Source organism: Williamsia phyllosphaerae, assembly GCF_014635305.1.
Lineage (GTDB): Bacteria > Actinomycetota > Actinomycetes > Mycobacteriales > Mycobacteriaceae > Williamsia_A > Williamsia_A phyllosphaerae.
In genome coordinates this window covers 2,276,281-2,333,617 of the sequence record NZ_BMCS01000001.1, presented here as the reverse complement: position 1 = coordinate 2,333,617, position 57,337 = coordinate 2,276,281, and the positions used below count along the sequence as shown (strand labels likewise).

Sequence of the window (57,337 nt, the reverse complement as noted above, 5' to 3'; positions counted from 1 at the left end):
TGTTCGCAGATCACCGACCAGATGAGGTTGCGCTTGGCGATCTTGTCGTTTCCGTTGTCCCAGGCCTCACGGTCCTCGGGATCCCAGTCGGTGATGTAGTGCTTGCGGGTGCTGGCTGGTGTGGTCACGCCGTGGCCTTTCGTCCGAGCTGCTGCGTGACGCGGTGGAGCACCGCGCCGGACCGACGTGGCGTCGGTTGATGGCGCAACCGTAGGAAGCCGGTGTTGCGTCGACTTGTCAGCGCGTGTCCGCGTGGTCACGAGTTGCTCACCCCGGTGCACCGACCCGCGTGAGCCGTCCGACCTCGAGCGCGCTCGCGTCGCGCGTAGCGCGTTTCGGCGAGTGACCTGCGGACCGGAATCACCGATCCGTTATCGTTCCTTGACGTACGGTGAGCTAGCTCACCACCGAAACACACCAGGGTTGGGGTTCATGATCAGAAATCGTGTCGTCGCTGTCGCAGGTGCCGGCGTCATCGCCCTCGCCGGAACGATCCTCGGGGTCGGCCCCGCGGCCGCCGCGCTGCCCGCAGGGTGCACGCAGGCGCCGTTCCAGGCCACCATCCGGTGCACCTTCACCTACACCGGTACCTCGCAGACCTTCGTGGTCCCGCGCGGCCTGAACCGGGTACTGGTCACCGCGACCGGCGCCCGTGGCGGCGGCGCGATCCAGGGCCGCCCCACGGTCGCGTCGAAGATCACCACCTACATCCCCGCTCGCGGCGGCCAGCGTCTGTTCGTCTACGTCGGCGGCGGTGGCCAGACGGCCAAGCAGTTCGGTCAGCTGGCCCTCGGTGGCTACAACGGCGGCGGCGCGGGTCGTCCCGCCGGTGGCGGTGGCGCGAGCGACGTCCGCACGGTCGGCGGCCCGGCGTCGTCGTTCGCGTCCCTCAAGTCGCGGCTGATCGTGGCCGGTGGTGCCGGCGGTACGACCGCTGCGAGCCGCGGCGGCGACGGCGGACGCCCGGGTGAGAGCAACAGCAACAACGGCGCGGCCGGCGGTGGCCCCGGCGGGCTGTCCAATCCCGCGACCCCCGCGGGCCGGTCCGGTGTGGGTGGGTTCGGCTTCGGCGGCAAGGCTGTCGGCGCGGGTGGCGGCGGAGGCGGCGGATTCTTCGGCGGTTCCGCAGGATTCGGCAACGGTGGTGGCGGCGGTGGATCGAGCTTCCCCGGCGTCCCGTCACCGGTGTTCACGCCGTCGGGCTCCCAGGTCACCATCAGCTACCCCGGACCGTGCTTCCCGTTCTGCTTCGGTAGCTGACGCGAGCCGTCAGACGACGACGCCGGCGCGGAACGCCTCGATCGCGATCTGCACCCGGTTGCGTGTGCCGAGCTTCGTGGAGATGGACGAGACGTGTGACTTGACGGTTGTCTGGCCGAGGTAGAGCCGCCCGGCGATCTCCCCGTTGGTGGCACCCGAGGCCAACTCGACCAGCACCTCGCGCTCCCGCGCGGTGAGTGATCGCAGCGCCGGCGCGGGTACGGTTCGACGCTCGCGCCCCACGATCTCCCGGAGCGACTCCAGGCTGAACAGGGTGTTGCCCGCCGCCACGACCCGGACCGCCTGGTGGAACGTCTCCGGCGCCTCGTCCTTGCGCAGGAAGCTGTGGGCGCCCGCCGCGATCGACGCGGTGACCACGTCGTCGAGGTCCATCGACGTCATGGCGATCACCTTGGGTGGCTGCGGAAGCGCCATCAACGCCTCGGTGGCCTCGAGACCGCCGAGCCGCTTCATCTTCAGGTCCATCAGGACGACATCGGGTCGGTACGTGGCCACCGCGTCGAGGACCTGGTCGCCGTCGTCGACCCCGGCGACGACACGGATGTCGGCGGTGGCCCCGAAGATGTCGGTGACACCGCGACGGACCATGGGGTCGTCGTCGACGACGAGGACGGCGATCTCCGCTGCAAAGGTCATGGTGTGCGAATGGTAAACGCCCTGTCCGACATCGGCGGTCAGCTGTGCCAGGGCAACCAGCCGGTCACCACGAACTCCCCCGCCCATTCGCGGGCGTCGAACGTCCCACCGATCTGGCGGATCTCCTCGGCGACACCTCGCAGTCCGGTTCCGGTGCCACCGACGCGCACCATGGTGGGCACCATCGGGTTGCGCACCTCCACCCGGACCCCGGTCGCCGGGTCCCCGCGGACCACCACCGACACCGGCGCGCCGTGGGCGTGGCGCTGGGCGTTGGTCAACGACTCCCGCACGACGCGGTAGGTGACGTGGCTGCACAGGTGGCCCACCTGGCCAGGCGCCACGTCGACGACCAGGGCGGCGCGCACGCCCGCGTTCCGCGCCGATCCGACGAGATCGGCCACCCCGTCGAGGTTCTGGCTGCCGGTGGGACGGCCGGGATCACCCTCGCCCCGCAGGACTCCGATGATCCGTTTGAGCTCGTCGAGCCCGTCGTGGGCCGTCCTCTGGATCAGTGACGCCGTGTTGGCCACCCGCTCCGGCCCGTCGGCGCTGCTCACCTGTAAACCGCCTGCGATCAACGAGATACGGCTGAGCGTCGCGGCAAGGGTGTCATGCATGTCCCGGGCGATCCGCGCACGTTCGGCGGCGAGGATCATCTCCTCGCGGATGACGACGGACTCCTTCGTGGTGCGGTCGAGTGTCGACGACACCGATTCGAGGTCCGACCGCGCCCGACGCAGCAGTGCCAGCGCGAGGACCGCCCCCACCAACACGGCGGCGACCACGAACGGAACCCAGACCGGGACATTCCATTCCGGGACGGACTCTCCGTCGGAGATCTGCACACCCATCGTGAGGACCGAGTAATCGCGGCGCCGGAACGAGTCGTAGACGAGGGACACCGCGCACGCGGCGTACACCGCCACGGATGCGGCGACGAGTCTGCGGTCTCGAACGTGGGACGCGACCGCGAACAACGCGATCAATGCCGCAGTCGCGTCGGTGGCGAAGAACAGCGGACCGGCGAGGGCCATCGCCAGCACAACCCACGGCGCGCGGTGGCGCCAGACGAGTCCGACGCCGGCCACGAGATTCAGCACGCAACCGAATGCGACATTCCAGACCGGGGTGTGCGCGGTGCCCGCAAGAGTCGCCGCCATCATCGTGCAGAACAGGCTCAGCGCCACCACGCCGGTGGTCGCGGCGCGGCGGCGCAGGGTCGCGTGGGGGCCGGTGACCGGCCTCGCACCCATTGCATTCACCGCCGTCATGGTGGGGACAGTACGGGCACCGACGGACATCGCGGGATCGGTCGATCGGGCGCTGTGTCCCGACCGAAAGGAGGAGACACCACGACCTCTCGGCCGAGGCGCGCGTCGTGGTCGGCGGGGTCTGCTGGTCGGGTCGTTCACGCACCGCGAGAGGAATCCGATGAACCAGAACCCCCAGCCCCCGAATCCTTACGGCCAGAGCCCCTACGGTGCACCGCCGCCGCCCGCCCCGAAGAAGAGCTGGTTCTCCCGGCACAAGTTCCTGACCGGTCTCGGCGGTCTCGTCGCCGTCATCGTGGTGATCTCGGTCGCCACCAGTGGCGGGAACTCCGGCGCCGGCGACCCCGCCCCCGATGCCGCCGGCGCCTCGGCGGCGGCCGGGAACGGTTCGGCCGCGGACCCGTCGGCGAAGGCACCGGCCAGTGCGCTCCCGGGCATCGGCCGGCCGGTGCGTGACGGCAAGTTCGAGTTCACCGTCCGCGCGGTGCGTGACGGCGGCACCACCGTCGGACCGGAGTTTCTGCAGGAGCGCGCCCAGGGCACCTACACACTCGTGGACCTGACCGTCCGGAACACCGGCGACGAGGCGCAGAGCCTCGATGTCTCTGCGCAGAAGTTGGTGACGCCGTCGGGCTCACAGCTCTCCGCCGACACCGGGGCGACCATCTCGTTCAACGACGGCGCCATCTTCTACGAGCAGATCAACCCGGGCAACAGCCTCGACGTGACGATCGTCTACGACGTCCCCGCGGGCACCACGCCGGCGTCGATCGACCTGCACGACTCGGTGTTCTCCGGCGGGACGACGGTGTCGCTGCGATGAGACAGCGTCGCACCCACCCCGTGCTGGGTCGACTTTCCTCCGTGTTGGGCCGACGTTCCCACGCGTTGGGCCGACGTTCCTCAGCGTTGGGCCGACGTGCACATCTGATGGGCTGCAACGGTTCTCACGATCGCGCTGCGGCCCACAGGGGCGCAACAATGGCCCAACACGGGGAAACGAGGGCCCAACGCGGGAGTTCGGGTGCGGGGTGAGGCGGCGAGCAGGAACGGGCGTACGAGGGGTCGTGCGCTAGAGCATCAGCCGGACGACGTCGACCACGTGGGACAGACCGGTCAGCGCACCGGAGGACGACCGCGGGTGCAGCGCGTGCACGGCGAGCCGGAACATGACCGCGCGCAACATCATCTGCGGCCACTCGGGCTGATCGGCCCACCGCTCCACGAGTTCTTCGTCGGCCCCGCCCCACGCCAACGCGTCGACGACGACGACCGCCGCGGCCCACGACGCGGGCCGCCAGTACGGCACCAGGTCGGTGATGCCGGGTGCGGCCGCACCGGCGAACAGCACCGTGCCGAAGAGGTCGCCGTGCACGAGCTGCGACGGCGAGGACACCGGCTTGCGCAGGGTGGCAAGGGTTTTGAGCATCTCGATGCTCTTGACCCCGTCCGGGGAGGTCGGATCACCGAAGCCGGCGGCTCGGGCCGACCGCATCGGGGTGTCCTCCCAGGCCGCACGGTCGGCGGCGTTGAACACGTCGACGTCGGTGTACGGCGGCGCCGGGGGTTGCAGGAGGAACCGGGGACGTTCGAGGTCGGCGGTGACCTGGTGCAGCCGGTTGGCCAGGGAGACGACCTCGTCGTGGCGCGGCTCGGGCGAACCGGCGACGTAGGTGTCGGCACGCCATCCCGACACGACGTAGCGTCCGTCGGTCCCGCGTAGCGGCCGGGCCACCCGGACACCGTCGACGTAGAGGTCTTCGCGGATCTTGGCCGACCAGGCCGCACGTGCGTGATCGGGGACGAGGGACAGCACCACCTCGCCGATGCGCCATCCGCCTTCCCACTCGCGGGTCAACGCGATCGGCGTCGACCCGGTGAGACCGAACGTCGCGATGACGTGGTCGGGCGGATCCGGGGCATTCACGTTCCTGAGATTACCGACCCGACACCCTCGGGGCGGGGAGGGTGGGCGGTGCGGTCGTGTTCATTTCGATGGAGACGGGTGTTCCGGTCGATGAATTCGTGCCCGGCGCGGCGGAGTCGGCCGCAGACCCACCCACGACAGGGCGGCGGCGGCGATCAGCAGCGCCGCGAAGACGGGGATCGCCCGGGTGAAGGTGTCGTCGAACGCCGCACCGAGGCCGGCGTTCGCCGACGTGCCCGTGATCAGCGGGATGGCCGCGACCGAGAGCAGGCCCGCAGCTCTCGCCACCGCGTTGTTGACGCCGCTGGCCACCCCGGAGTGCTCGTCGCTGGCGGCGGCGAGCACGGTCGCGGTCAACGGCGCCACCAGCAGCACCATGCCGGTACCGAGCACCAGTGCGCCCGGCAGCACGTCGGTCGGGTAGTACGCGTGCGGGCCGATCCGCAGCATGAGCAGCAGACCGGCTGCGCAGAACAGGGCGCCGACGGTCAGCGGGGCACGGGGCCCGATCCGGGCGGCGAACGCGCCCGACCGCGCGGAGAACAACAGCATCAGGATCGTCGCCGGGGTGAGGGCCGCACCGGCCCAGAACGCCGAGTACCCCGACACCACCTGCAGCTGTAGGGCCGCGATGAAGAAGTACCCACCGAACGCGGCGTACACCGCGAACGTCATCACGTTGATGACGGTGAACGGACGCGAGGCGAAGATGTCGGTGGGGATCATCGGGTTGTCGATGCGCCGCTCGACGGTCACGAACGCCACCCCGAACACCACCGCCGCCAGTGCCACCACACCGATCTCGAGCGCAGAACCTCCGGCCGCGGCCCGGATGAGCGCGAACGTGGCGCACGCCAGCGCGATCGCTCCGACGGCCGAGCCCCCGAAGTCGAAGGGTCCGTGCGCGTCCGGATCGCGGGTCTCGGGCACGTGGCGGATCGCGACGAACACGCAGACCACCGCGACGGGGACGTTGACGAGAAAGGCCCAGCGCCACCCGGGGCCGTCGGCGAGCCAGCCACCGAGGAACGGACCGACCGCGGCCGCGACACCGCCGAGTCCCGACCACACGCCGATGGCGCGGGCACGATCGGAATGGCGCAGCGACGACTGGATCATCGACAGCGACCCGGGAGTCAGCAGCGCTCCACCGATCCCCTGCAACGCACGAGCACCCACCAGGACAACGACATTCGGAGCCAACCCGCACAGCAGCGACGCTGCGGCGAACCACACCACCCCGATCACGAACACGCGACGTCGGCCGAGTCGGTCGCCCAGCGATCCACCGAGCAGGATCAGCGCGGACAGCGTCAGCATGTACGAGGTGACCGTCCACTGCAGCGGCGCGAGACCGACGTCGAACTCCTCCCCGATCTTCGGCAACGCGACGTTGACGACGGTTCCGTCGAGCATCACCATGCCCGAACCGAGTACCGCGCAGGCGACCACCCAGCGACCGCGCGCCGACGCCAGCACGACCGCGTCGGTGACGGGCGGTGTCTCGGATCCGGGCGTGCTCACGTGGTCACCGTAGTGCCCGGGTGCGCACGAGCGGGGTCAGTAGACCGGGAGCGACGGGTCGATCTGCGCGGCCCACGCCAGGACGCCGCCCTGCAGGTGCTGCGCGTCGGCGAATCCGGCCCGTCGCACCACGGCGAGCGCCTCGGCCGAGCGGATACCGGTCTTGCAGTAGAGGACGACCGGACGGTCCTGGGGAAGCTCGGACAGCGCGGCGCCGGACTCGAACTCCCCCTTGGGGATCAGCGTCGCGCCGTCTATGTGGACGATGTCCCACTCCACCGGTTCGCGGACGTCGATGAGCGCGATGCTCTCCCCCGCGTCGATCCTCGCCTTGAGCTCGGCGGCGGTGACCGTGGAGCTCGACGCGGCGTCGGACCCCTCCGCCGAGACCACGCCGCAGAACGCCTCGTAATCGATGAGCCCGGTGATCGGTGCGGCCTCGGGGTCCTTCCGGACGCGGATGGTCCGGTACTCCATCTCGAGGGCGTCGTAGATCATCAACCGACCGAGCAGGGTCTCGCCGATCCCGGTGATGAGCTTGATCGCCTCGGTGCCCATGATCGACCCGATCGAGGCGCACAGGATGCCGAGCACACCCCCCTCGGCGCACGACGGCACCATCCCCGGCGGCGGCGCCTGCGGGTACAGGTCGCGGTAGTTCAGCCCACGCCCGTCCGGCGCGTCCTCCCAGAACACCGACGCCTGTCCTTCGAAGCGGTAGATCGAGCCCCACACGTAGGGCTTGTGGGCCAGCACCGCGGCGTCGTTGACGAGGTAGCGGGTGGCGAAGTTGTCGGTGCCGTCGAGGATGAGGTCGTAGCGGCCGAACAACTCGATCGCGTTGTCGGGTTCGAGACGGAACTCGTGCAGCTCGACGTCGACGAACGGGTTGATCCCGCGGATCGAGTCGCGGGCGCTCGCCGCCTTCGACCGGCCGATGTCGGACTGCCCGTGGATGACCTGGCGTTGCAGGTTCGACTCCTCGACCTCGTCGAACTCGACGATGCCGATCGTCCCGACGCCCGCGGCGGCCAGGTAGAGCAGGGTCGGCGATCCCAGTCCCCCCGCACCGATGACCAGCACGCGGGCGTTCTTCAACCGCTTCTGACCGTCCATGCCGACGTCCGGGATGATCAGGTGCCTGCTGTAGCGGGCGACCTCCTCGCGGCTGAGGTCAGCGGCGGGCTCGACCAGCGGTGGAAGTGTCGACATCGGGTCAGCGGGTGGGGAACGGCCAGGGGTTGGCGCGGCAGACGAGGTCGCGGTTGGCGCGCATGTCCGGGTCCAACGCCATGATCTCGCTGTTGGCGACGCCGAAGCTCTGCTGCATCATCACCGGCGCCAGCCCGCCGTCGGACTCACAGGGCTCGTGCTGCTCGTAACCGATGGCGTGTCCGACCTCGTGGTTGATCTGATACTGCCGATAGAGCAGGTCGTCACCCTGGTAGGCGACCGCGCCGCGCACCCAGCGGGCCTCGTTCAACGTCACGCGGGCCTCGGGCGGGTAGTAGCAGGACGACTCGAGCTTGATCTGGTAACCGCACAGTTCGCGCGTGGTGCCGGTCGAGGTCAGCGAGACCCGGAAGTCGGGGTTGCCGCCGGCGATCCGACGGAACGCGACCTTGCCGCCGCCGATCCAGCTCTTCGGGTTCGCGAGGGTGGCGTCGACGAGTTTGGCGAAGATGGTGTCGCTGCCGTAATCCTGTGGCACCAGACCGTTCTCGGCCTCGACGGTGTAGGTGTACACCCGCGACGCGTTGCCGACGACACCGGTGGTGCCCGGGATGACCCGCCACGACTTGCGGCCCACCTCGGTGAACGAACCGCCGGCGGGCAGCTGACCGGCGGGCAGGACCGTCGCCGACGCACCACCTGTGGGCGCGCCGATCGCGGTGGTCGCCGCGTTGACGTTGGTGTTACGGACCCCCGTGCCCGGCGCCGTCTGCGCGGTGCTCGAGGCGCCCGAGTCGCGCACGGTCGCGACGATCAGCAGGACGGTCAGCACGACCAGGACCGGGATCGCGTAGGCACGCCACCCGTAGGTGTGCAGGAAACGGCCGAGCGCCGACTGCGTCCTGCGTTCCGGTCGGGGCATGGGCGCGCGGCCGACGTCCGCGGCGGTCGGGTCCCAGTGCGCGCGCAGCGGTTGATCGTCGCCGGGTCGTGATCGTGGTGCGGCGCCCGGGGACGCGTCCCGATCGGTCGCACGGATCGGGCCCGACTGTGAGGCGCGGGGGGTGCGCGCGGCCTGCCCGGGGGCGCGACGCGACGAGGACCGGGCCGACCGCGTGCCCTCGCGGATCCGCTCACGTGCCGGGGGCACGGCGGCGCCCCGGTCCGTGGACCGTTCTCCGGCCGGGCCGGGAACGCGGGGTCCGCCGCCTGCGGTACTCACCGAACAACCCTCTCACAGGGCAACGGCGTTCCGAGGGAACCGAACCGCCTCGAGGCCGCAGTGGTGTCGCGGGGCACCGGCTCAGTCGGCGGGAGCCGCCGCGGGGCGGTGCACCTCGAGGTGTCTGGCGATCTCGCGGGCGGTCTCCACCGGGATCTCCATCTGGCAGACGTGGCCGACCGCGCCGAACATGACCAGCCGCGATCCGGCGATCGTCCGGATCAACCGCGGTGCGATGGCCGAGCTCACCAGCTTGTCCCGGCCGCCCCAGATGACCAGGGTCGGCGCGGTGATCTGCCGCGCCCGACGCCAGTGGTCGCGTCCGGACATCCACACCCAGCTCGTCACGAGCGCGTTGAGGCTGCGCGACAACGCCTCCGGCGCCCAACGCAGTTCGGCGCGTGCGACGGCGTGCTCGACGGCCTGGGCGGTCCGGGTGGTGCCCAACACCTCGGGGCGGACCATGATCTCGCGCAGCGTCTGCGCCACCTGCCGTTCGGGGTGGGCGCGTCCGAGGTATCCGAACACCGCAGGCCCCACCCGCGGCACGGTGGCCAGCGTCAACGGGATGAACGACAGCCTGCGGACACGCGGACGCAGGTCGGGGAACGCCGGCGAGATGAGCGTCAGGGTGTGCACCAGGTCGGGACGGGCGGCGGCCACCCGCGCGACGACGGCGCCGCCGAGGGAGTTGCCGACCACGTGCGCGCCACCGAGGTGCTCGAGGACCGCGATCACCGAGTCGGTCATCATCGTCAACGAATAACCACCGTCGGCGGGCGGATCGGAGAACCCGAAGCCGGGCAGGTCCATGGCGTACCCGTCGAGCACCGGGGCCAGCACCTCGCCGAGGTCGGTCCAGTTCAGCGACGACCCACCGAGACCGTGGACGTAGAGCACCCGGCCGGCGACCGCCTCGGCGGTGTCGGGGACGCGCGCCACCCGACGCAGGTATATCCGGAAGGGAGCGAGGTCGACGTGGCGGCCCGGCCACGGGTCGGTGTCGCGGTCGAGGGGGGCGAGCAGGTCGCGAAGCGGCGACGGTCTCGCGGGATCGGAGGGATCGGACATCGGCTGGTGGCTGCCCGGCTGCGTCACAGCGGGGTCGGTGCTCGACACCTCTCCAGCATGCCTCACCGCCCGGTGACGTCGATCCCCACCGAGTACTGTCGACGCATGCCTGGCTCCCCTGACCGTGTCGCAACCGATTCGGCGAGCCGACGCAACACCCGTATGCCACGCAGCGCCCGTCGTATCCAACTGCTCGACGCCGCCAGTGAGATCTTCGTCGAACGCGGCTACCACTCCGCGGGCATGGACGAGATCGCGGTGCACGCCGGCGTCAGCAAACCTGTTCTCTACCAGCATTTCCCGGGAAAACTGGACCTCTATCTCGCGGTCCTGGAAGCACATGCGGACTCATTGGTCGTCGAGGTGCGCAAGGCGCTGGAGATGACCACCAACAACAAGATGAGGGTGTGGGCCGCGGTCAACGCGTTCTTCGACTTCATCGATCAGGACCATCAGGGTTACCGGTTGATCTTCGAGTCCGACGCCCTCGACCCCGCGGCGATCCGACGGGTCGAGGGAGCGACCGAGGCCTGCGTCGACGCCGTCTACGGACTCGTCATGCACGACTCCGGCCTCGACCCCTACCGGTCGCGGATGCTGGCCGCCGGACTCGTCGGCGCGAGTCAGGTCAACGCCCGCTACTGGCTCGACGCAAAGCGCCCCATCAGCAAGCGCGAGGCCGTGGACACGACCGTCGAACTGCTGTGGGGCGGCTTGTCACACGTTCCGCTCATGAAGGACTCCGGGGAGTCCTGACCTTCTCAGGACGCGCCGAAACCGACCTTCGGCCGTTCGGAGGAGCCGACCTCGACGTAGGCGATCTTGGTGACCGGCACGAGGTACCGGGCGCCCTTGTCATCGGTGAGACGCAGGAGCTGTTCCTTGCCCGACAGCGCGGACTCCACGGCGGCGTGTACCTCGTCGCTCGTCTGGTCGGACTGCACCACCAGTTCGCGAGAGCTGTCGGTGATACCGATCTTCACGTCAACCGTCACGGTTCGTTCTCCTCAACATCGTGTGCATGGTGCTCGCGATCCGAGTTCGGACCGCATGGTTTCCAGGCTAGTTCAGCTGTCGCCGGGCCCAGCACCCGATCCGCTGCTGGCGAACACCGGGCGCTCGGTGCGAGCGGTCAGTCCAGACCCAGACGGGCCATGCGCGCGGCGTGGCGGTCCTGGATGGAATCGAAGAAGGTGGAGATGCGGGTGAAGTCGGCGACCTCGCTGAACAGCAGACCGGTCAACTCCTCCTCGGAGGCCAGCACGTGCTGCGCCTGTGTGATGGCCTCGCCGAGCAGGCGCCTGCCCCACAGCCGCAGCGGCGACGCCAGCGACGGATCGGCGGCGATCGCCGCGCGCACCTCGTCACACGCGAAATCGGAGTGGCTGGTCTCGGCCATCACCCGCTGCACGATCTCCTCGGCGTCGGCGGGCAGGGTGTGCGCGACCTCGAGGTAGAAGTCGGCCGCGAGACCGTCACCGATGTAGGCCTTGACCATCGCCTCCAGCCACGTGTTCGGGGTGGTGGAGCCGTGGTACTGGTCCAGGACCGGCCGGTAGTGCGTGACGGTGTCGACCACGTCCTGCCCGCGCCGGGTCAGCTCGTCGGCGAGGACCTCGAAGTGCGCCATCTCCTCGCCGGCCATCTGCGCCATCGCCACGCGACCACGGATGTGCGGCGCCATCCGCGCCTCCTCGGTCAGTCGATAGAAGGCCGCGAGCTCGCCGGCCAACAGCACACCGAACAACGACGTGATGCCCGGATGGTCCCGGGGGATCTGGGGCGCGTCGGGCTGGGGCGAGGTCGAGGACATGGCCCGATCGTAGGAGATGATCGTGATCAGCGGGGGCGGCACAGGCTCCCCGACGAGCGTGCGATGCGGGGCACGGGTCCCTCACCACGTACAATCGCTTCCAGACGCGCTGGCGCGGGGGCATCGACTGCCCTCCGGAGCCCGCCGTCACACACAATGTGCGCGCACTTCTCGACCGATCTCGAGCCGTGAAACTTCGGCTCCCGCCCACGGACCCCGGTTCGCCCGGCGGTGTGAAGCCTTTTTCGTGCGTGCTCCGATACATCGGAAGGCACCGAAATCACTACCGACAACTCCGCCGCCACCGGCGTGACCACCGACCAGCCCATCGACGACGACACCGTGGTCGTCGTCGCCGAGACACCGGACAGCGACTCCCCGCAGACCACCGTCGTCGACACCGAGACCCACGTCGCCCCGACGTTCGCCGAGCTCGGCGTCCGCCAGGAGATCGTCGACGCGCTCGCCGACGACGGCAAGACCAACACCTTCGCCATCCAGGAGCTCACCCTCCCGCTGGCCATGGCCGGTGACGACCTCATCGGTCAGGCCCGCACCGGTATGGGCAAGACCCTGGGCTTCGGAGTGCCGCTGCTGCACCGCATCTCGATGGTGGCCCCCGGCAGCGAGGGCAAGCTCCGCCCGCTCGACGGGACCCCCCGTGCGCTGGTCATCGTCCCCACCCGCGAGCTGTGCATCCAGGTCACCGGCGACCTGCAGGTCGCCGCGGCCAAGCTCGACGTCGACCCGCAGCCCAAGCCGAAGCGCAAGCTGTCGATCACCTCGATCTACGGCGGCCGCCCCTACGAGTCGCAGATCGCCGAACTGCAGTCCGGTGTCGACGTCGTCGTGGGTACGCCCGGACGACTGATGGACCTCGCGCAGCAGGGCCACCTGATCCTCGGCAAGGTGCAGATCCTCGTCCTCGACGAGGCCGACGAGATGCTCGACCTCGGCTTCCTGCCCGACATCGAGCGCATCATGCGGTCGCTGCCCGACCAGCGTCAGACGATGCTGTTCTCGGCGACCATGCCCGGCCCGATCGTCACGCTGGCCCGCACGTTCCTCAACCGGCCGACGCACATCCGCGCCGAGCACGCCGGCGACTCCGCCGTGCACGACCGGACGAAGCAGTACGCCTACCGCGCCCACGCGCTGGACAAGGCCGAGCTGGTGGCCCGTGTCCTGCAGGCCGAGGGTCGCGGCGCGACCATGATCTTCACCCGCACGAAGCGGACCGCGCAGAAGGTCGCCGACGACCTCACCGAGCGCGGCTTCAAGGTCGGTGCCGTCCACGGCGACCTCGGTCAGGTCGCCCGTGAGAAGGCCCTCGGACGCTTCCGGGACGGCAGCATCGACGTCATCGTCGCCACCGACGTCGCCGCCCGCGGCATCGACATCGACGACGTCACCCACGTCATCAACTACCAGTGCCCCGAGGACGACAAGGCCTACGTGCACCGCATCGGTCGTACCGGCCGCGCGGGTCGTACCGGCATCGCGGTCACGCTCGTGGACTGGGATGAGCTGCACAAGTGGAAGCTCATCAACGATGCGCTGAACCTGGGCATCCCGGAGCCGGTCGAGACGTATTCCAGCTCCGAGCACCTGCGCGCGGACCTCGACATCGCCGACGGGACCAGCGGACGACTCGAGGGAGCGATCTCGCAGGCCGAGAGCGATCGTCGCCGCAAGGAGAGCTACACCGACCGCCCCGGCGACAGTCGCAACAGCGACGGTCGCGGCGGAAGTCGCGGCGGCGGCAACCGGGGCGGTGACAACCGGGGCGGGGGCGACAAGCGTGAGGCACGCGAAGAGCGCGCACCCCGCGCGGACCGTCAGCGTCGCCGGACCCGTTCGGGTGGTGCCGCTGCGGCGAGCGCCGCCGCGGACACCGATGCCACGACGACCGAGAGCGCCGGCGCAGGCAGCACCAAGACGGCCGAGGACGGCGGTGCGTCCAAGCCGCGTCGTCGGCGTCGTCGCCGCGGTGCCGGTGGTGGTGGCGACTCCACGGGAGGCAACACGTCGGCATCTGCGAGCCCCGCGAACGAGTGAAGCTCCGCACGCCCGGATCGGCCGACCCGCCCGTGCGCATCCGACCCGAGCGTCGCACCCGCGGTGATCTCGCGATCGTCGTCGTGATCGTGCTGGTCGTGGCGCTCGTCGCCGCGGCCGTCTGGTGGGCGAGCACGTCGCGTCGCTCCTCCGACGACTTCGCTGCCGCTCCCCTGCCGTCGATCGACACGGCGACCTCGGCCCCGGAAGGGTTCACCTCCGGATGGCAGGCGGACTCGTCGGACACCGCGTCGACCGTCGTCACCGACAGCGCGGTGGTCACCGCCGACGACGGGACCGTCGCCGGGCACGATCCCGGCTCCGGCGACGTCCGTTGGAGTTATCACCGCGCCGACCCGCTCTGCGGCGTCATCGGCGCGTACTCCTCGTCGCCCCGGGTGGTCGCGGTCTACCGCAACAGCCGCGGGTGCAGCGAGGTCACCGCGCTCGACGCGTCCGACGGCCGCCGCGCCGCCACCCGCGCCAGCGCCGCCGACAGTTCCGTCTCCCTGTCCGCCGGGGCCGATTACGTCGTCTCGCAAGGGGATTCGCGACTCGAGTCGTGGGGTTCGACGTTGGTCCGCGGCGTCGAGTACGGCCGCGTGTCGGCGCCGGTCAAACCCGGCACCCAACCCCGATCGGGGTGCGTCCTGCTCTCCAGTGCCACCGGCGCCGATCAGATCGCGGTCATCGAACGCTGCGGTGACGAGCCCGGCTACCGCCTGACCATCATCGCCGCGGCGCAGGACAAGGACGAGAAGGTCGACGAGAGCGGCTCGCGCGTCATCACCAGCGGCACCTCCGAGCCGCCGCCGCGCGTCGTCGCGGTGTCGTCGTCGGCGGTCGCGGTCTACGTCGGCGCCTCGGGCGCCCTGCAGACCGACCGCGGCCCGCAGTTGCAGGTGTACGGGATGAACGCGACCCTGACGAGCTCACACGAGGTGCTCGGCGATTCGACACCGCCTGCCGACTCCCACCCCCAGACGCGCGACGGTCTGTTGAGCTACTACACCGGGAAGAGCACGATCATCCTCGACGCGTCGGCGCTGACCCCGACCTATCAGGTGCCCGGGACGCTGGGACCGGCCGCGCTCATGGGCCGCGACCTGCTCGTTCCGGGTCCGACCGGGATCACCATCCTCGATCCGGGCACCGGACGACAGGTCCGGACCATCCCGGTGGACCGGCCCGGTTACCGCACCGGGACGATCACGCTCGCACCCATCGGCAACGACGTGGCCCAGTTGTACGGCGGCCGGATCCACATGCTGCTCGGGACGTGAGACCCACGCCCGGAGGGGAATCGGGTCAGACGGTCGCCTCGAGGGTCACGAGCGGCTTGCCCGCGTCCCAGTGCTGCCAGAGGTTGTCCGACAGCTCGCGGTAGGCCTGCGACCCCTTGTTCTTGCGACCGGCCATCACACTCGCACCCGACGCCGACGCCTCGGCGAAGCGCACCGTCCGCGGGATCGGCGGACTCAGCACGGGCAGGTCGTAGCGATCGGAGACGTCGGCGAGCACGTCACGGCTGTGCGTGGTCCGCGCGTCGTACAGCGTCGGGATCACGCCCAGCAGACGGAGATCGGGGTTGGTGATCTGCTGGACCTCGGTCACCGTTCGCAGCAACTGTCCCACGCCGCGGTGCGCCAGCGTCTCGCACTGCAGCGGGACCGCCACCTCGTCGGCCGCGGTCAGCCCGTTGAGCGTGAGCACACCGAGCGACGGCGGGCAGTCGAGGAGGATCACGTCGTAGTCCTGGGCGACCGTGGCCAGCGCCCGCTTGAGCGCGTACTCGCGACCCGGACGCATCAGCAGCAACGCCTCGGCGCCGGCGAGGTCGATGGTCGCGGGCAGCAGCGTCACCCCGTCCTCGGTGGAGACCAGGGCGTCGACTATGTCGGCCTCACCGAGCAGCACCTCGTGTACCGAGGTGGTGATGAGGTCGGGGTCGTGGCCGAGCGAGAACGTCAGGGATCCCTGCGGATCGAGGTCGACCACGAGGACCGACAGGTCCATCGCGGCAAGAGCCGCACCGATCGATGCGACCGTGGTGGTCTTGGCGACCCCACCCTTCTGATTCGCGACCGCGAGGACCTTGGTCATCGCAAGCCGTGACGTGAGAAGTGAGTGTTCATTTCCGGCGACCCCTCGTGGCGAACTGTGTGTACTGGTCCACCAGGGTATGCGGGCGTGATGCACAATGACGGACGTGGGCACCGCGACACATCGACTGATCGTCATCCGGCACGGCGAGACCGAATGGTCCCGTACCGGGCGCCACACGGGCACCTCTGACATCGATCTCACCGAGCAGGGCGTCGAACAGGCGCGCAGTCTGGCCGAACCGATCGCAGAGCTTCTCCTGAGCAATCCACGCGTCATCGCCTCGCCGCGTCTGCGTGCGCAGCGCACGGCCGAACTGGCCGGGCTGAAGGTCGACGAGACCGAGCCGCTTCTCACCGAGTGGAACTACGGCGACTACGAGGGTCTGACGAGCCCGACGATCCACGAGACCGACCCGAACTGGACGGTCTTCTCCGAGGGCGGGCCGAACGGTGAGACCCCGGATCAGATGAGCGACCGCGTCGATCAGGTCATCGACAAGGTGACGCCGCTGGTGGAACACGGTGATGTCGTGTTCGTGACGCACGGTCACTTCTCGCGGTCGCTACTGGCCCGCTGGATCGGATCGCCGATCGGCAGCGGACAGCACTTCACGATGCTGCCCGCGTCGATCGCGGTCCTGAGCTTTGACGGTGAAACCCGCCGCCTCACAACTCTGGGACTCACCGGTTACCGCAGCGCCGACTATGTCGACGCAGGACGTCCCACCCGCCCGGTGACGTAGTCCGCCACGTGCTGACTGTGTGGACGACAAACGCTCCACTTGTAGCGAAACGCTCCGGTTGCAACCGGAGCGTTTCTCGAAAAGTGGAGCGTTTGTAGTCGATTCGACCCGAGCGGCTTGTCAGCTCTTGCGTTTGGGTTTCTTGACGACGTCGGGCGGGATCTCGTCGGGCTCGGCATCGGGTGCGTAGTCGGCCGCGAGCCAGCGCACCGACGACGGCGAGAACAGCAGCACGAGCACGATGATCACCACGATCAGCAGGGGCGCGCCGTACTGGGGTTGCCCGCTGTCGGTGAGCAGCGCGAACGCCACCGGGATCAGCAGGATCTGTGCGACCACCGCGATGGCCCGACCCCACCGACGACCGGTGATCAGCGCCAGACCGCCCGCGAGCACGCCTGCGCCGAGGATGGCGAACCATGCGCCCGTGCCGTAGCTGCTGATGAAGCTCTCGTCGGCGCCGCCCGCGGCATGGATCCACAGGACCACCGCGATGACGATCGCGGCGAGACCCTCGAGGGCGACGATCGCCCCACCCCGTCGGACCGCGGTCGGTGGGCGCGCCGAACGGCTCGACGGATCGGGGCTGGTCTGCATCACTCCCCCAGCGTAGAACGCCCGGCCGGCCACACCGGAAACGGTGACGAACCGACGACGCGGAGACCGACGGAGATTGTGACCGCTGTGGCGACACCCTCTAGGCTCAGAAATCGTGCGTGCCCTGCTGATCGTCAACCCGTTCGCGACCTCGACCACCGATGCGGGTCGCGACGCGTTGGCGCACACCCTCTCGGCGCGACTCGACCTGACCGTCGAACTGACCACCCATCGCGGCCACGCCGGTGAGATCGCCGCCCGTGCCCGCGCCGAGGGATGCCCGGTGGTGATCGTCCACGGCGGCGACGGCACCGTCAACGAGGTCGTCAACGGTCTCCTCGACGCACCCGGCGAGCCCATCGGGGCATCTCCGACACCCGCGCTGGCGGTCGTTCCCGGAGGCAGCGCCAATGTGTTCGCCCGGTCGCTCGGGGTGCTGGCCGACCCGCTGCAGGCCACCGGTCAGCTGCTCACCCTGCTCGCCGACGGCGCGCGGCGGCGCATCAGCCTGGGCCACGCCGACGGCCGGTGGTTCCTGTTCAACGCGGGCCTCGGCGTCGATGCCGAGGTCGTGCACTCGATCGAGCGCCAACGCAAGTCCGGGAAACCCGCCAGCGACGCGCGCTACATCTGGACCACGACCAAGGCGTTCCTGACCGCGGCCCGTCGCCGCCCGGAACTGACCGTCGAGCTGCCCGGTGAGCATCCCGGCGACCCGGTCCGCGTCGTCGACGGCGTCCACTTCGCCTTCGTCTGCAACGCGAACCCGTGGACCTACATCGGCAAACGACCGGTGCTGACCAACCCGGACACCACCTACGACTCCGGACTCGGGATCTTCGCCTCGCAGTCCATGAGCGTGCCGCGCAACACCCCGGTGTTCACCCAGCTGCTGACGCAGCGATCCCCGCACGCCGGCCATGTGCTGACCGACGACGACGTCGAGTACGTGCGGATCCGCGCGGACAACGCCATCGACATGCAGATGGACGGCGACTACGTCGGCACGCGGGTCGATGTGCGGTTCGGCTGTGTGCCCGACCGGCTCGAGGTCGTGGCGCCCACCGCCTGAGACCGGCGGTGTCGAGTTGCCTTCGCCACTGAATGGGCGAAAAGCAGGCGAACCGAACAGGACAGTAGTACAACGGTCGAGGTACCCCTTGGGCACCCCCCTGGAATCGCAGTGACATTGCCCACGTGTTAACGCAACCCCATTGACTTCATCTGGATTCGTGAAAGCATTCACAAGCAACAGTGCGGAAACAACAAGTACGCACGTATGAACGAGAAGTTACAGAACTCACCGCGCGATACACCCCGCGCGCATGCGAAGGAGCAGGGAATGGACTGGCGTCACAACGCAATCTGTCGCGACGAGGATCCGGAGCTGTTTTTCCCCGTGGGGACCAGCGGACCGGCCATCGCGCAGATCGCCGATGCGAAGCTCGTCTGCAACCGCTGCCCCGTCACAGCTGACTGCCTCTCGTGGGCGCTGGACTCGGGCCAGGATGCAGGCGTCTGGGGCGGCATGAGCGAGGACGAGCGTCGCGCACTCAAGCGTCGCAACGCGCGCAACCGCACGCGCAGCACGACCGTCTGACACACAGCCACATCGGAGAGCCCGGCGGATCCCGCCGGGTTCTTTGCTGTCAGCGGTACCGAGCCCGGCCGGCTCAGCGCAGCGGGACGGTGAGGATCGCGTCGGTCCCGCCGTCGCTGCCCGCGGTCAGCTCGAGGCTGCCGCCGAGCTCGATGCTCACCAGGGTGTGCACGATCTGCAGTCCGAGTCGTTCGGACGCGCGGATGTCGAAACCCGCGGGCAGACCCACCCCGTTGTCGGCGACGGTGACCACGAGCCGCCGCGTGTTGCGGTCGGCCTTGATCACGACCTCACCCTGCGCGTCCGAGGTGAACCCGTGCTCGACCGCGTTCTGGATCAGTTCGGTCAGCACCATCACCATCGGCATGGCCAGGTCGGACGGCAGCACCCCCAGGGTGCCGCCCCGACGGACCACGGCGTTGCTGTCGCCGGAGGCCACGTCGGCCATCACCGGCACCAACTGATCGACGACGACGTCGAGATCGACCTCCTCGTCGACGCTGCCGGAGAGCAGTTCGTGCACCAGCGCGATCGCGGCGACGCGACGCACCGCCTCGGTCAGCGCACCGCGGGCCTCGGGGTTCTCGGTCCGCCGCGCCTGCAGACGCAGCAGCGCCGACACACTCTGCAGGTTGTTCTTCACCCGGTGGTGTATCTCCCGGATGGTGGCGTCTTTGCTGATCAGCGCACGGTCACGTCGTTTGACCTCGGTGACGTCACGCAGCAGGACCGCGGCGCCGGATCGCTGGCCACGCGGTCGGAGCGGGACCGCGCGGATGAGCACCGAGGCCCGTCTGGCGTCGGCCTCGACCCGCATCCCGGACCGCCCCGCCACCGCCTCGGAAATCATGAACACCGCGTCGTCGGCCTCGAACCGATCGGTCAGCAACTCCGAGAGGACCGCGGTCAGTTCGTTGCCGGTGAGCTCGGCGGTCCAGCCCATGCGGTGCACGGCCGAGAGCGCGTTGGGACTCGCGAACGCCACGATCCCGGCGTCGTCGAGGCGGATGAACCCGTCTCCGGCACGCGGCGTGGACAGTCCGCGCGGGTTGCCCTCGTACTGCGGGAACGTCCCGTCCGACATCATCTGGCAGAGATCGTGCGCGCAGTCCTGATAGGCCAGTTCCATCGGCGACGGCATGCGCAGCTGGGCCAGGTTGGCGGTGCGACTGACCACCGCGACGACGACACCGTCGAAACGCACCGGGACCGCCTCGCGTCGGATCGCGATGGGCCCCAGCCACGTCGGGTCCTCTTCGCGCAGGATGCGGCCGCTGGTGAAAGCCCTGCGCACCTGCGGATTGGAGTCCGGCGAGGCGTCGTCGTCCTCGATCACGAGTCGACCGACCTGGTCGGCCGGGAACACGGTGGGCGAGGTGTTGGGCCGACACTGGGCCACGCAGATCAACCGATCGGAATCGGTGGCGACGTACATGAGCAGGTCGGCGAAGGAGAGATCCGCCATCAGCTGCCACTCGGCGACGACCCGCTGCAGATGGCCCGCGACCGCTCCGGAGAGATCGGTGTGTTCGGCGAGCAGGTCGGTCAGTGTCGACACGGTCAGCTGCCGTGGAACAGGTGGACGCCGGACAAGACGTCAGTCGATGGTGGCGATGAGGTCGCCCGCCTGGATCACGTCACCGACGGCGACCTTGACCTCGCCGACGGTCCCGGATTCCTCGGCGAGGACCGGGATCTCCATCTTCATCGACTCGAGCAACACGATGGTGTCCCCCGCCTCGATGGTCTGGCCGGGGGTGACGATGACCTCGAGGACGCTTGCCACGATCTCCGCGATGACTTCTTCTGCCATGTCGACCTCCACCAGACGCACGTCGATGCCACCGGGGCATCTTGTCGAGGACAACCTATCGCAGATGATCGCCGCGTTCCGATGCGTGTCGACACCGACATCGGGTGACCCGGTGCCCGCCCCCGACGCATCCGCGGTCCACACTCGGATGAGGACGTCGACAGTGAGGATCAGGACATGGATTTCGGTTACAGCGAGCGCTGCGAGGAACTACGGACACGACTGCTCGCGTTCATGGATTCCCACATCTACCCGGCCGAGGCCGTCTACGCGCAGCAGATGCGCGAGTCGGGCGATCCGCACTTCGATGCACCCGTGGTCGCCGAGCTCAAGGCCGAGGCGAAGTCGCAGGGACTCTGGAACCTCTTCCATCCCGACGACCGGTACGGCGCGGGTCTGACGAACGCGGAGTACGCGCCGCTGGCCGAGATCATGGGACGCAGTCCGGTCCTCGCGCCCGAGGCCTGCAACTGTTCGGCCCCCGACACCGGGAACATGGAGGTCTTCACACAGTTCGGCTCCGAGGAACACAAGAAGCGTTGGCTCGCACCGCTTCTCGAGGGAACAATCCGCTCCGCGTTCGCGATGACCGAACCGGCTGTGGCGAGTTCGGACGCCACGAACATCGAGATGACGATGCTCGCCGACGGTGACCACTTCGTGCTCAACGGCCGCAAGTGGTGGACGTCGAACGCGTTGCACCCCAACTGCCGCGTGCTGATCGTGATGGGCAAGACCGATCCCGAGGCCTCGACCCACTCGCAGCAGTCGATGATGGTCGTCCCGATCGACGCGCCCGGCGTGACGGTGGTGCGCGGTCTGCCCGTCTTCGGATACCAGGACCGCGAAGGCCATGCGGAAATCCTCTTCGAGGACGTGCGGGTGCCGCGTGAGGACGTGCTCGCCGGCGTAGGGAAGGGGTTCATGATCGCCCAGGCCCGCCTCGGCCCGGGCCGTATCCACCACTGCATGCGTGCGATCGGCATGGCCGAGCGCGCCCTCGACCTGATGTGCGTGCGCGCGTCGACCCGCTCCGCCTTCGGCAAGCCGATCGCCGCGCAGTCGAACATCGCCGACTGGATCGCCGAGTCACGCATCGACATCGAGATGGCCCGACTGCTGACGATGAAGGCGGCGTGGCTGATGGACACCGTCGGCAACAAGGGCGCCCGCATCGAGATCGCGGCGATCAAGGTGGCCGCGCCCGCGATGGCGCTGCGGATCATCGACCGCGCCATCCAGGTCCACGGCGGGGCAGGCGTCTCCGACGACTTCCCGCTGGCTCAGATGTACGCGCACCTGCGGACGCTGCGCCTGGCCGACGGTCCCGACGAGGTGCACAAGCGCACCATCGCCCGCTACGAACTCGGTGCGCACGCAGGAGGCTGAGGTGCCGCGGGACCGGGTCGGTGATCACGGATTGTGGACCTGGTGGCGACTCGTGGAACAATGGACGACCTGTGCGAAGTAGATGTCGCAGCGCACCGGAAGGAGAACACCATGGGAAAGCGTGGACGCAAGAAGCGCGCTCGTAAGAAGAATGCCGCCAACCACGGCAAGCGCCCCAACGCTTGAGTGGTGCATCCCCCACACGGGACACCACACGATCAGGGCCGGACCACACCAATCGGTGAGATCCGGCCCTGATGCTGTCTGCGGGGTCCGTGCCGGCAGGCTAGCTGTCGCTGTGCGTGTGCCCGATGACCGTCTGACGGATCTCGACGGTCAGTCGCTGCCGCAACCCGTCGGGCGCCTGGTCGCCACCGCACTTGCGGTTGATCAAGCTCTTGAGCTGCGCCTCGATGCCGTAGTGCTCGAGGCAGCTGTGGCAGGAGTTCATGTGCGACTGGAGTCGTTCACGCACGTTCGGGTCGCACTCGTTGTCCAGCAGGAGCCAGACGTCGGCGATGACCGCCGAGCAGTCGAGCTGCTCGAACTCCGCCGACTCCAGGTCGGACTGTGTGGTGTCGCGTTGTTCGGTCATCGGGTCACCTGCGCCGTCGTCTCAGATGCGTCGTCGGCCCGGCCGGCGCGGTTGAACCCGCGCTCGGTGGCGACGCCGGCCAGCAGGCCGCGGAGTTGCTTGCGGCCGCGGTGCAGTCGAGACATCACCGTTCCGATCGGGGTGTCCATGATCTCGGCGATCTCCTTGTAGGGCAGGCCCTCCACGTCGGCGTAGTACACAGCCATCCGGAAGTCCTCGGGCAGTTCCTGCAGCGCGTTCTTGATGTCGTCGTCGGGCAGCGCGTCGAGCGCCTCGATCTCCGCCGAACGCAGACCGGTCGACGTGTGCTCGGCGGTGGCGGCGAGCTGCCAGTCACTGATCTCGTCGGTCGGGTACTGCGCGGGTTGACGCTGCCGCTTGCGGTACCCGTTGATGTAGGTGTTCGTCAGGATCCGGTACAGCCAGGCCTTCAGGTTCGTACCCGCCTTGAACGAGTGGAACGCGGAGAAGGCCTTGACGTAGGTCTCCTGGACGAGGTCCTCGGCGTCGGGTGGGTTGCGCGTCATGCGCAGCGCGGCACCGTACATCTGGTCCAGCAGCGGCAGGGCGTCGCGCTCGAAGCGCTCACCCCGTTCCGCGGCGGTCTCCGTGGAGGCGGACTCGGAGGCGTCGGCCGTCGGCTCGGATTGGGTCACCACGGTCCCTTCAGGTCGAATCGACGCTGTGTCGGACCCGCGTCGCTCGTCCAAGACTACCGATGTCGGCGGTTCCACATACATCAGCGTCGGTCTCGACGACGCCGACCTGACCTGCGGCCGGTCCGGCGTGAGGACTGCCATCGACTTCACACTCCCTACTGCCTTCTTCGGTGGCGACATGCCATCTGATCTGTCCGGGTCCAACAGCGGGGTTCGTGGGATTGTTCCGTCCGTCGGATTTCGGCCCGGCCGGAGCGCAATGTCGAGAGGCGGAGACGGCAGCCCCGCGCACCTGGGAAAACGTCTCGCGACCACCCCGGGAACCGACGTAACCTCGACCGATGAGACCGGACATCCGCGCCGCACGTGGCCTCGCCTGATGGCTGCGGCGACCCCGGCCATCACGGCCCTGGACCGGGCCGGGGTGAGCCACACCGTGCACCGGTATCGCAGTGACCCCCGTGCCGGATCGTTCGGCGACGAGGCCGTCGACCAGCTGGCCGAGAGCCTCGGCGTCGAGGCCGGACAGGTGTTCAAGACGCTGGTGATCAGCGTGCCCGGCGCGGGCACGACCGGCCTCGCCGTGGCGGTGATCCCGGTCCCGCAGCGTTTGTCCCTCAAGGCCGCGGCCGCGGCGCTGGGGGTGTCGAAGGCGGAGATGGCGAAACCCGACGACGTACAGCGCAGCACCGGGTACGTGCTCGGCGGCGTCTCACCGATCGGTCAACGCACACTGCTGCCGACGGTCGTCGACTCCTCGGCGCGGACGTGGCCGAGGGTGCTCTGCAGCGGTGGTCGGCGCGGGCTCGAGATCGAACTGTCCCCCACCGACCTGATTGCGCTCACCGCGGCGGTCGTCGCACCGATCACCGGTTGATCGGACGCCGCCGCCCCGTCAAACCGCCCCCCGTCAGAGCGCCGCCCCTCAGAGCAGAGTGCCCTGCTGCGGCTGCGGGTTCGCCGGCTCGAGCAGCTCCGGGCCGTTGTTCGCGACGCGATTGACCAGCGGGGACACCTCGCGCAGCTCGATCGCCGAGACCAGTTCGGCGCTCGGCGGGTCGAGCAGTTCCGCGGGCGCGGGCGAATCCGGGTCCAGCCAGGCGTCCCAGTTCTGCGACGGCATGATGAGCGGCATCCGGTCGTGGATGTCCCGCATCGCGCCGACCGCGTCGGTCGTGATGATGGTGCAGCTCATCAACGGCGGCTCCTGCGCGTCGGTGTCCTTCGATCGCCACACCGTCCACAGCCCGGCCATGAACAGCCGCGTCCCGTCCTCCGGGGACATGAAAAACGGCGTCTTCGAGGGCTTGCCGTCGGCGCCGGGGTCACCCTTGCGCCACTCGTACCACCCGTCCATCGGGACCAGGCAGCGCCGGCTCTTGAGCGACTGCTTGAACGACGCCTTCTCCGCGACGCTCTCGGCCCGCGCGTTGAACAGCAGCGGGCTCTTCTTGATGTCCTTGGTCCACGGCGGGACCAGGCCCCACCGCATCGCACGGATCCGCAGGGCGGGGTCGTCGTCGGTGATTCCGTGGGCGTGCCTGCGCACCACGCTCATGACCGTCGACGTCGGTGCCACGTTGTAGTTCTCCCCCGGGCCCGGGGGACGCTTCGGGGCGTCCGGTGAATCGACCGACGACTCGGTGACCGGCGGTGGCGAGGACATGACCTCGTCTATCGCGTCGAGTTCGGCGGCCAGCAGGGCCGGATCGGTGGTGACCGCATAACGTCCGCACATGGGTTCATGCTGTCACCGCGCACCGACACCGACCAGAGGAGTCCACGACCCCGTCGGGATCTGGGAGCATGGCCTGCCATGACAACCCGGGGCATCACCCGCACTCCGCTCACCGGCCTGCATCGGCGCCTGGTGGCCCGCCGCGACGGGCCCCTGACCGCCGAGCGGGCGTCGGCGCGGTTGTCGGCCTACGTCTACGGCAACATCCTGACCCTGGCCGCGGTCGTGGCCACGTCGCAGCACGCCATCGAGACCGGTACCGCGGCGCTGCTGGTCGTCGGGACCACCGTGACCACGTTCCTCGCCCACGTGTTCGCCGAGTTCGTCGCGACGTCGAGCATCCCCGAGGCATCGGGGCACCACAGCGAGTCGCAGCGCCGGTCCGCGGCCCGCACCGAGTTCCGTGACGCCGTCCCCATCGCCTCGTCCGGATCCCTGCCCGCGGTCATCCTCGCGCTGGGCTGGCTCGAGGTGCTGCCCGCCTGGTGGGCCCAACTGGCCGCAGGCGTCGTCACCGTCGTCCGGATCGCGATGATCCGCACGGTGATCGAACGCGTCCGCGGGAACCCGCCATCGTTCCGGGTGCTGCTCGGTGGACTCGCCACCGCCGGGGTGGCGGCCGCGATCGTGCTGCTGAAGGTCGTCGTCGGACACTGACCGGGGGCGACGAGGACTACGGTCATCGCATGTCATCGCAATCGCGCACCCGACCCACACCGGTCGGCTTCCTCCGCTACCTGGGCGGTCGTCCGCTGCCCGAGTCGATGCGCGAGTGGGTGCTCCACGATGTCGTCGGTCCGGGGCACACCCGGCGGTACATCACCCGCGGCGTCCTCCCCCTGCTGCCGATCCTGATCGCCTTCTCCTTCATCCCCACGCCGCTGATCTACCGCGTCTGCATGATCGCGATCCTGCTCATCCCACTCGTCTACTTCCAGATCGCGCTGACGCCGTTCTACCGCCGACACCTGTTGCTGACCAACGGTCTCGACCCGGATCTCATCAGCGAGCGCAAGCAGCGGCGCAAAGAGGCGACCAAAGCCGACTACGACGCGATCTACGGGGATCGCGAACACCCCTGACCGCACCCGAGGACAGCGGTGGGCCGTGCGCGGCGCGTGGGACAATCGGATCGTGAACTCATGGAACGCACCGGTGGCGACCGCACCGATCTCGGCGACGGTCACCGTGCCGGGATCGAAGTCGATCACCAATCGTGCGTTCGTCCTCGCCGCGCTGGCCGACGGTCCGTCCACGCTGCGCGGGGTCCTGCGCAGCCGCGACACCGACCTGATGGCCGACGCGTTGCGCGCGATGGGCGCCGAGGTCACTGCCGACGCGACCGATCCGACCACCGTCCGCGTCGTCCCCCATCAGCTGACCGGTGGACACGTGGACTGCGGGCTCGCCGGGACGGTCATGCGGTTCATCCCGCCACTGGCGGCGCTGGCACACGGCGCGGTGACCGTCGACGGTGACGAGCAGATGCGCTCACGACCGGTCGACGTGATCCTCACCGCGCTCACCGATCTCGGCGTCGAGATCGACGGCGGCGCACTGCCGTTCACCATCGCCGGGCGCGGATCCGCACGCGGTGGCGCCGTCACCATCGACGCCTCCGCGTCGTCGCAGTTCGTCTCCGGTCTGCTGCTCTCGGCCGCCCGGTACGACGAGGGCGTCACCGTCCACCACGTCGGTGAACCGGTGCCGTCGCAGCCGCACATCGAGATGACGCTGGACATGCTGCGCACCGCCGGGGTCGTCGTGGACGACACCGAGCCGGACACCTGGCGGGTCGCACCGGGCCCGATCGGCGCGGTCGACCGGCAGATCGAACCCGACCTGTCCAACGCGGCGGCGTTCCTCGCCGCGGCCGCGGCCACCGGCGGATCGGTGTCGGTGCCGTCGTGGCCGACCGACACCACCCAGCCCGGGGCACAGATCGTCGACATCCTCGTCGCGATGGGCGCGACGGCGACCCGCGACGACTCGGTGCTCACCATCACCGGCCCGCAGACGCTGCGCGGGCTGAGCGCCGACCTGCACGACGTCGGCGAGCTCACCCCGACCATCGCCGCCCTCTGTGCGCTCGCCGAGACCGAGTCTGTGCTCTCGGGCATCGCGCACCTCCGCGGCCACGAGACCGACCGACTCGTCGCCCTGCGCACCGAGATCAACCGGCTCGGCGGCCGGTGCACCGAGACCGCCGACGGGCTGCACATCGTGCCCGCACCGTTGTCGTCGGGGACGTGGCACGCCTACGCCGACCACCGCATGGCGACCGCGGGCGCGATCATCGGCCTGCGCGTCCCCGGCGTCTCAGTCGACGACATCGACACCACCGCCAAGACCCTGCCCGACTTCCCCGCGATGTGGCGGGCTCTTTTGGACCCGGCGGACATCTCCTGAGCGGGCGTCAGTTCGACGAGAGCGATGTCCGGATACGTCCGGGCAAGGGCACCCGTCCGCGCACGAAGACCCGCCCGTCCCACGACGACGCGCTCGAGGGCATGGTCGTCTCGGTCGACCGGGGGCGCTGGGGATGCGTTCTCGACGGGCCCGACGGCACGTCGGCCGGGGGGACCCGGGTCGTGTGCATGCGCGCCCGTGAACTCGGGCGGACCCCCATCGTCGTCGGTGACCGGGTGTCGGTCGTCGGCGATCTGACCGGCACCGTCGACACCCTGGCGCGCATCGTCAAGGTGGAGAAGCGTTCGACGGTGTTGCGGCGCACCGCCGATGACACCGACCCCTACGAGCGGGTCGTCGTCGCGAACGCGTCGCAGTTGCTGATCGTGACCGCGCTGGCCGACCCGCCACCGCGGACCGGGTTCGTCGAGCGCGCGCTCGTCGCCGCGTACGTCGGTGGTCTGCAACCCATCCTGTGCCTGACCAAATCCGACCTCGCCGATGCCGACGAGTTCCGCGCGGCGTTCGTCGATCTCGAGCTGCCCGTCCTCGTGGCCGGCCGCGACGATCCCCTCGACCCGGTCTTCGACACGCTGAACGGCCACGTCAGCGCCCTGATCGGACACTCCGGGGTGGGCAAGTCGACCCTGGTCAATCGCGTTGTCCCCGATGCCTATCGAGCCGTCGGCGTGGTGTCGGGGGTCGGAAAGGGGCGGCACACCTCGACCCAGTCGGTGGCCCTGGAGCTACCCGGCGGGACCGGATGGGTGATCGACACCCCTGGTATCCGGTCGTTCGGACTGGCCAACGTCGCGCCCGACGACCTGGTGAACACGTTCGTCGACCTGAGGGACGCGATCGAGGGGTGCCCCCGCGGTTGCACCCATCTCGGCCCGCCGACCGACCCCGAGTGTGCGCTCGACGCGTTGACCGGCGAGGCCGCACGTCGCGTCGAGGCCGTCCGTGTCCTGCTGCGCGCCGTCGTCCACACCGAGAACGGCTGAGCGCCGGGGATCTCAGCGTCGCGGGTAGAGAGCCGCGGCCAGGGCTCGTTTGCCCGCGGCGAGTTCGGCGACCACCGGCGCGGGGAATCCCCCGTCCTCCTGTGGAGAGTCACCCGCGGAATCGATGATGCGCCAGCGTGATCCCTGTTCGAGCAGCGACCGGTGCTTGATCGGGTAGTAGTCGGAACGACCCGTGATGATGATCCCCGACGCCCCGCGGGCGGCGGCCAGCAGATGGGCGTGGAAGCGGGTGGTGATCCAGACCTGATCGGCCGTCGCCGGGAAACCGTTGTGCCACACACCGGTGAACGGGATGAGCTCGAGTCCGGGCATCCGGTCGGCGAACCGACGGAACAGCAGACCGTCGTCACCGGGCATGGCCTCGACGAACGCGGTGTTCTCCCCCGTCATGCCCCACCGCTGCACCAGGTCCTCGATCTGGGATTCGAGATCGTCGATCACCGCGTCGCGGCCGTCGTCGATCACGACGCTCGAATCGGCCTGCATGAGATGTGTCTGTGCGCAGATCATGAACCGCCGGGACACGACGGCCGAGGTGGTGTCGTAGACGCCGTCACCGAGCACCCCCAACCAGGCGTCGTCACCGGTGACGTCGAGGCGCGGACGTAGTCGCGACCCGGCGAGCAGGTCGGCCGAATCACGATCGCGCACATCGACGACCGACACCTCGTCGAGCAACGACCGCAGGAGGGCGGAGTGGTCGCCGCCGCCGGCGGGGAGCAGACCCTGCCCGGTCAGGAACACCGACGCCCCGCTGCGCCGCCGGACCGCAACCGCGGCCGCGATCAGCGAGAGATGGTGCGGCCACAGCGAGTTGACGTATCCACCACCGACGAGATGAATCGAATCCGCGCGTGCGAACAACTCGATGCCGTCGAGCAGCAACGGCATCCGTCCGGGCTCGGCCACGGCGGCCGCCACCACGTCGGCGGCGTCGGCGACGGGCATCGTCTCCAGCCCGGCGATCATCCGCCACACCGTGTCCACGTACTGCACGTTCGGGTGCACCTGCCCCAGCAGGATCGAGGCCTGCCCGGGGGTGTGGCAGTCGAGGATCACGCGGGCGTGGGGGCGGTGGACAGCGAGATACCGCAACCAGGTCCGCGCGATGAACTCGTCGCCCAGATTCGGGTGACCCGCGGGCGCGATCAGGTAGATCAGCTCAGCGGGTGGAGGGGCGCGTCGTGATCTGACCCACGACGGCCTACGCAAATCGGGCATCTGACCACCCTAGCGGCCCCGGCTGTACGCCTACTGTGTGGCGGCGGCCATCCGACGCGGGCGACGGGCCTCGTCGATGGCGGTCTTCAGACCCCGCCGCACCGTCGTGCCCACGTCGCCGGACCCCAGCTCGGCGACCCGTCGCGCCACACCCGCCCGGGCGCCGAATCGCCGCTCCGAGGCCGTTTCCGGCGCGTTGTCGGACGTCGCGGTCAGGAACCGGTCCGGCACCGACAACTTCCAGATCGTCCGCAGCGACTGCCAGTACTGGCCCGCCAACGATCCGGTGGTGTACGGCAGGTCGTAGGTGTCGCAGAGTTCACGGATCTCGACGCCCATCTCCGCGTACCGGTTGCTCGGCAGGTCCGGGAACAGGTGGTGCTCGATCTGGTAGCAGAGGTTGCCGCTCATGAACGCCATCGCGCGACCGGCCCGGAAGTTGGCCGTTCCCAACATCTGTCGCAGGTACCACTGGCCCTGCGTCTCGCCGTCGAGCGACTCGACGGTGAACTTCTCGGCGCCGTCGGGGAAGTGACCGCAGAAGATGACCACGTAGGCCCAGAGATTGCGGACCAGGTTGGCCGTGAGGTTCGCCGATGCGGTGCGACGCGCACGTCGACCCGACAGGGCCGGGAACAGCACGTAGTCCTTGGCGAGCTGACGGCCCACCTTGGCCGCGAACTGCGTCAACTGCGGCTTGGCCTCGACCCAGGGCCGCTTGCCCGACACGACGTCGGACAGGTGCAGATCGTGCAGCGCGATACCCCACTCGAAGGTCGCCGCGAGGAAGACGTTGATGAACGGACCACCGAGGTGCTTCGGCTGCCAGGGCTCGTCCCGGGTGACCCGCATGACCTCGTACCCGAGGTCCTCGTCCATCCCGTAGACGTTCGTGTACTTGTGATGGATGTAGTTGTGCGAGTGCTTCCAGTGCGGCGAGGCGCACACCATGTCCCACTCCCACGACGTGGAGTGGACCTCGGGATCGTTCATCCAGTCCCACTGGCCGTGCATCACGTTGTGGCCGAGCTCCATGTTCTCGATGATCTTCGCGGCCGACAACAGGGCCGTGCCGACGATCCACTCGGTGCGGGACTTGTTGTTCCACAACACGAGACGGCCTGCGGCCTCGACGATGCGCTGTGCGGCGATGGTGCGTCGCAGATAGCGCGCGTCGCGTTCCCCGCGGTCGGACTCGATGCGACGACGCATGTCGTCGAGCTTCGCGCCGAGCTCGGCGACGTCGGCGTCGCTCAGGTGCGCGTAGGTGTTGATGTCAGTGATGGCCATGGGCCGTCGGCTCCTCTGCGCGCGCACCCGCGCGCGGCGGGTGGCAGTCAGGCGGTTGCGGCGTCCGAGGTTTTCGCAGACGCCGCGTCGTGGTGTCTGTAGCCATTGTCCACACTGCCGGCAGGCGCCGCCACGCCACGGGGGCGGCCCCCGCGAAGTGGACCGATCAGGCGGCGCGACCGGTGCGGGCGGGACGGCGCAGCAGCGTCGGCGCCACCGGGGTACCGGCGGAACGACGGCGTTGGCGTGCCTGCGCGATGGCCGTGCGCAGACCCCGTCGTTTCCCGGTCTCCGGATCGATCGTGGCGACCAGACGGACGGCCGAGTCATCGCGGAACCGGTTCTCCGACGCCGTCTCCGGCGCGTCGTCACCGGTGTCGCGCAGGTACTTGTTCGGCAGCGACAGCTTCGCGATGGTCCGCCACGACTTGGCGTACTGGGCCGGAAACGGCCCGGTCGTGTACGGCAGGTCGTATTCGTCGCACAGCGCCTTGACCCGCACCGAGATCTCGCGGAGCCGGTTGCTGGGCAGGTCCGGGAACAGGTGGTGCTCGATCTGGTACGACAGGTTGCCGCTCATGAACTCCATCACCGGACCGGAGTGGAAGTTGGCGCTGCCCAGCATCTGCCGCAGGTACCACTCACCCTGGGTCTCGTTGTCGACGTCCTGACGGACGAACTTCTCGGCGCCGTCGGGGAAGTGGCCGCAGAAGATGATCGCGTTGGACCACACGTTGCGGATGGCGTTGCCCATCAGGTTCGCGGTGAGCGCGGCACGCCAGCCCTGCCGCGACCGCGTGACGGCGCCGACGAGGGCCGGGTACAGGACGTAGTCCTTGGCGATCTGACGGCCGACCTTGTCGCCGACCTCGGCGAGCTTGCGGTTGAAGTCGGCGCGGTCGAAGTCCTTTCGACCCATCTTGCCGAGCTCGAGGTGCTGGATCGCGACGCCGTACTCGAAGCCCAACGCGAGGAGCGTGTTGAAGGCGATGTTGCCCAGATAGATCGGGTGCCACCGCTGGTCACGCGTGACCCGGATCACGCCGTATCCCACGTCGTCGTCCATACCCAGAACATTCGTGTACTTGTGATGGATGTAGTTGTGGGTCTGCTTCCAGTGTGCGGACGCGCCCGCGTTGTCCCACTCCCAGCCGGTCGAGTGGATCTCGGGGTCGTTCATCCAGTCCCACTGGCCGTGCATGACGTTGTGGCCGAGTTCCATGTTCTCGACGATCTTCGCGACACCGAGCGCCGAGGCGCCGAGCCACCACATCGAGCGCTTGCGGGCGCCGACCGTGAGGGCACGGCCGGCCAGCTCCATACCGCGCTGGAAGCGGATCGTGTTGCGGATGTAGCGGGCGTCGCGAGCACCGCGCGAGGCCTCGATGTCGGAGCGGATCGCGTCGAGCTTGCACCCCAGTTCGACCACGTCGGTCTCGGTGAGGTGTGCGTACTCGGGAATGTTCTTGATGGCCACAGCCGTCAACTCCAATCTGTCCGGACGATCGGTCACGGACCTACGCAAGCGTAGGTTACGCAACCGTAGGCGTCTAGGCCAACGGAGTCATTTGGGCTGGATCACACCCGACGAGGGATGCTTCACACCCCTCTCACCAGCACGGGAGGGTCAGAGCAGTTCGAGCAGGAACGGCAGTTCCTGGGTCGCGTACCAGGCGAGATCGAAGTCGTCGACGTCGCCGACGGCCAGTTCCGCGTCCTCGTCACCGAGGTCTGCCTCGTCGATCACGTCGACCGCGGCGGTCACCGCGGACTCCGCGTCGGCCACGTCGACGTGCACCGAGGCGATCGACTCGAGCGGAACCGCCCCGGTGAGCCGGACCACCGCGACGTCGAGGTCGGGGCGCAGCGCCACCTCGTCGATGTCGGCGGCGACGACCACCCGGCGCGGAGGCAACGGGGCCGCGACCGGGTCACCTTCGACGGGGTCGGACGTCCCGACGGGGACGCCGTCGGCCTCGGCCGCGATCAGACGCAGCGAGGCGCGGGCGGCCTCGCGGAGCGCGACCTCCCCGAGTTCCTCGTCGTCACCGGAGCTGTAGGACTCCCGCAGCGCGGGTGTCAGCGCGAACGCGGTGCCCCCGACCGAGTCGAACCGACCCGTCTCGTTGAGCCGCATCAGCATCGCCAGCGTCGCCGGCAGGTAGACCCTCACTCGTTCTCCTCGCACTAATCCGATCGGTCATCAGTCGCTCGCGTCGGCCGCCGACCGCGTGGTCAGCGGGCCCGGGCGGACAACTCGTCGAAGGACTCGGCGAGGAACTCCGTCATCGCACCGAGGTCCCACATGATGTCGCGGTCGGCGTTGAAGGCGAAGAAGACCTCGCCGTTGTAGGAATTCAACCCGATCGCCAGGGCGCGCTGGGGCACGAGGGCCGGAACGGGGTAGATCGCGGTGATCTTGTTGCCCGCCAGGAACTGCGCCGAACCGGGCCCGCGGGCGATGCTCACCGGCACGTTGAACGAGCGACCCGACATGGTCGCCGCGGCCCGCGAACTCATGGCGTGGAACGTCGCCGGTCCCACTTCCGGCAGCCACGAGCGCGTGCCCATCGACACCCGCCGGGTCGAGTGCGAGTGGCGTCCGGTCAGATGACTGATCTGAGACAGCCGCACCGTGGGGTTCGGCTCGCCGACGGGCAGGTCGGTCACGAAACCACGCAGTCCCTCGGCCATCCACTCCGCGTCGCTGGTGAGCTTCTCGTTGCCGCCGTCGGTCTGATACGCGCTGAGCGGGACCATCGCCCGCACGGTGGTGTGTTGATCGACGGCGATGTCGCGGGAGAGCAGCCACCGGCGCAGCGCCCCGGCGATGGCCGCGAGGACCACGTCGTTGACCGCGCAGCCGTGTCGTTGCGCGATCTCCAGACACCGCTGAGCGGGCACCGCGGCCACGGTGAAACGTCGTGTGCCGGTGGTGGTCCCGTTGAGCGGACTGTCCGGCGCGGCGTCGGTCGCCATCTGCATCACCGACCCGATCCGGCGCAGCGATCCGGCGACGATCGAGCCGACGGTCGCCACCGGGGCCGACGCGGCGCGCACCGTCTCCACCAGCTCCCACGGCCGGGTCACCACGTCGGCGATCGCACCGACGACCAGCTGACCGCCACTCGGCTCCGGATCGGGCAGCCAGATGTCCTCACCCATGTCGGGCGCGCCGGGCTCGTCGTCGACGATCACCTGATTGATCTCCAGCGCCTCACGGCCGTCGACGAGGGCCCGGTGGGTCTTGGTCAGCACCGCCATCCGGTTGTCGGTCAGCCCCTCGACGAGGTACATCTCCCACAGCGGTCGGTGCCGGTCGAGCGGGCGCGACATGAGTCGGGCGACCAGATCGAACAGCTGATCGTCGGCGCCAGGACTGGGCAGCGCGGACCGTCGCACGTGGTAGGTGATGTCGAAGTCGTGGTCGTCGACCCAGACCGGTCGGGCCAGGCCGAGGGTGACCTCGCGGATGCGCCGTCGATACCGCGGGACGAGCGACAACCGCTTCTCCACGGTGGCCAGGAGGTGTTCGTACTCCAGCCGATGGGCGCTGCGTTCGAGGATCAGCAGCGAACCGAGATGAGTGGTCGCGCCCTGCTCATCGCGGTAGTAGAAGGTGGCGTCCTGCATGGACAGTCGGTTCACCACGTGAACTCCGAGATCGAGATCTGCCCAGCTGACACGCCTGCGATCCTAACCGCCGAGCGTGAACACCCGGTTGCCGACTTTGCCGCCCCGACGGTCTCGATCACCGGGGCCCGCCGGCTGCCCGAGCTCAGGCGGTGGTCACGTTGACCAACATCCATCGGAGTTCGGTGGTCCGCGGCCCGCCGGGGACACCCGGACGTACCCGCACCGGCACCCGCTGCACACGCGCGGCCATGGCCTTCACCCGCACACCCCGCGAATAGGTCGCCGACACCTCCGCCGCGTCCGGACCCGACCACTGCAGATGCACCCGCATCAGCGTCGCGGCGGGTGGACGGGCGCGGGGTGGGGCCGCGCTCGCGGGCTGCGGACGGGCCGACCACACCGACACCTGGTCGACGATGTGGGGCGCCGCGACCGAGGCCAGCTGCGCCACCGGTCGGCGGCGGTCGATGATCTCGAGCAGCATCGTCAGCGCCGACACCGCGAACGCGCGGGCGGACGGATCGACCCGGTCGGCGATGGCGCGTCCCGGCCGGGGGCCGTCGGGGGCGTGGGGGCGGGACGGTGCGACCGTGGCCGGCCGCGGCGTCATCCCGGTCACCGACACCGGGTCGGGTTCGTACCGAGGGATAGGAGCGATCACGAGCGCGGTGCCCCGCGTCGCCTCCACATCAGTCGCCTCCACATCAGCAGAGCCCACCTGCGTTCGGACACCCACCATGAACCCCACCCGTCGTCGTGACGATCCGGCGGACGGGGTCTCCCGTCACGATCCCGGGATCGTGCACCACTTCAGACGCGGCGCCACGCGATCCGGTTCCGCATGAGGCAGATCACCCGCGTTTCGCACACGGCCACCTTTTGCATAGCTAATCTATGTTCATGAGATCACGCATCGCTGTGCTCGCCGTACTCGCCGCCGCCGTGACGACCACGCTGGCCGGTTGTTCCGGGGACACGAACGACAGTTCCGTCGCGCCCTCGACCGTCGTGTCCACCGTGACGTCGACACCGGACGAGACGTCGACAACCGCCCCGTCGCCGGACACGTCGTCCACCGAACTGCCCGGCACCCGTACGCCCGTGGACTCCGCAGGAGCCCAACCGTGCCGTGCCGCTGACCTGTCGGGCACAGTCACGAACCGGGGTCGTGACGGTGGCACCGCCGGGTCGGAATACGGGACGCTCGCACTGACGAACACCGGATCATCCGTGTGCACATTGACCGGCTATCCGGGAGTCTCGTTCGTGGGCGACGGGAACGGAACGCAACTCGGCGCAGCCGCTGTCCGCGACGGCTCGAAAGTCGTCACGACCGCCATCGAACCGCGCGGCGTCGCGAGCGCGCAGCTCAGGGTCGCCGAGGCCGGCAACTTCCCGGGCTGCGACCAGGTCCGGGCCGACGGCCTGCGGATCTACCCACCGAACGATCGCAACGCCATCTTCGTCAAGACCACGGTGTTCACGGCCTGCCGCTCCACGTCGGCGCAGCTGCTGAGCATCGGCACCCTGCGCTGACTCGAACCCTCCCGTTAAACGAATCCGCCCCCGCGACCGGGATATCGGTCGCGGGAGCGGATTCGAGTCGCGGGAGACCTCGGGCTAGCGCTTCTTACGCGCCTTCGGCGGCTTGGGCCCGGAGTTGCGGCCGTTGGAGCGTGCCGCGGCCCGGCGTTCCCGCCGGCTCGCCGACAGTCCCGCGGTGTCCTCGGCCTCGCTGATCTGCTGGGTGCCACCGTCCTCGGACGGTCCGGTGTAGACCAGATCCTGCTGCTCGTCCTCGAACCCGCGCGCCCGCAACGCAGTCGGGGCGGATGTCTTCGTCAGACCGACGGCCCCCTGAGCCTCCTCGGTGGGCAGCGGACGCGGGGCGACCGGTGCGACCGCCGGGGCCGCCGCCGGTGCGGCGGTCTGTGTATCGGCCGGGTTGGTCTCGACGGCGACGTTGAACAGGAAGCCGACCGACTCCTCCTTCAGGCCCTCGAGCATCCCGGAGAACATGTCGAAGCCCTCGCGTTGGTACTCCACCACCGGGTCGCGCTGCGCCATCGACCGCAGGTGGATGCCCTCACGCAGGTAGTCCATCTCATAGAGGTGATCGCGCCACTTGCGGTCGAGCACGCTGAGCAGGATGGTCCGCTCGAGCTGCCGCATCGCACCTTCGCCCGCGAGACGCTCGATCTCCGCCTCGCGCGCCTTGTAGGCCTTGTGGGCATCGGCGGCCAGTTTCTCGGCCAACTCCTCGGCGGTGATGTCCTCGCGCTCGCCGAACTCGTTCTCCCCGACGATCTCCTTGTAGTCGAGGTCGATCGGGTACAGCGTCTTCATCGCGTTCCACAGCTCGTCGAGATCCCAGTCCTCGACGTAACCCTCGGCTGTCGCGCCGGTGACGTAAGCGGTGACGACGTCGTCGATCATCCGCTGGACCTCGGCGCTGTGGTCCTCGCCCTCGAGGATGGTGCGGCGCTCGCCGTAGATGACCTTGCGCTGCTGGTTCATCACCTCGTCGTACTTGAGAACGTTCTTGCGGACCTCGAAGTTCTGCTGCTCGACCTGGGTCTGCGCGCTGCGGATGGCCTTGGTGACCATCTTCGCCTCGATCGGGACGTCGTCGGGCAGGTTGACGCGGTTCATGATCGACTCGAGCGCCGCGCCGTTGAAGCGACGCATGAGCTCGTCACCCAGCGACAGGTAGAACCGGGACTCGCCGGGATCACCCTGGCGGCCCGACCGGCCACGCAGCTGATCGTCGATGCGGCGGGACTCGTGACGCTCGGTGCCCAGGACGTAGAGACCACCGGCCTCCTTGACCTTCTGCGCATCGGCGGCCGCCTCGGCCTTCACCGCGGCGATCGCGTCGTCCCACGCGGCCTCGTACTCCTCCGGGGTCTCCACCGGGTCGAGGCGCTGCTTGCGCAGACGGACGTCGGCGATGACGTCGGGGTTGCCGCCGAGCACGACATCGGTGCCACGACCGGCCATGTTGGTGGCGACGGTGACCGCGCCGGACCGACCGGCCTCGGCGATGATCTGCGCCTCCTGCTCGTGGAACTTGGCGTTGAGGACGGTGTGCTTGATCCCGCGCTTGGTCAGCAGACGCGACAGGTACTCCGAGCGCTCGACGCTGGTCGTACCGATCAGGACCGGCTGCCCCTTCTCGTTGCGCTCGGTGATGTCGTCGACGACGGCGGCGAACTTGGCCTCTTCGGTCTTGTAGATGAGGTCGGTCTTGTCGGCGCGGACCATCGGCTTGTTCGTCGGGATCGGCAGCACGCCCAACTTGTAGATCTGGTCGAGTTCGGCGGCCTCGGTCTGGGCCGTACCGGTCATGCCGGCCAACTTCTCGTACATGCGGAAGTAGTTCTGCAGGGTGATCGTGGCCAGCGTCTGGTTCTCGGGCTTGATCTCGACGCCCTCTTTGGCCTCGATGGCCTGGTGCAGACCCTCGTTGAAGCGGCGACCGTCCAGGACGCGGCCGGTGAACTCGTCGACGATGAGGACGTCACCGTTTCGCACGATGTAGTCCTTGTCGCGCTCGAAGAGTTCCTTGACCTTGATCGCGTTGTTCAGGTAGCTGACCAGCGGCGAGTTCGCGGCCTCGTAGAGGTTGTCGATGCCGAGCTGGTCCTCGACGAACTCGACGCCCTCCTCGTGCACACCGATGGTCTTCTTGCGGATGTCGACCTCGTAGTGGGTGTCCTTCTTCAGCTGCGGGGCGATCCGCGCGAACTCGGTGTACCACTTGCTCGAACCGTCGGCCGGGCCCGAGATGATCAACGGGGTGCGGGCCTCGTCGATGAGGATCGAGTCGACCTCGTCGACGATCGCGTAGGCGTGGCCGCGCTGGACCAGATCGGCCAGCGAGTGCGCCATGTTGTCGCGCAGGTAGTCGAACCCGAACTCGTTGTTGGTGCCGTAGGTGATGTCGGCGTTGTAGGCGACGCGCCGCTCGTCGGGGTTCATCCCGGTCAGGATGACCGCGGTCTCCAGACCGAGGAAGCGGTGCACGCGTCCCATCCACTCGGCGTGGAACTTCGCGAGGTAGTCGTTGACGGTGACGACGTGGACGCCCTCACCGGTGAGCGCGTTCAGGTACGCGGGCAGCACACAGGTCAGGGTCTTGCCCTCACCGGTCTTCATCTCGGCAATGTTGCCGAAGTGCAGGGCCGCGCCACCCATGATCTGCACGTGGAACGGCTTCTGCTGCAGCACGCGCCAGGCCGCCTCGCGGGCGACCGCGAAGGCCTCGGGCAGCATCTCGTCCAGGGTGTCGCCGTCGATGTAGCGCTGCTTGAACTCGGCGGTCTTCCCGCGGAGTTCATCGTCGGTCAGCAACTCGATCTCGTCGGAGAGTGACTCGACGTGAGTCGCGATCGCGTCCAGACGTTTGACCATCCGGCCCTCGCCGATTCGCAGCATCTTGTTGAGCACTGTTTGCTTCCTCGATCCGTCGTCTGCGCCCTTGTGCGGCCTGGGCACGCCCGCATGGTTCTCCACCGACGCGGGGCATGGGTGTACGCCGGGCGTCGCTGTCTCGGAGTACATGGTAGGTCACCGGACGACGCCGACCGCCGAGCGCAGCGTGGGAGCTGTTTCTCGGCGGCCGGCGGGTGCGGTCGGTTCGGCGGGTCAGGCCAGGCGGAGCAACCCGTAATCGAAGGCGTGGCGGCGGTAGACCACCGACGGCCGGTCGCTCTCCTTGTCGTGGAACAGGAAGAAGTCGTGTCCGACGAGCTCCATCTCGTAGAGGGCGTCGTCGACGGTCATCGGCACGGCCTCGTGCTCTTTGACGCGGACCACCTGCCCGGGACCGTCGGACTCGGGCACCTCGGCGGCCCAGTCCGGTTCGGTCGGGGCCTGCGCCTGACCGTCGAGGGTCGGGTCGATGTCCGCGGTCGCCTCGGCGACCGAGATCGGGGTCCGCAGTCCGTGGTGGACCTTGCGGCGATCCTTGGTGCGGCGCAGTCGGGACTGCAGCCGGTCCACCGCGATCTCGAGTGCCGCGTAGAAGTTCTCCGCGCACGCCTCGGCGCGCACCACCGGACCGCGACCCCGCGCGGTGATCTCGACCCGTTGGCACACCTTGGCCTGTCGTCGGTTGCGTTCGTGATAGAGCTCGACATCGAAGGCGAAGATGGAGGGGTCGTAGCGCTCGACGCGGGCGAGCTTGTCCCCGACGTGCACCCGGAAGTGATCGGGCACCTCGACGTTGCGGCCGGTGACGACCACCGTCGCGTCGGGGGTCGCGGGGCTGTCCGCCTCTGACGAGTCGCTCGGGCGGACGAACGCCGACCGTCTGTCGAACGGGTCGGGCTGCTGTCGCGAGTCGGTGGCGGATGTGGCGTGGGTGGTTGTCGACACTCGAAGGACCTCCTGGTTTGGGGTGATCGGCCGTCCGCGCGATCGGGGCCTCGACGCGGAGCGGCGCCGGGGCCTCGTGGGGAGAACGGGTCGTGGTCAATGCCAACGGCGCACGTATTCGGAAGTGAAATCGGTTGCACCGCAATGGCACCTCTGATGGGAGTGGCCTCACCTCCAAGGGTTGCCGGTTGACTCCTGTGGCCTGGCGACATCACTGCCGCCGGCCGCGGTACCGCGGTCGATCGCGGTGCCCGATGACCTCCGACCGTAGTCGCAACATCGGGGTGTCGCCATGATTTGGGCATCAACATTTCATCGAGTTTTCATGTCGATCAGGTGACCTGTGTTGCGTCTCCGCTACCCCGGTGTCGGGGTCACGCGCCCGCTATGACCAGAACGGCGTCGACCCGCACCCCGATGCCGGCCAGCACCCGGATCGATTCGCTCGCCGTGGCGCCGGTGGTGAGCACGTCGTCGACCAGGACGACCGCGGCGCGGGCGTGCGTCGAGGCGATGGACCGGCGGGCGCGGGGTCGTACCGCGATGGCGTGGTCGAGGTTGTCGACCCGCCCACGCGCCGACAGCCCGGCCGAGTCGCGGGCCCACATCGAGGTGCGCAGCATCGGAGCGACGCGGACCCGCGAGCCCAGTCGGGACGCGGCCTCGGCCGCGATCGCCGTGACGGGGTCGCCACCACGTCGACGGGCCGACCACGCGCGGGTGGGAGCCGGGACGAGCACGAGTTCGGTCGCATCGGGCAGCTCCGACCAGGCCGCCAGGGTCACCAGTCCCCGCGCGAGCCCCGACCCCAACGGGGTGACGAGATCGCGTCGGCCGTGTTCCTTCAGTTCCAGGATCGCGCTGCGCAGCGGACCGCGGTACCGCCCCAGCGCCCACGCCCCGACCGGCGGTGCCACCCGGGGCGTGAGCACGATCGGGTCGTCGTGCGCGACGTCGTCGCAGGACCGACACCACCGCGCGCCGGCACGGCCGCATCCGCCGCAGAGCAGCGGCACGACGAGGTCGGCGCCGGCGCGGACCACCTGCCACGCACCGTCGAGCCACATCCGGACGGTCGGCGACGGCACGGTTCGATGATCACGCGTCCGCCGACGCGGTGACGCCGGGAGACGGGCGTGGAGGGGTGGTTGTCCACCGATGCGGATCGATCCACACCGCCGACCGTGCCGTAATTACGCGCCGAGCGTGCCGCAATCACGTGTCGAACGTGCCGATGTCCTCCACCGGACGCTCGCTCGCTGTCCACTGACCGGCGACGGCCCGCTCGGCGGGTGGTTTTGGCCCACTCGGCGGGTGGATTCGGCCCGCTCGGCGGGTGGTTTCGGCACGTTCGGCGGGTCGTTTAGGCCCACTCGACGGCGCCGCCGCGACGGGTCAGGTCACTGCGGCAGTACCGGGATGGACTGCGAGCCCATGGTCGGCGCGACCTCGTTCCAGTACTGGTCGGGCTCGCCGTTGGTGCTGCCGAGCTGCAGGATGCCCCGGCTGTCGGCGGCGTAGAGCGTCGAGGTGTCCCCGACCACCGCGGTGACCGGCGGGGTGAGGTTGCCGCTGAGGAGCCCGACCGCGGGCGTCCCGTCGATGCTGACCTGGACGACCGGGGTGTCGCTGGTGTTGCGGGCGACCACGACGGTGTCGCCGGAGATCCAGTCGAGCGAGACCGCCTGCCCGGCGATGTTGAACGCCGCGTCGCGCGCGCCGGTCAGCGACACCGCGCCGTCGGCCGCGGTCGAGATCACGGCCAGCACGGTCTTGCCCCCGACGATCGCCGCCACGCGGGCCCCGTCACGGGAGACCCGCAGCTCGGTGATGACCCCGCGGGCCACCGAGGACACGGCGTCGGAGTCGACCACCACCGGCGCCTGCGCGGTCCCAGTCGCGTCCCGCGCCCACCGCAGCACCCGACCGTCGACGACCGCCCAGATCGTGTCGCGGTCGGGACCGAACGACGGACGCGAGATGACGGTGCCGGTGGCCATGGTCGTCGTGGCGGCACCGTAGTCGCCGACCTGTAGGGCCTGCGCCGGCGCGGGCTGGGGCGCGTTGTTGCGAGCGACTGCGGCGACCCGTCCGCCGTCGGTCGAGATGGTCGCCGACAACAGCGCGTTCGACGTTCCGAGAGGACCTGCGACCGGGACGAGCCGACCGCCCTCGACGCGATCGAGCGCGCCTGCGCGGATCACGTGCAGTCCGAGCGACGACTGCGTCGCGTCGGTGGGGTCGAGCGAGGCGACGTCGGTGGTCCGCCATCCGCTCGAGTACCGGTCGTTGAGCGGTGCGCCGTCGGCGTCGATGACGAAGGGCCCGGGCACGTCCGACTTGTTCAGGGTCCAGATCAGCTGCGCCGCGAGCAGGGTCCGGTTGCGTTCGGCCAACGAGCTCAGCCCGGTCAGTTCGATCCGCACACCTCCGGTCGGCGTCGTCTCGATCGAGCCCCGCAGAGCGGCGCCCGCGGGGAACTCGGTGACCACCGCGCGAGCGAGCTCGTCGGACGGTCCCGCCACCAGCAGGTCGACGAGCTGATCGGAGAAGTCTTCCCCCGTGGAGTAGAGCCATCGCGGGTCGGCGACCAGGTACTCGCCGGAGGCATTGGGATAGAACAGATCCCGCGGTCGGTAGCTGGACGTGAACTGTGTCCGGTCGATCATGACGCCACTGGGCAGGGCACCGTCGATGCGCCACTGACCGTCCACGAGCACCATCGACAGCCTGCTCTCGACCCGACCGGTCGCGGGGACGAGATGGCCGTTGGACTGCAGCGTGCCCGCGTTGTCGCCGATGATGCGCGCGGTGAACGTGCTGTCGGTCCTGGCGTCGGTGAGCACGTTGATCTGGCCCAGGATCAACGCACCGCCACGGTCGTCCCAGGCGTCCGACGCCGAGCGGGTCAGGTACTGGCGCGCGGCGAGATGTCCCGAACTCGGGTTCGCCGTCGCCTTGAGGAAGTCACGCACCAACGACTCGGGGTCCATGCCGGGGCGCGGCGTCGGGACGTTGACCGCGGGCGCTCGCCGCTCCAGCGACCCGATCGGCTGCGGGCTGGAACTGGTCGGGATGGAGACGCAGCCGGTGATGCCGGTGATGACCGCGCACAGCAGGATCAGCAGCGTCCACCGAGGACGCCGTGCGGTCACCGAGGGGCGGGGGTCACCGCGGTGCTCACTCACGGCCGTTCACCTTACGCGCGCCAACGGGCTTGAGCGGCAACGGACTTCCCAGCACTTTGTGTCCGCGGACGAGAGGGAGGGTGAGCCGGAAGGATGCGCCCTTGCCCGGCTCGCCCCAGGCTTCGAGACGCCCCTGGTGCAGTCGGGCGTCCTCGATGCTGATGGCAAGACCGAGGCCGGTGCCACCCGAGCGGCGGAACCGCGACGGATCCGACCTCCAGAACCGGTTGAACACCAACTTCTCCTCGCCCGGACGCAGACCGATCCCCCGGTCGCGCACGGTGATCGCGACGGCATCGCCGTCCGAACGCATGGTCAGGGTCACCGGACGTTGCTCGCCGTGGTCGATGGCGTTGGCCATCAGGTTGCGCAGGATCCGCTCGACACGGCGCGGGTCGATCTCGGCGAGCACCGGCTCCTCGGGCAGGTCGAGGACCAGCGGGGTGTCGGTCTCCTCGGCGAGGTGGCGCACCGTCGCCAACGCGCCGTCGATGGCGATGCTCATGCTGACGCGTTCGGCGGCGAGTTCGGCGACACCGGCGTCGTGCCGGGAGATCTCGAGCAGCTCACCGAGCAGGGTCTCGAAGCGGTCGAGTTCCTTGTTGAGCAACTCGACCGACCGTTTGCGCACCGGGTCGAGGTCCTCGCGGCCGTCGTAGAGCACGTCGCTGGCCATGCGCACGGTGGTCAGCGGGGTGCGCAGTTCGTGGCTGACGTCGGAGGTGAACTGCCGTTGCAGTCCGCCGAACTCCTCGAGGTGGGTGATCTGTTTCGACAGACTCTCGGCCATGTCGTTGAACGACATCGCCAGCCGGGCCATGTCGTCCTCGCCGCGTACGGGCATTCGTTCCTTGAGCCGGCCGTCGGCGAAACGCACCGCGATCCGCGACGCCGACCGGACCGGGATGACCACCTGCCGCGACACCAGCATCGCGATGGCCGCGAGCAGACCCAGCAGGACGAGTCCGCCGGTGAAGATCGTGCCGCGCACCAGCGACACCGTGCTCTCCTCGTTGGTCAGCGGGAACACGAGGTACAACTCGAGACCGCTGATGCCCGACGAGGTCGGGGTGCCGACGATCAGCGCGGGCGTCTTCCGACCCGTCGACCCCTCGACCGACGAGTACTGATAGGCGATCTGCCCGGCGCGCACCATCCGCCGCAGGGTGTCGGGGATCTCCTCGATCGGGCCGACCGATGCGGTGTCCTGCGGTCCCCCGCCCTGTACCAGCAGGACGGTGTCGAAGGTGCCGACCACGCCCGAGGCCGGGGTGGTGTCGACGTCGCGGTCGGTGAGGATGGACCGCGTCTGACGCAGCCGGTTCTGGATCGACGCGTTGGCGTCGCCGCCGGAGAGGTCTCGCTCGACCGAGGTGCGGGCGCGATCGATCTCCTCGGTGGCAGCACGCAGTTTGAGGTCGAGCAGTCGGTCGGTGATCTGACTGGTCAGCACGAACCCGAGGATCAGCAGGACGACGAACGAGAGCACCATTGTCGAGACGACGACACGCAACTGCAGCGAGCGGCGCCAGATACGTCCGACGAATCGGCCCGCCGTCGACCACCTCCGCAGGGCACGCGGGAAGGTGGGGTTGATCCTGCGACGAGACCGCCCGATCACGGCGGGCCGGCCTTGTAGCCGACCCCTCTCACCGTCAACACGACCTCCGGGTTCTCCGGGTCGAGCTCGACCTTGGCACGCAGCCGCTGTACGTGGACGTTGACCAGCCGCGTGTCGGCCGGATGCCGATATCCCCACACCTGCTCGAGCAACACGTCACGCGTGAACACCTGCCGCGGCTTGCGCGCGAGGGCCACGAGGAGGTCGAACTCGAGCGGGGTCAGCGAGATCTGGTTGCCGTCGCGGGTCACCTTGTGGGCGGGCACGTCGATCTCGACGGGGCCGATGGACAGCAACTCGGCGGGCTCGTCGTCGGTGCGACGCAGTCGGGCGCGGACGCGGGCGACGAGCTCCTTGGGCTTGAACGGCTTGACCATGTAGTCGTCGGCGCCGGACTCGAGGCCCAGGACGATGTCGACGGTGTCGCTCTTGGCGGTCAGCATCACGATCGGCACGCCGGAGTCGGCGCGCAGCACGCGGCACACGTCGATGCCGTTCATGCCGGGCAACATCAGGTCTAGCAGCACCAGATCGGGTCGGATCTCGCGGACCGCGGCGAGCGCCTGGGTGCCGTCACCGACGACGAACGGCTCGAAACCCTCGCCACGCAGCACGATGGTGAGCATCTCCGCTAGTGCCGCGTCATCGTCCACGACGAGAATCCTGGGCTTCATGACCCCCATGGTGACACCGACGACGGTGAACGTGCGGGTGGCGCGCCGAGGCCCACACAGGCCCTGACCGGCGCGTCCGGCGCCACCGACGTCGAATGTGGCGCCACGCTGACTAGTCTCTGCGGTGTGGGAGTTCTGATCGCGGTGGAAGGAATCGACGGCGCGGGCAAGCGCACGCTCGTCGACGGCCTGACCAGCAGGTGGCGTGACGCCGGACGTCGGGTGACGACGATGGCCTTCCCGCGTTACGGCGAATCGGTCCACGCCGACATCGCCGCCGAGGCCCTGCACGGCGCCCACGGCGATCTTCGCTCGAGCTCGTACGCGATGGCGATGCTGTTCGCGCTCGATCGTGCCGGCGCGGCCCGCGACATCCGGACGGCGCTCGGCGAATCCGATGTGGTGCTGCTCGACCGTTACGTCGCGTCCAACGCCGCCTACACCGCCGCTCGCTGCGGTCAGGACGCCGCCGGCGATGCCGTGGAGTGGGTGGCCGAACTGGAGTTCCACCGCTTCGCCCTACCGGTGCCCGACCATCACCTGCTCATCGACGTGCCCGCCGAGGTCGCGATGGGGCGCGCGGCCGCGCGCGGGGACGCCGACGCGACCCGGGGCCGCGACCTCTACGAACGTGACAACAACCTGCAGCGCGACGTCGATGCGGTGTACCGCCAACTCGCACAGATCAATTGGCTCTCGCCGTGGTGGGTTCTCGACGCGAATCTCGCGCCGTCGCTCGCCGACGACCTGCTCACCGCCTGAGGGCCGCAGCCCTTCCCGCGACACGAAAACGCTCCCGCGACTGGGATTCCAGTCGCGGGAGCGTTTCGCTGTCGCGGGAGCGGTCGGTCAGACCGCGGTGCTCTGAGGAGATCAGTAGCGGTAGTGATCGGGCTTGAACGGGCCCTCGACATCGACGTTGATGTACTCGGCCTGCTCCTTGGTGAGCTTGGTGAGCGTGCCACCGAGTGCCTCGACGTGGATCTTGGCGACCTTCTCGTCGAGGTGCTTCGGGAGGCGGTAGACCTCGTTGTCGTACTCGTCGTTCTTGGTCCAGACCTCGATCTGCGCGATGACCTGGTTCGAGAAGCTGTTGCTCATCACGAACGACGGGTGGCCGGTGGCGTTGCCCAGGTTCAGTAGACGACCCTCGCTCAGCACGATGATCGACTTGCCGCTGTCGAAGATCCACTGGTCGACCTGCGGCTTGACGACGACACGCTTGGCGCCGGAGTTCTCCAGCCCGGCCATGTCGATCTCGTTGTCGAAGTGACCGATGTTGCCCAGGATCGCCTTGTCCTTCATCTGGCGCATGTGATCGAGGGTGATGATGCCCAGGTTGCCGGTCGAGGTGATGACGATGTCGGCCTTGCCGATCGCGTCCTCGACGGTGACGACGTCGTAGCCGTCCATAAGCGCCTGCAGCGCGTTGATCGGGTCGATCTCGGTGACCTGGACGCGGGCGCCCTGGCCGGCGAGCGACTCGGCGCAGCCCTTGCCCACGTCGCCGTAGCCGGCGAGGAGGACCTTCTTGCCGCCGATGAGGACGTCGGTGGCGCGGTTGATGCCGTCGATCAGCGAGTGGCGGGTGCCGTACTTGTTGTCGAACTTGCTCTTGGTGACCGAGTCGTTGACGTTGATGGCCGGGAAGGTCAGCTCACCGGCGGCGGCGAACTGGTACAGGCGCAGCACGCCGGTGGTGGTCTCCTCGGTGACACCCTTGACCGACTCGGCGATCGTCGACCACTTGGTCTTGTCGGTCTCGAAGCGCTCACGCAGCTGGTTGAGGAAGATCGTGTACTCGGCCGAGTCGTTGTCCTCGACCGGCGGGACGACGCCCGCCTTCTCGAACTGCGCGCCGCGCAGCACCATCATGGTGGCGTCGCCACCGTCGTCGAGGATCATGTTGGCCGGCTCGTCGGGCCAGGTCAGCATCTGCTCGGCGCACCACCAGTACTCCTCCAGGCTCTCGCCCTTCCATGCGAAGACCGGGATGCCCTTGGGCTCCTCGGGGGTTCCGTACGGGCCGACGACGATGGCCGCGGCGGCGTGGTCCTGGGTGGAGAAGATGTTGCACGAGGCCCAGCGGACCTCGGCGCCCAGCGAGACGAGGGTCTCGATCAGGACGGCGGTCTGGGTGGTCATGTGCAGCGAACCGGAGATGCGGGCACCCTTCAGCGGGGCCACATCTGCGTACTCACGACGCAGCTCCATCAGTCCGGGCATCTCCGCCTCGGCCAGGTCGATCTCCAGCCGGCCGTAGGCGGCGAGAGAGAGGTCCGCGACCTTGAAGTCGATCCCGCCGAGGTTGTCCGCACTGAGGGCTGTCTGAACCGATGTCATGTAGTACTCCTGGTTGGCGACCGGCTCCGGTGATCGGGACCGATGTGTCGCCCTACAGGTTAACGAACAGACCGCTCAACCGCGAAAACAGCGTCTGACGGGATCGTGACGACTGGGCCATGTCGCACCGGGGAACGGTCCGTTTTGTGACCGTCCCCAGCCGAACCGGACGATCCCGTCGGTTCACCGGTGCGCGGCGGTGGGGTCGCGCAGGGCGTTGCGGACCTCGCCGACGTTGCGGTGGACAGCGCACACGACGACACCCCGCCGATCAGGTGATCGACGGGGTGTCGGGTGGAACGGGTGCGGTTGTCGCGTCAGGTCTCCGAACCCACCGGGTGCGTGGCCTTCCCCTCCACCGAGTCGATCTCGCCTCGCTCGCGCCTGCCGACCATGGAGTGCCGTCGGCTGTAGGCGAAGTAGAACAGCACGCCGATCGCCATCCAGACGACGAAGCGGATCCAGGTGAGCGCCGAGAGGTTGAGCATCAGCCAGACGCAGGACACGATCGCGAGAATCGGGATCACCGGCATCCACGGGACGGTGAACCCGCGCTTGAGGTCGGGGCGCTTGCGTCGCAGGACGATGACACCGGCGGCCACGACGACGAACGCGAAGAGCGTGCCGACGTTGACCATCTCCTCGAGCTTGTCGATGGGGAAGAACCCGGCGACCACCGCGACGACGACGCCGACGAGGATCTGGATGCGGGCCGGCGTGCCCCGGGCGCTGGTCTTGCCCAGTCCGCGGGGCAGCAGTCCGTCGCGGCTCATGGCGAACAGCACGCGGGCCTGGCCGAGCATCAACACCATGACGACGGTGGTGAGTCCGGCCAACGCGCCGATGGAGATCGCCTTCTCGGCCCAGGTGATGCCGTTCAGACCGAACGCGTAGGCGAGGTTCTTCGGCTCGCCGTCACCCGCCGAGGTCGCGAGCTCCTTGTAGTTGACCATCCCGGTGACGACGATCGTGACGAGCACGTACAGGACGGTGACGATCGCCAGTGAGGTCAGGATGCCGCGCGGCACATCGCGCTTGGGGTTCTTCGTCTCCTCCGCGGTGGTCGCGACCACGTCGAATCCGATGAACGCGAAGAACACGATCGATGCGGCCGCGAGGAGTCCGTACCAGCCGTAGTTGGAGTCGCCACCGCCGGTGATGAGCGAGAACAGCGTCGACTCGACCGACTTGCCGCCACTCTCCGACGGCTCCGACTCGGGGATGAAGTTCGAGTAGTTCGAGGTCTTGACGTAGAAGAACCCGACGATGATGACGAGCAGGACCACCGCCACCTTCACCGCAGTGATGACCGCGCTGACCCGCGACGACAGCTTGGTCCCCAACACCAGCAGGCTGGTGATCGCCGCGACGATGACCAGTGCTCCCCAGTCGACGTCGAGTCCCCCGACCTCGGCGGTGCCGCCGGAGAACCCGAAGACCGTGCCGAGATAGCTCGACCACCCCTTGGACACCACCGCGGCGCCGACCGCGAACTCGAGGACGAGGTCCCAGCCCAGGATCCAGGCGAGGAACTCACCGAAGGTCGCATAACCGAACGTGTACGCCGATCCGGCGACGGGAACGGTCGAGGCGAACTCCGCGTAACACAGGGCCGCGAGCCCACAGGCGATGGCGGCCATGATGAACGAGATCGAGATGGCCGGGCCCGCGAGGTTGCCCGCCGTGGACGCGGTGATGGTGAAGATGCCCGCGCCGATGACGACGGAGACACCGAAGACGGTGAGGTCGATCCAGGTGAGACTCTTCTTGAGCTGTGAGCCGGGCTCGTCGGTGTCGGCCATCGACTGCTCCACCGACTTGGTGCGGGTGAGCGAGTGCCGTATCGAGCGCTGCGCCTGCGGCGATTTCCTTAGGGGGTCGGATCGCGTCATTGGCGAACTCCTGACGGTCGGGACGTGACGCATCCGGTCGGGATCTCGGCCGGACGGATGTCGGATTCTTCGGTGACGCTCACCTTGCCATGCCGAGGGTGGCGGGTGTCACATTCCCCGGTCTATGTCGGGCTCGAGATAGATGACCCGCGCGATCGGCAGGGTCTCGCGGATCTTTGCCTCGGCCGAGTTGATGGTGTCGGCGATCTGCAGTGCGCTCGCTCCCGCGGGGGTGGCGAACTTCGCGGCGACGAGCAGTTCGTCGGGGCCGAGGTACTGGGTCTTCATGTGGATGACGCGATCGATGCCGGCTTCAGATCCCAGGGCGGTCATCAACGTCTTCTCGTCGGAGGCGGTGGCGCCCTCACCGATGAGCAGGCTGTGCATCTCGACGATCAGGATGATGGCGATGACGCCGAGCAGGATCCCGATGGCCATCGTCCCGATGCCGTCCCAGACCGCGTCGCCGGTGATCGTGGCGAGTCCGACGCCGCCGAGTGCGAACGCGAGCCCGATCAAGGCGCCGGTGTCCTCGAGCAGCACCACCGGCAGCTCCGGATTGCGCGAGTTGCGGATGAACCGCCACCAGGACGCGCTGCCCTTGAGCGGGCGCGACTCGCGGTAGGCGGTGGAGAAGCTGTAACCCTCGAGGCAGATCGCGAGGACGAGGATGACGACCGCGACGATCGGCGACTCGAGCTCGTGCGGGTGCACGATCTTCTCGTACCCCTCGTAGAGCGCGAACAGCGATCCGAGCGTGAACAGCACCAGCGCGACGACGAACGAGTAGAAGTAACGACTGCGTCCGTACCCGAAGGGATGCAACCGGTTCGCCGACTTCGCGGCCTCCCGTTGCCCCAGGAGCAGCAGCCCCTGGTTGGACGTGTCGGCCACCGAGTGGACGGCCTCGGCGAGCATCGACGACGATCCCGTGATCGCGAAACCCACGAACTTCGCCACGGCGATCCCCGCGTTGGCCGCGAGTGCCGCGATGATCGCCTTCTTCGAGCCCTCGGCCGACATGGGATCCTTCCGTCACCGGTGAGACGTACCGGTGAACCCTAACGCCCGCCGTGGTGGATGTCGGTGCAATGCGCACGATCTCCCGGGTCCGGCGTGATCAGGGCATCCAGCCCTGCCCGCGCATTGTCTCGAGCAGTTGGTTCACCGCGTGACCCATCCGGTCCCCCGAACCGGGTGCGATCGTCGTCCACATGCGGCCGTCGCGGGCGATGCTGGGTTCGGCGATGATCCGGCCGTGGTCGGTGTCGTAGACCGACACCGTTCCCGACGATTCCGTGCGCACGCCGTCGAGCGTCGAGGTGGCGACCAACTCGCCACGCGCGCGGCAGGTCTCGAACGCCAGCGACATGGTGTGGGCGTCGGAGCGGGTCGCGCCGACCGCGCAGAAACAGGCGGCGTAGTCGTCGACGCACTCGCACCGGTCGAGTCGGTCGCGCAACTCGTTGGTGGGCACACTGAGCCCGGCGAACTGCGCGACCTCGGCGGCACCGAACACCGACCCGACCACCCGCCCGATGTCGTCGACATCGACGATCCGTGGGGCCGACAGTTCGATGGTGTCGCCCGAGCGCACCGCGAAGACGTGGTCGAAACCCCGGCGCACGAGGCACGCCCGGTGGATGGCGGTGTCGTCGGTGATGCAGATGTCGATCTGCGCGTCCGGGGTCCCGAGCACCGCCAGCGTCGCCTCGGTCCACGGGGTCGGCCTGGCCTGCTCGTCGACGAGCCCGATCGCACGCATCTCGTCGACCGGAAGGGTGTCCGCGGTCGGTCCGTCGTCGGTGCGGCCACCGGGCGGGACCAGATCGAGTACCGAGGGCCATGCCGCCACACCACCGGCCAGACCCAATCGGATGAGTGCATCCGAGCTGAGCGACACCTCGGCCGTTTGTGTCGTCCTCACGTTCACCGTTCCGACCTCCCCCCGCGGAGCTGCGCGGCCATACCGCGTGGAGGAGATGGTGCCACAGGCCGTCGGCACGGGCACCGGATGCGATCGGCTCATGGACAGGTTCACCGTCGGTCGCCGACCAGGTTGTGGACACCAACCAAGCTGTGCACGAATCAGGCGTCCATCGACGATCCGATGACCGGTAGTAAACTCGCCATGCCGGAAAGCTCGGGTACTCCTCGGGATCCGGCGGGGGTCGGCTCACGGGACGCAGGCTTCACCGCGGACGACACATTTGTGCCGGTCACGTCATCGTCAGGGGAATCTTTCAGTGAGTTTCGACAACAACGGCACACCTCCGTGGCTGCGAACGGGCGCGGGAGACGAGCAGAACGGATCGGCACCCGCGGCCGCCGACCGGTCGCCGGGCGATCTCGGTGAGACCCCCGATCAGCGATCGGCCGGTCGTCACATGGACCGCGAGGCCGCCTCCGAGACGGCCGGGACGCCGGAGTTCGACTCCATCGAACGCGAGACCGCCACACCGCCACCCAGCGCCGCACCGTCCTGGCTGCCGGGCGGAGGGCCACAGCCCTCCGATGACGGCCTCGACGACGCGACGCGATGGATCCCCACCGTCGGATCCGACGCGCCGCGGCCGCCGGCACCGCCGGACGACGCACCCCCCCACACGCCGAACCCGCAGTACGGCCAACCGCCGTTTCCGCCCCCGTTCGAGCAGCACCGACCACCGTCCGACCCGGGGCCCGGTCACCACGACCCCCGGTTCTCCCCCGGCCCGCCGCCCGCCCAGGGCGTGCCGTGGCAGAACGGACCTCAAGGGCAGAACGGGCCGCAGGGGCAGCCCTGGCCGCAGGGTCCCGGACCCGGAGCTGCGCAGCATCAGCCGCCGATCAACCCGGCGTCGGACCCGTTCGGTCGTCCCCCGGGGCCGTCCGCTCCCGCCGAGAGCCGACCCGGCCGCTCGTCGATCGACGAGGTCGCGTTGCTGCGCAAGGCCCGTCGCGCGCCGGGGAGCGGATGGCGGCGCGCCGTGCACCGGATCTCGGCGGGCACGATCAACCCGGGCGACTCCCCCGACGACCTCCACTACCAACAGCTCGTCGAGCGTGTGAACCGGCCGGTCCGCGGCGACTACCGGATCGCGGTCCTGTCACTCAAGGGTGGTGTCGGCAAGACGACCACCACGGTCGGCCTCGGCTCGATCTACTCGTCGCTGCGCGGGGATCGGGTGATCGCGGTCGACGCGAACCCCGACCTCGGCACGCTGGCCCAGCGGATCCCGCAGCAGACGCGGTCCACCGTCCGCGACCTGCTCGCCGACACGTCCATCTACCGGTACTCCGATGTCCGCGCGCACACCTCGCAGAGTCCGAGCCGCCTGGAGGTCCTTGCCTCCGAACGGGATCCGGCCGTCGCCGAGGCGTTCAGCGAGCAGGACTACCGCGGCGTGATGCGGGTCCTGCAGCGGTTCTACAACATCATCCTGACCGACTGCGGTACCGGACTGAGCCATTCGGCGATGAACGGCGTGCTCGACCTGGCCAATGCGTTGATCCTGGTCAGCTCGCCGGCGATCGACGGCGCGCGCAGTGCGGGAGCGACGCTGGACTGGTTGCAGGCGCACGGCTACGGCCACCTCGTCAGCCGCGCGGTCGTGGTCCTGAGCTCGTCGCGATCGGGTGCGTCGACCATCGACACCAAGCAGCTCAGCCAGCACTTCCTCACCCGGTGCCGCGCCGTGCAGATGATCCCGTTCGACGACCACCTCGCCGAGGGGGCCGAGATGGACCTCGATCTGCTGGGCAAGGGCACCCACCGGGCGCTCGTCGAGCTGGCCGCGACGGTCGCCGACGACTTCTCCTCGACCAACCTGCGTCGGACGGATCCGTTCTATCAGTGACCGCGGGCGGTGACCGGCCGCTCGTCGGCCCCGGTCGCAGGGTCATCGGTCGCCGCCTCGTCGGACACGGCCCGGCCGGGGGACTCGGCGCGGTTCGCACGACGCCGCGCCAGTCCGCGTCGGACGAGGTGGACGGTGATGGGCACGATGACCGTGGCCGCCGACGCCATGATCATCAGATCGATGTTCTCGGCGATCACCTTCACGTCGCCCAGCAGGTAGCCGAGCACGATGATCCCGGCACCCCAGAAGGTGCTGCCCAGGATCGAGAAGATCGTGAAGTCCCGGTGGCGCATCCGGGTGAACCCGGCGAGCAGGGGGACCAGGGTGCGCACGATGCCGATGAAACGGCCGAAGAACACCGTCAGGGGCCCGTACCGCTCGAAGAACCGGTGCGTCCGGTCGACGGGTTCGGGGCCGATGAACCGCATCACCCGACCCTGCAGCACCCCGGCTCCCAACCGGCGTCCGATGAAGTAGCCGCACTGGTCGCCGAGCGCGGCCGACAGCGGGACGAGCACACACGGCAGCCACAGCGGGGCGTACGGATCGGGTTGCGCGGCGAGGATTCCCGCGGTGAACAGCAGGGAGTCGCCGGGAAAGACGAACCCGATGAGGACGCCGGTCTCGAAGAACACCAGGACACAGAGACCGATCAGTCCGCCCGTGGCCATGAAAGAGCTCACGTCGAACGGGTTCACTGCGCCGACGATACCGAGATCGCCGAGGTGCCCGCCGGTGCGCGCGGCAGGTTTCATCGTCCCGAGTCCGGGAGTTCATCCCCCGGTCATCCGTACCGATCTGCGTCCGTGGTCAGCGGGTGCGGCCGACCTGGGGTCTACTGAGAGGCGACGCGGTGTCACAGACGAGACCGCTCCGGAGAGCGAGGAGTGGCCCCGTGGCGAAATCGACGGTGTTGCGCCCTGTCCCGACCTCAGCCCAGTCGGTCGAGTTCCGGACGATCCACGGATATCGGCGGGCGTACCGCGTGGCCGGCAGCGGACCCGCGCTGCTGCTCATCCACGGCATCGGCGACAACTCGTCGACGTGGACCGAGGTCATCGACATGCTCGCCCAGCACTACACGGTCATCGCGCCGGACCTGCTCGGCCACGGGCTGTCGGACAAGCCGCGCGCGGACTATTCGGTGGCGGCCTACGCCAACGGCATGCGCGACCTCCTGTCGGTGCTGAACATCCGCCGCGTCACGGTCGTCGGTCACTCGCTCGGCGGCGGCGTCGCGATGCAGTTCTGCTACCAGTTCCCCGAGTTCGTCGAACGCCTGGTGCTCGTGGCGGCCGGTGGTGTGACCCGCGACGTGAGCCCGATGCTGCGACTGCTCGCACTACCCGGCTTCGACCAGGCCATCGCCGGGCTCCGTCTCCCCGGGGTCGTCCCGGCGGCGCATCTGCTCGGTCGGTGTACCGCGGCCCTCGCGCGCGCCGCACGGATCCGGTCGCTGCCTGCCCCCGCGCCGGTGCGCAGCCAACTGCACGACGCCGTCGAGGTGATGCGCATCGTCAACGGTCTCATCGACCCGACGGCGCACTCGGCGTTCATCCGCACCCTGCGGGCGGTGGTCGACTGGCGGGGTCAGGTGGTGACGATGCTCGACCGCAGCTACCTCACCGAACGCCTCCCCGTGATGCTGGTGTGGGGTACCGACGACACCGTCATCCCGTATTCCCATGCACTGCTGGCCCATTCGGCGATGCCGCATTCCACCCTGGCGACCTTCACCGGCGCCGGACACTTCCCGTACCACGATGATCCGACCCGTTTCGTGAACCTGGTCGAGGAGTTCGTGACGACCACGACGCCGATGGTGCACGATCCGCTCGAGTGGTCCCGTCTGCTCAGCCAGGGCGCGGAGTCGGCGGACCTGACCGGCGACGCGTCGGTGCAGCTCGCGGTCCTCGACGCGATGGCCGAGGAACGCAGCGCCACCTGAGCGAGCTCATCGACGCACACGGCCCCCGCGGTCGTGGGAACATCGACCCATGACCGAGACCCCAGATCCCGCCCCGGACGGCTGGTCGGCGACGCCCCCCTACGGCGCTCCGTCATACGACCCGTCGCAGTACGGCACCCCGCAGTACGGCCAACAGGCCTACCCGGGTCAGTCACTGCCACCCCAGGGCTACCCGACGACGCCCTACGCACAGCAGCCCCCGGCACCGGGCTACGGGCAGGCCGGATACTCGGTGCCCGGCTTCGCGGGCATCGCCGATCCGTGGGCGCCCTACGGGCGTGACCCGGCCACCGGCACCCCGCTGTCGGACAAGTCCAAGACGAGTGCGGGACTGCTGCAGCTGTTCCTCGGCGGTTTCGGAGCTGGCCGGTTCTATCTGGGCCACAACGGCATCGCCATCGCACAGCTCATCACGCTGATCCTGGGATGGGTGACGGTGTTCTTCGTCGTCGGGGTACTCATCCTGCTGGCGCTCGGCATCTGGACCCTCGTCGACGCGATCATGATGTTCTCCGGCGGCGTGCGCGACAGCCGCGGGCAGGTCCTGCGTCCCTGACTCGTCAGGACCCGGACGGGTCCTCGCCGCAGCAGCCGATCGCCCCGCGGACCTCCCGGGTGGTCTCCCCGCGCCGCGCCCACTCGTCGGCCGGTGGGTAGTCGACCCCGATGAGGGTGAGCCCGCAGGCCGGGGCCACGGGTACCGAGCTCGACCGGCTGCGCTCGGCCAACAGACCCGCGCACCACTCGATGCTGCGCCGACCCTCCCCGACCGCGCCGACCGCACCGACGAGCGAGCGGACCATCGACCAGCAGAACGCGTCCGCGCTCACGTGTGCGGCGAGCACGCCGTCGGGCTCGACGGTCCAGTCGAAGCGCTGCAGATCGCGCACGGTGGTCGCGCCCTCGCGGCGCTTGCAGAACGCGGCGAAGTCGTGCAGACCGATCAGGGTGTCGGCGGCCGCGCGCATGCGCTCGATGTCGAGCGGCCGGGTCCAGTGCGCGGTGTCGCGGGCACGGACGGGTTCGGCACCGAACGCCGAATCGGTGAGCCGGTAGCGGTAATGCCTGCGCAGGGCGGCGAACCGCGCGTCGAAATCCGAGGACACCTCCGCGACGGCCTTGACCCGCGCGTCCGGGGGCAGCATCTTCGCCATCCGTCGGACCAGCATGGCCGGGTCGCCGGCGATCGAGCGGGTGTCGAGCGACGCACGTGTGACGTCGCAATGCGCGACCTGCCCGACGGCGTGGACGCCGGCGTCGGTGCGTCCGGCGACGGTCAGGGTGATGGGCTCCCGCAGGATCGTGGTGAGAACACGCTCGATCTCGCCGCACACCGTGCGCAGGCCCGGCTGGCGGGCCCAGCCGGCGAAGTCGGTTCCGTCGTAGCCGATGTCGAGACGCAGCCGCACCGTCTCCGGCTCCGACGTGCGGGCCTTGGCCTCGGCGGCCTCGGAACGACGGAACCCGCCGTCGACAGCGTCAACGGCGGGTTCGTCGGTGTTCATCGTGCTGGAGCGATCAGCTCACTTGTCGTCGGACTTCTCATCCGACTTCGGGGCATCCTCGTCGGTCGCATCGCCATCTTGGATCTCCGCGGCGCTCTCGGCCCACGACTCCTCGGTGGTGCCCT

The 57,337-nt window shown here is 69.0% G+C and carries 55 protein-coding genes and 1 pseudogene (2 of these 56 running past the window's edge); 20 read left to right on the top strand and 36 right to left on the bottom strand.

The features are described from left to right. Positions 1 to 128, bottom strand: the start of a protein-coding gene (locus tag IEV93_RS10815; protein ID WP_188489519.1) for a nitrate/nitrite transporter. The gene continues 1,300 nt to the left of window position 1, outside the view; 128 of the gene's 1,428 nt are visible here — the first part of the coding sequence; it begins with the start codon at positions 126 to 128; the stop codon falls past the left edge of the window. Between the two features lie 304 nt (positions 129 to 432). On the opposite strand from IEV93_RS10815, the gene IEV93_RS10810 reads away from it, so the two are divergent. Beyond that, positions 433 to 1,260, top strand: coding sequence for a glycine-rich protein (locus IEV93_RS10810; protein WP_188489517.1), 828 nt, complete (start codon positions 433 to 435; stop codon positions 1,258 to 1,260). Between the two features lie 9 nt (positions 1,261 to 1,269). Here IEV93_RS10810 and IEV93_RS10805 read toward each other — a convergent pair whose 3' ends face one another. Then, entirely contained in the window at positions 1,270 to 1,917 is a 648-nt protein-coding gene (locus tag IEV93_RS10805; RefSeq protein WP_188489515.1) for a response regulator transcription factor, read from the bottom strand. Positions 1,918 to 1,955: 38 nt separating this feature from the next. Further along, positions 1,956 to 3,191, bottom strand: a complete 1,236-nt coding sequence (locus IEV93_RS10800; protein WP_229705031.1) for a sensor histidine kinase — start codon at positions 3,189 to 3,191, stop codon at positions 1,956 to 1,958. 160 nt (positions 3,192 to 3,351) lie between these two features. Here IEV93_RS10800 and IEV93_RS10795 point away from each other — a divergent pair, with 160 nt between their 5' ends. Next, on the top strand, positions 3,352 to 4,014 hold the full coding sequence (locus IEV93_RS10795; protein ID WP_188489511.1) for a DUF4352 domain-containing protein: 663 nt from the start codon (positions 3,352 to 3,354) through the stop codon (positions 4,012 to 4,014). A 249-nt stretch (positions 4,015 to 4,263) separates the two neighbouring features. Here IEV93_RS10795 and IEV93_RS10790 read toward each other — a convergent pair whose 3' ends face one another. From IEV93_RS10790 to IEV93_RS10770, 5 genes are all read right to left on the bottom strand, one after another. Next, entirely contained in the window at positions 4,264 to 5,118 is an 855-nt protein-coding gene (locus IEV93_RS10790; protein WP_188489509.1) for a TIGR02569 family protein, read from the bottom strand. A gap of 60 nt (positions 5,119 to 5,178) precedes the next feature. Beyond that, complete coding sequence (locus tag IEV93_RS10785; protein WP_229705030.1) at positions 5,179 to 6,642, bottom strand: MFS transporter; 1,464 nt, start codon at positions 6,640 to 6,642, stop codon at positions 5,179 to 5,181. Between the two features lie 36 nt (positions 6,643 to 6,678). After that, the gene (moeZ, locus tag IEV93_RS10780) at positions 6,679 to 7,854 is read right to left on the bottom strand and encodes an adenylyltransferase/sulfurtransferase MoeZ (protein ID WP_188489507.1); all 1,176 of its coding nucleotides are present in this window, start codon (positions 7,852 to 7,854) and stop codon (positions 6,679 to 6,681) included. Positions 7,855 to 7,858: 4 nt separating this feature from the next. Then, entirely contained in the window at positions 7,859 to 8,854 is a 996-nt protein-coding gene (locus tag IEV93_RS10775) for a DUF3152 domain-containing protein (protein WP_229705154.1), read from the bottom strand. 264 nt (positions 8,855 to 9,118) lie between these two features. Beyond that, positions 9,119 to 10,156 carry an alpha/beta fold hydrolase gene (locus tag IEV93_RS10770; protein ID WP_229705029.1) on the bottom strand — a complete coding sequence of 346 codons (1,038 nt, stop codon included), beginning with the start codon at positions 10,154 to 10,156 and terminating at the stop codon, positions 9,119 to 9,121. Between the two features lie 57 nt (positions 10,157 to 10,213). Between IEV93_RS10770 and fasR the strand changes: the two genes are divergently transcribed. Further along, a complete protein-coding gene (gene fasR, locus IEV93_RS10765; RefSeq protein WP_229705028.1) occupies positions 10,214 to 10,864 on the top strand; it encodes an HTH-type transcriptional activator FasR in 651 nt (216 codons plus the stop codon). A 5-nt stretch (positions 10,865 to 10,869) separates the two neighbouring features. Here the strand turns inward: fasR and IEV93_RS10760 are convergent, their stop codons facing one another. Then, a complete protein-coding gene (locus IEV93_RS10760; RefSeq protein ID WP_188489505.1) occupies positions 10,870 to 11,103 on the bottom strand; it encodes a DUF3107 domain-containing protein in 234 nt (77 codons plus the stop codon). A gap of 137 nt (positions 11,104 to 11,240) precedes the next feature. Continuing rightward, positions 11,241 to 11,921 (bottom strand): ferritin-like fold-containing protein, encoded by a 681-nt coding sequence (locus tag IEV93_RS10755; protein WP_188489503.1) that lies wholly within the window; start codon positions 11,919 to 11,921, stop codon positions 11,241 to 11,243. Between the two features lie 342 nt (positions 11,922 to 12,263). On the opposite strand from IEV93_RS10755, the gene IEV93_RS10750 reads away from it, so the two are divergent. Beyond that, positions 12,264 to 13,979: a DEAD/DEAH box helicase gene (locus tag IEV93_RS10750; RefSeq protein WP_188490520.1), complete on the top strand. Its 1,716-nt coding sequence runs from the start codon at positions 12,264 to 12,266 to the stop codon at positions 13,977 to 13,979. Continuing rightward, positions 13,976 to 15,262 (top strand): Rv3212 family protein, encoded by a 1,287-nt coding sequence (locus tag IEV93_RS10745; RefSeq protein WP_229705027.1) that lies wholly within the window; start codon positions 13,976 to 13,978, stop codon positions 15,260 to 15,262. The genes IEV93_RS10750 and IEV93_RS10745 overlap by 4 nt, the downstream gene beginning before the upstream one ends. Positions 15,263 to 15,287: 25 nt before the next feature. Here the strand turns inward: IEV93_RS10745 and IEV93_RS10740 are convergent, their stop codons facing one another. Next, on the bottom strand, positions 15,288 to 16,082 hold the full coding sequence (locus IEV93_RS10740; RefSeq protein ID WP_188489501.1) for a ParA family protein: 795 nt from the start codon (positions 16,080 to 16,082) through the stop codon (positions 15,288 to 15,290). Positions 16,083 to 16,179: 97 nt separating this feature from the next. Between IEV93_RS10740 and IEV93_RS10735 the strand changes: the two genes are divergently transcribed. After that, positions 16,180 to 16,827, top strand: coding sequence for an acid phosphatase (locus IEV93_RS10735; RefSeq protein ID WP_188489499.1), 648 nt, complete (start codon positions 16,180 to 16,182; stop codon positions 16,825 to 16,827). A 120-nt stretch (positions 16,828 to 16,947) separates the two neighbouring features. Here the strand turns inward: IEV93_RS10735 and IEV93_RS10730 are convergent, their stop codons facing one another. Then, positions 16,948 to 17,424: a hypothetical protein gene (locus tag IEV93_RS10730; RefSeq protein WP_188490518.1), complete on the bottom strand. Its 477-nt coding sequence runs from the start codon at positions 17,422 to 17,424 to the stop codon at positions 16,948 to 16,950. 115 nt (positions 17,425 to 17,539) lie between these two features. Here IEV93_RS10730 and IEV93_RS10725 point away from each other — a divergent pair, with 115 nt between their 5' ends. Beyond that, positions 17,540 to 18,496 (top strand): diacylglycerol/lipid kinase family protein, encoded by a 957-nt coding sequence (locus IEV93_RS10725; RefSeq protein WP_229705026.1) that lies wholly within the window; start codon positions 17,540 to 17,542, stop codon positions 18,494 to 18,496. 270 nt (positions 18,497 to 18,766) lie between these two features. Beyond that, the gene (locus tag IEV93_RS10720; protein ID WP_188489497.1) at positions 18,767 to 19,024 is read left to right on the top strand and encodes a WhiB family transcriptional regulator; all 258 of its coding nucleotides are present in this window, start codon (positions 18,767 to 18,769) and stop codon (positions 19,022 to 19,024) included. A 73-nt stretch (positions 19,025 to 19,097) separates the two neighbouring features. Here IEV93_RS10720 and IEV93_RS10715 read toward each other — a convergent pair whose 3' ends face one another. Together IEV93_RS10715 and IEV93_RS10710 are read right to left on the bottom strand one after the other, a co-directional pair. Next, positions 19,098 to 20,582 carry a sensor histidine kinase gene (locus IEV93_RS10715; protein WP_188489495.1) on the bottom strand — a complete coding sequence of 495 codons (1,485 nt, stop codon included), beginning with the start codon at positions 20,580 to 20,582 and terminating at the stop codon, positions 19,098 to 19,100. Between the two features lie 39 nt (positions 20,583 to 20,621). Continuing rightward, the gene (locus IEV93_RS10710) at positions 20,622 to 20,837 is read right to left on the bottom strand and encodes a biotin/lipoyl-binding carrier protein (RefSeq protein WP_188489493.1); all 216 of its coding nucleotides are present in this window, start codon (positions 20,835 to 20,837) and stop codon (positions 20,622 to 20,624) included. A gap of 177 nt (positions 20,838 to 21,014) precedes the next feature. Between IEV93_RS10710 and IEV93_RS10705 the strand changes: the two genes are divergently transcribed. Together IEV93_RS10705 and IEV93_RS22715 are read left to right on the top strand one after the other, a co-directional pair. Continuing rightward, on the top strand, positions 21,015 to 22,226 hold the full coding sequence (locus IEV93_RS10705; RefSeq protein ID WP_188489491.1) for an acyl-CoA dehydrogenase family protein: 1,212 nt from the start codon (positions 21,015 to 21,017) through the stop codon (positions 22,224 to 22,226). Between the two features lie 111 nt (positions 22,227 to 22,337). Further along, a complete protein-coding gene (locus IEV93_RS22715) occupies positions 22,338 to 22,412 on the top strand; it encodes a 50S ribosomal protein bL37 (RefSeq protein ID WP_369758845.1) in 75 nt (24 codons plus the stop codon). Positions 22,413 to 22,512: 100 nt separating this feature from the next. On the opposite strand, the gene rsrA is transcribed toward IEV93_RS22715, so the two are convergent. Then, a complete protein-coding gene (rsrA, locus tag IEV93_RS10700; protein WP_188489489.1) occupies positions 22,513 to 22,821 on the bottom strand; it encodes a mycothiol system anti-sigma-R factor in 309 nt (102 codons plus the stop codon). Further along, the gene (locus IEV93_RS10695; protein ID WP_443098498.1) at positions 22,818 to 23,702 is read right to left on the bottom strand and encodes a sigma-70 family RNA polymerase sigma factor; all 885 of its coding nucleotides are present in this window, start codon (positions 23,700 to 23,702) and stop codon (positions 22,818 to 22,820) included. Before IEV93_RS10695 ends, rsrA begins: the two co-directional genes overlap by 4 nt. Before the next feature lie 157 nt (positions 23,703 to 23,859). Here IEV93_RS10695 and ybaK point away from each other — a divergent pair, with 157 nt between their 5' ends. After that, positions 23,860 to 24,357 (top strand): Cys-tRNA(Pro) deacylase, encoded by a 498-nt coding sequence (gene ybaK, locus IEV93_RS10690; RefSeq protein WP_188489484.1) that lies wholly within the window; start codon positions 23,860 to 23,862, stop codon positions 24,355 to 24,357. A gap of 48 nt (positions 24,358 to 24,405) precedes the next feature. Here the strand turns inward: ybaK and IEV93_RS10685 are convergent, their stop codons facing one another. Beyond that, a complete protein-coding gene (locus tag IEV93_RS10685) occupies positions 24,406 to 25,218 on the bottom strand; it encodes an SOS response-associated peptidase (RefSeq protein ID WP_188489482.1) in 813 nt (270 codons plus the stop codon). Positions 25,219 to 25,296: 78 nt separating this feature from the next. Between IEV93_RS10685 and IEV93_RS10680 the strand changes: the two genes are divergently transcribed. Genes IEV93_RS10680 through rsgA form a run of 4 tightly spaced genes read left to right on the top strand, consistent with a single transcriptional unit; the run spans position 25,297 to position 28,631 of the window. Next, positions 25,297 to 25,875 carry a hypothetical protein gene (locus IEV93_RS10680; RefSeq protein WP_188489480.1) on the top strand — a complete coding sequence of 193 codons (579 nt, stop codon included), beginning with the start codon at positions 25,297 to 25,299 and terminating at the stop codon, positions 25,873 to 25,875. Positions 25,876 to 25,904: 29 nt separating this feature from the next. Beyond that, positions 25,905 to 26,300, top strand: coding sequence for a DUF5313 family protein (locus tag IEV93_RS10675; RefSeq protein ID WP_188489478.1), 396 nt, complete (start codon positions 25,905 to 25,907; stop codon positions 26,298 to 26,300). A gap of 52 nt (positions 26,301 to 26,352) precedes the next feature. Then, positions 26,353 to 27,627, top strand: coding sequence for a 3-phosphoshikimate 1-carboxyvinyltransferase (gene aroA, locus IEV93_RS10670; RefSeq protein WP_188489476.1), 1,275 nt, complete (start codon positions 26,353 to 26,355; stop codon positions 27,625 to 27,627). Continuing rightward, the gene (gene rsgA, locus IEV93_RS10665; protein ID WP_229705024.1) at positions 27,591 to 28,631 is read left to right on the top strand and encodes a ribosome small subunit-dependent GTPase A; all 1,041 of its coding nucleotides are present in this window, start codon (positions 27,591 to 27,593) and stop codon (positions 28,629 to 28,631) included. The genes aroA and rsgA overlap by 37 nt, the downstream gene beginning before the upstream one ends. Before the next feature lie 12 nt (positions 28,632 to 28,643). Here rsgA and IEV93_RS10660 read toward each other — a convergent pair whose 3' ends face one another. From IEV93_RS10660 to IEV93_RS10635, 6 genes are all read right to left on the bottom strand, one after another. Further along, complete coding sequence (locus tag IEV93_RS10660; RefSeq protein ID WP_188489474.1) at positions 28,644 to 29,873, bottom strand: polysaccharide pyruvyl transferase family protein; 1,230 nt, start codon at positions 29,871 to 29,873, stop codon at positions 28,644 to 28,646. A 30-nt stretch (positions 29,874 to 29,903) separates the two neighbouring features. After that, positions 29,904 to 31,163 (bottom strand): fatty acid desaturase family protein, encoded by a 1,260-nt coding sequence (locus IEV93_RS10655; RefSeq protein ID WP_188489472.1) that lies wholly within the window; start codon positions 31,161 to 31,163, stop codon positions 29,904 to 29,906. A 166-nt stretch (positions 31,164 to 31,329) separates the two neighbouring features. Next, entirely contained in the window at positions 31,330 to 32,640 is a 1,311-nt protein-coding gene (locus tag IEV93_RS10650; protein ID WP_188490515.1) for a fatty acid desaturase family protein, read from the bottom strand. A 150-nt stretch (positions 32,641 to 32,790) separates the two neighbouring features. Continuing rightward, positions 32,791 to 33,336, bottom strand: a complete 546-nt coding sequence (locus tag IEV93_RS10645) for a DUF6912 family protein (RefSeq protein ID WP_188489470.1) — start codon at positions 33,334 to 33,336, stop codon at positions 32,791 to 32,793. A gap of 62 nt (positions 33,337 to 33,398) precedes the next feature. Then, the gene (locus tag IEV93_RS10640) at positions 33,399 to 34,814 is read right to left on the bottom strand and encodes a wax ester/triacylglycerol synthase family O-acyltransferase (RefSeq protein ID WP_188489468.1); all 1,416 of its coding nucleotides are present in this window, start codon (positions 34,812 to 34,814) and stop codon (positions 33,399 to 33,401) included. A gap of 127 nt (positions 34,815 to 34,941) precedes the next feature. Further along, the gene (locus IEV93_RS10635; protein WP_188489466.1) at positions 34,942 to 35,502 is read right to left on the bottom strand and encodes an Rv3235 family protein; all 561 of its coding nucleotides are present in this window, start codon (positions 35,500 to 35,502) and stop codon (positions 34,942 to 34,944) included. Positions 35,503 to 35,699: 197 nt separating this feature from the next. Between IEV93_RS10635 and IEV93_RS10630 the strand changes: the two genes are divergently transcribed. Further along, entirely contained in the window at positions 35,700 to 36,335 is a 636-nt protein-coding gene (locus tag IEV93_RS10630) for a DUF4232 domain-containing protein (RefSeq protein WP_188489464.1), read from the top strand. 401 nt (positions 36,336 to 36,736) lie between these two features. On the opposite strand, the pseudogene secA reads toward IEV93_RS10630, so the two are convergent. From secA to mtrA, 6 genes and pseudogenes are all read right to left on the bottom strand, one after another. Further along, positions 36,737 to 39,248, bottom strand: a pseudogene (gene secA, locus IEV93_RS10625) (preprotein translocase subunit SecA); the annotation flags it as partial. A gap of 198 nt (positions 39,249 to 39,446) precedes the next feature. After that, complete coding sequence (hpf, locus tag IEV93_RS10620; RefSeq protein WP_188489462.1) at positions 39,447 to 40,178, bottom strand: ribosome hibernation-promoting factor, HPF/YfiA family; 732 nt, start codon at positions 40,176 to 40,178, stop codon at positions 39,447 to 39,449. 374 nt (positions 40,179 to 40,552) lie between these two features. Then, positions 40,553 to 41,266: a ComF family protein gene (locus tag IEV93_RS10615; protein ID WP_371873806.1), complete on the bottom strand. Its 714-nt coding sequence runs from the start codon at positions 41,264 to 41,266 to the stop codon at positions 40,553 to 40,555. A gap of 312 nt (positions 41,267 to 41,578) precedes the next feature. Next, positions 41,579 to 43,366 (bottom strand): MtrAB system accessory lipoprotein LpqB, encoded by a 1,788-nt coding sequence (lpqB, locus tag IEV93_RS10610; protein WP_229705023.1) that lies wholly within the window; start codon positions 43,364 to 43,366, stop codon positions 41,579 to 41,581. Further along, a complete protein-coding gene (mtrB, locus tag IEV93_RS10605; protein WP_308691040.1) occupies positions 43,359 to 44,987 on the bottom strand; it encodes an MtrAB system histidine kinase MtrB in 1,629 nt (542 codons plus the stop codon). The genes lpqB and mtrB overlap by 8 nt, the downstream gene beginning before the upstream one ends. Next, positions 44,984 to 45,670: an MtrAB system response regulator MtrA gene (gene mtrA / locus IEV93_RS10600; protein ID WP_188489460.1), complete on the bottom strand. Its 687-nt coding sequence runs from the start codon at positions 45,668 to 45,670 to the stop codon at positions 44,984 to 44,986. Before mtrA ends, mtrB begins: the two co-directional genes overlap by 4 nt. Before the next feature lie 117 nt (positions 45,671 to 45,787). Between mtrA and IEV93_RS10595 the strand changes: the two genes are divergently transcribed. Continuing rightward, the gene (locus IEV93_RS10595) at positions 45,788 to 46,423 is read left to right on the top strand and encodes a dTMP kinase (RefSeq protein WP_188489458.1); all 636 of its coding nucleotides are present in this window, start codon (positions 45,788 to 45,790) and stop codon (positions 46,421 to 46,423) included. A gap of 111 nt (positions 46,424 to 46,534) precedes the next feature. Here IEV93_RS10595 and ahcY read toward each other — a convergent pair whose 3' ends face one another. The 4 genes from ahcY to IEV93_RS10575 all read right to left on the bottom strand — a co-directional run bounded on the left by ahcY (position 46,535) and on the right by IEV93_RS10575 (position 51,823). After that, positions 46,535 to 48,004, bottom strand: coding sequence for an adenosylhomocysteinase (gene ahcY / locus IEV93_RS10590; RefSeq protein ID WP_188489456.1), 1,470 nt, complete (start codon positions 48,002 to 48,004; stop codon positions 46,535 to 46,537). A 317-nt stretch (positions 48,005 to 48,321) separates the two neighbouring features. Then, positions 48,322 to 49,896, bottom strand: coding sequence for an APC family permease (locus tag IEV93_RS10585; RefSeq protein WP_188489454.1), 1,575 nt, complete (start codon positions 49,894 to 49,896; stop codon positions 48,322 to 48,324). Positions 49,897 to 50,004: 108 nt separating this feature from the next. Further along, positions 50,005 to 50,919: a cation diffusion facilitator family transporter gene (locus IEV93_RS10580; RefSeq protein ID WP_188489452.1), complete on the bottom strand. Its 915-nt coding sequence runs from the start codon at positions 50,917 to 50,919 to the stop codon at positions 50,005 to 50,007. 97 nt (positions 50,920 to 51,016) lie between these two features. Next, a complete protein-coding gene (locus IEV93_RS10575; RefSeq protein WP_188489450.1) occupies positions 51,017 to 51,823 on the bottom strand; it encodes an ESX secretion-associated protein EspG in 807 nt (268 codons plus the stop codon). 460 nt (positions 51,824 to 52,283) lie between these two features. Here IEV93_RS10575 and IEV93_RS10570 point away from each other — a divergent pair, with 460 nt between their 5' ends. After that, positions 52,284 to 53,735, top strand: coding sequence for a nucleotide-binding protein (locus tag IEV93_RS10570; protein ID WP_188490510.1), 1,452 nt, complete (start codon positions 52,284 to 52,286; stop codon positions 53,733 to 53,735). On the opposite strand, the gene IEV93_RS10565 is transcribed toward IEV93_RS10570, so the two are convergent. Next, positions 53,729 to 54,493 (bottom strand): DedA family protein, encoded by a 765-nt coding sequence (locus tag IEV93_RS10565; RefSeq protein WP_229705021.1) that lies wholly within the window; start codon positions 54,491 to 54,493, stop codon positions 53,729 to 53,731. The two genes, IEV93_RS10570 and IEV93_RS10565, sit on opposite strands and share 7 nt — an antisense overlap. 98 nt (positions 54,494 to 54,591) lie before the next feature. Between IEV93_RS10565 and IEV93_RS10560 the strand changes: the two genes are divergently transcribed. Both IEV93_RS10560 and IEV93_RS10555 read left to right on the top strand, forming a co-directional pair. Continuing rightward, positions 54,592 to 55,686 (top strand): alpha/beta fold hydrolase, encoded by a 1,095-nt coding sequence (locus tag IEV93_RS10560; RefSeq protein ID WP_371873805.1) that lies wholly within the window; start codon positions 54,592 to 54,594, stop codon positions 55,684 to 55,686. A 49-nt stretch (positions 55,687 to 55,735) separates the two neighbouring features. After that, complete coding sequence (locus IEV93_RS10555; protein ID WP_188489447.1) at positions 55,736 to 56,263, top strand: TM2 domain-containing protein; 528 nt, start codon at positions 55,736 to 55,738, stop codon at positions 56,261 to 56,263. 4 nt (positions 56,264 to 56,267) lie between these two features. Here IEV93_RS10555 and truA read toward each other — a convergent pair whose 3' ends face one another. Both truA and rplQ read right to left on the bottom strand, forming a co-directional pair. After that, positions 56,268 to 57,212, bottom strand: a complete 945-nt coding sequence (gene truA, locus IEV93_RS10550; RefSeq protein ID WP_188489444.1) for a tRNA pseudouridine(38-40) synthase TruA — start codon at positions 57,210 to 57,212, stop codon at positions 56,268 to 56,270. An 18-nt stretch (positions 57,213 to 57,230) separates the two neighbouring features. After that, positions 57,231 to 57,337 carry the 3' portion of a 50S ribosomal protein L17 gene (rplQ, locus tag IEV93_RS10545; protein ID WP_188489442.1) on the bottom strand. 544 nt of this gene lie beyond the right edge of the window, so 107 of the gene's 651 nt are visible here — the last part of the coding sequence; its start codon lies off the right edge, out of view; the stop codon is at positions 57,231 to 57,233.

Excerpts from the sequence above, each read along its gene's own strand:
- IEV93_RS10810 (WP_188489517.1), top strand. The coding sequence starts at position 433 with ATGATCAGAAATCGTGTCGTCGCTGTCGCAGGTGCCGGCGTCATCGCC.
- IEV93_RS10805 (WP_188489515.1), bottom strand. The coding sequence starts at position 1,917 with ATGACCTTTGCAGCGGAGATCGCCGTCCTCGTCGTCGACGACGACCCC.
- IEV93_RS10800 (WP_229705031.1), bottom strand. The coding sequence starts at position 3,191 with ATGACGGCGGTGAATGCAATGGGTGCGAGGCCGGTCACCGGCCCCCAC.
- IEV93_RS10795 (WP_188489511.1), top strand. The coding sequence starts at position 3,352 with ATGAACCAGAACCCCCAGCCCCCGAATCCTTACGGCCAGAGCCCCTAC.
- moeZ (WP_188489507.1), bottom strand. The coding sequence starts at position 7,854 with ATGTCGACACTTCCACCGCTGGTCGAGCCCGCCGCTGACCTCAGCCGC.
- fasR (WP_229705028.1), top strand. The coding sequence starts at position 10,214 with ATGCCTGGCTCCCCTGACCGTGTCGCAACCGATTCGGCGAGCCGACGC.
- IEV93_RS10755 (WP_188489503.1), bottom strand. The coding sequence starts at position 11,921 with ATGTCCTCGACCTCGCCCCAGCCCGACGCGCCCCAGATCCCCCGGGAC.
- IEV93_RS10740 (WP_188489501.1), bottom strand. The coding sequence starts at position 16,082 with ATGACCAAGGTCCTCGCGGTCGCGAATCAGAAGGGTGGGGTCGCCAAG.
- IEV93_RS10735 (WP_188489499.1), top strand. The coding sequence starts at position 16,180 with ATGACGGACGTGGGCACCGCGACACATCGACTGATCGTCATCCGGCAC.
- IEV93_RS10730 (WP_188490518.1), bottom strand. The coding sequence starts at position 17,424 with ATGCAGACCAGCCCCGATCCGTCGAGCCGTTCGGCGCGCCCACCGACC.
- IEV93_RS10720 (WP_188489497.1), top strand. The coding sequence starts at position 18,767 with ATGGACTGGCGTCACAACGCAATCTGTCGCGACGAGGATCCGGAGCTG.
- IEV93_RS10710 (WP_188489493.1), bottom strand. The coding sequence starts at position 20,837 with ATGGCAGAAGAAGTCATCGCGGAGATCGTGGCAAGCGTCCTCGAGGTC.
- IEV93_RS10705 (WP_188489491.1), top strand. The coding sequence starts at position 21,015 with ATGGATTTCGGTTACAGCGAGCGCTGCGAGGAACTACGGACACGACTG.
- rsrA (WP_188489489.1), bottom strand. The coding sequence starts at position 22,821 with ATGACCGAACAACGCGACACCACACAGTCCGACCTGGAGTCGGCGGAG.
- ybaK (WP_188489484.1), top strand. The coding sequence starts at position 23,860 with ATGGCTGCGGCGACCCCGGCCATCACGGCCCTGGACCGGGCCGGGGTG.
- IEV93_RS10685 (WP_188489482.1), bottom strand. The coding sequence starts at position 25,218 with ATGTGCGGACGTTATGCGGTCACCACCGATCCGGCCCTGCTGGCCGCC.
- IEV93_RS10680 (WP_188489480.1), top strand. The coding sequence starts at position 25,297 with ATGACAACCCGGGGCATCACCCGCACTCCGCTCACCGGCCTGCATCGG.
- IEV93_RS10675 (WP_188489478.1), top strand. The coding sequence starts at position 25,905 with ATGTCATCGCAATCGCGCACCCGACCCACACCGGTCGGCTTCCTCCGC.
- IEV93_RS10660 (WP_188489474.1), bottom strand. The coding sequence starts at position 29,873 with ATGCCCGATTTGCGTAGGCCGTCGTGGGTCAGATCACGACGCGCCCCT.
- IEV93_RS10655 (WP_188489472.1), bottom strand. The coding sequence starts at position 31,163 with ATGGCCATCACTGACATCAACACCTACGCGCACCTGAGCGACGCCGAC.
- IEV93_RS10630 (WP_188489464.1), top strand. The coding sequence starts at position 35,700 with ATGAGATCACGCATCGCTGTGCTCGCCGTACTCGCCGCCGCCGTGACG.
- mtrA (WP_188489460.1), bottom strand. The coding sequence starts at position 45,670 with ATGGGGGTCATGAAGCCCAGGATTCTCGTCGTGGACGATGACGCGGCA.
- ahcY (WP_188489456.1), bottom strand. The coding sequence starts at position 48,004 with ATGACATCGGTTCAGACAGCCCTCAGTGCGGACAACCTCGGCGGGATC.
- IEV93_RS10585 (WP_188489454.1), bottom strand. The coding sequence starts at position 49,896 with ATGACGCGATCCGACCCCCTAAGGAAATCGCCGCAGGCGCAGCGCTCG.
- IEV93_RS10580 (WP_188489452.1), bottom strand. The coding sequence starts at position 50,919 with ATGTCGGCCGAGGGCTCGAAGAAGGCGATCATCGCGGCACTCGCGGCC.
- IEV93_RS10570 (WP_188490510.1), top strand. The coding sequence starts at position 52,284 with ATGGACCGCGAGGCCGCCTCCGAGACGGCCGGGACGCCGGAGTTCGAC.
- IEV93_RS10565 (WP_229705021.1), bottom strand. The coding sequence starts at position 54,493 with ATGAAACCTGCCGCGCGCACCGGCGGGCACCTCGGCGATCTCGGTATC.
- IEV93_RS10555 (WP_188489447.1), top strand. The coding sequence starts at position 55,736 with ATGACCGAGACCCCAGATCCCGCCCCGGACGGCTGGTCGGCGACGCCC.
- truA (WP_188489444.1), bottom strand. The coding sequence starts at position 57,212 with ATGAACACCGACGAACCCGCCGTTGACGCTGTCGACGGCGGGTTCCGT.